We start from the raw sequence: 57,671 nt of genomic DNA, 5'->3' as shown, positions 1-57,671 counted from the left end.
CAGGTTTTCTTTAACTGATGTATCAAGCTTATTGATTTCTTCCTGGATCGTTTCAGGCGTTACCCCGTACTGCGCCATTTGTTCAGCGATTTCCGTTAATTGCTTTTCAGCTGAAGACTTTTCCGCCTCTGCTTGGATTTTTGCTGTTTCTGCTTTCTTTAAATTTGCTTTTGCAATTTCAATACGTTGTTTTAATTCCATTACTCATTTCCCCCTTCAAGTTGTTTTGATAGTAAATTTTGTAGCTCTGATTCAAGAAACTTCTTTTGATCTCTTAAACAGGCCAATACAGTTGGTCGGATAGCAAAATCAATACTCTTTTCTCCTATACTTTCTGATTCACTCACTAATAAATTCTCATTAAATTTTTTATGAAATAGTGAGACTTTTAAAACATTAGATGTATCGTCAATAGCTTCAATAACCTCATTAATTTCCATTAATGAATTATTCAGCCTCTCAGCTGTTTGTAAAAACTCGCTCATTTTTTCCGTATCAATCACTACTAATCACCCCTCAATGAGAATGTTCAAAAGACATCGGCGATTCGCATAGCGGACAAACTCCACCAGCCTCGGTCCATGTCTCTTCCAATTCCTTTGTGTAATTTTCAATGTGCTTTTCATATAGTTCTAATGCGCTTGTACTATGACGTACTCTTTGATGCCAGATCATATAGTTTCGTAACAACTCTTTTAATTCAGCTAAATGAGTGACATTGTTCTCAGTATTAGCAATCTGTATTACCACTTCTCTCGGAACATTTAAATGTTCCGCACGACTTGTCCAGCTCATATAATAGTTGTGTATATTCTGGTATTTTTGTAAGAGCACACTTATTTGACTTAGTTGTGTAATACTTGTTTCGCATTCTTGTAGTTGATCTGACGCATTACCAGGTATAGATAACCTTTCTACATCCTTACTTGTTTTTTCGTAGCCTTGTTTAACCACGCTATGTTGTACATAGAGTTTCTTTAACTCATCCGTTTTCTTTACTTCCTCTTCAATCACAGCTACATTAATGTTTTCAATTACAGTCAACCTCTCGACCTGTAATTGAGCTTCTTGTAATACTTGACTATACTTCTTATAGTTTTGTGATAAGATAGAAAGCAAAGAATATATTTCTTCGGATTTAGTAGAATCTTGTAACAAGTTACTTACTTCTACTAATCCATCAAATTGTTTTAATGTTTCAGTCAATGTCTTCTTGGCGGTGGACAGTGACTCGTATCTTTTTTGTAAGTCCAGTAGTGTTTGCAGACGCTGCTGGTCTTTTTCTGTTTCTTCAAGTATTTGTATAAGAACCGGCACTTTTGAGAGTCTCTCATCCTCAACAAACGCTACACGGAATTTTTCAAATGCTATCTGTTGTTGAGTTTGTAGTTGCTGCAGTACATCTTTCTTTTTATGCAATTCTTCTACATGTTCCATCAAACTTTCAGCTGTTTTTAACTGCTGTACTTTATCATCCACATCCAAGTACTCGAGTAAGTTACCTGCTAATCTCTCAATTTCTTTTTCAGCTAGTAACCTCTCTTGCCTTGCTGCGTATGTATCTTTTGAAACACTTTTTACCGCGAGATCGACAGCTTCTGTTCCTGCTAACTTACCTAGAACTTTCGCACCCGATGACGGTGTCTCACTTATTAAGAAAGGTGCTTCAAGCTGGAATGCAAAGTTTAAAGCAGTAACAAAATCCCCAAATGTTTGCTTTGTGATACCAAGTAATTGTTTTACTTCTTCCGGTACCTCTGACTTCTCAAATACACTTCCTGCATCACCTGGATCCGTTTGGATTCTGTACGATGTTTTTCCTTTTCTACGGTGCTTTGAAATAATAATGCCGTTATCCATGTGAATCGCTACAGTAGTCTGTCCCACTGATTCGTTTACGAAAGCCTCACCTTGAGGTTCGTTAAATGCTACCCAGCGAACTGCTCGTATAATGGATGTTTTACCACTATCTGATGGTCCAGTAATTACATTCAGTCCGTTTCCTAAATTAAAGTGGCTATTTGTATGTGACTGGAAACCTTCTACGAAAATCTCGTTAATGTTGGCCAACACGTTCACTCCTTTCCGTTAGCTTTAACATGGTGTTTACCGCTTGTTCTTCTGAGCCATTCTTGAAGTAATTTTTACTTTCGCAACATACAGCTTTTACGTCTTTTGCTTTTACTAATCGAGTCGCATAAGTCACGTACCGTTGCATGTGTATCACCTCCTTTCAATTTTTTAACTTGCCTTTACTTCTGTTTTTTTCTTTCTTGTGACCGTTACTTTAACACCTAAATATTTTTCGTATACTTCTTGAAATAGAACTTCCTTTTTCTCTGTACCGTAGTACTCGTTACGGACGTATAAGCCGGATGTCTTTTTCCCCACACTCCTCAGCCCCCTACAGTTTTTTCTACGTAATGAGGATAATGCTCTAAAAATTCTTCTTTTGGTGGAAATCCCAGTTCAAACGATTGTCTAACTTCTTTTTTACTGGCGTTTTGCAAGTAAGTAGGTAAATAAAAATGTTCCATAGGGAACCCAAGTACAATTGCGATTTGCAAGGCTAATTTTCCTCCCGGATCGCGTCTACCAGTCTCTAAATCTGCTATATGACCAGGAGTCACACTAACCTTATCCGCTAGAGCCGCCTGCGACATACGTTTTTTCCCACGTAAATCCGCTAACCAAGTCCTTTTCATATGTCCACCTCCAGACAACCTTTAATGATTTTTATTATACTGGCGTTTTGCAAGTAAGTAAAGTGATTTTTCAACTTTTTTATGAACACTCATCTAATTTCACTTGCAATATGCGTGTATTTACCATTGTGTAATTGTCCAATAAAGTGTTATCTTATATATAGATAACAACAAAAAAATAAAAAACGTTTTATATATTTTTATAAAATTTATAAAAAATAAAATCGATGAAAAATATAAAAGAGAATTTAACGGGGGTAAAAAGTATGGATATAGGAACTCAATTAAAATTCTTACGAAATAGACGCGGTTGGACAATGCAAGAAGTCGCAGATCGTATTGGTAAAAACGATTCTACGTATAGTGGATATGAGACAAATAAAAGAAAACCAAACGCTGAGGTTCTTGTACAGCTAGCAGACATATTTGATACTACTACAGACTTCATCTTAGGAAGAACAGAAAATCCAAACGGTCTTAACTTTAATGTAAAAGACTTTTTAGATCAAGGCAGACTTCATTCTGATGGGGTAGAAATTACGGATGAGCAAGCTGAAATTGCTAATGTTTTATTAAGACAACTCCTACAAAGAAAGCAGCAATAAGTAAAAAAGGATTAGCCAGATGCTATTCCTTTTTTTGTTGCAATATAGCTGTAATTTGTTTGTACTGTTCCGGAGTAATCTGTCCTTGCTTATACAACTCCTCCATTAGATAATTCATATCACAACTTACTTTTTCAGCTCCGAACAACTCCCTAATTAAGCGTTTTGTTTCTTGTTTGGCCGTCTCTTTTTTCACCTTATTTCCTCCCCTTCATCCTTACCAATTTGTGAAATATGTATCAAGTGGTATATTTTTTCCGAAACTTTCAAAAACGTGACACGCCTATAAAAGACGAAAGACGCTACTATAAGTAGCGTCTTTTTAACTATTCATTTATATTACATCCCACCGGGATCGACCATCATTAATTGTACTTCTTTAGTATGTACAGTAGCTTTTTCTTTACCTAAATCTTTAGTCTGATCTGCACCAGCACCGATAACCCCAATTGATAACGCAAGTGCGCATAATGTAGTGACTAAAATTTTTTTCATTTTACAACACTCCTTCAGTTATTAAAATGCGCTTTGGAAGTTGCGCATATATTATACTTCCCGTTTTTTCAAATTTTTCTAAAGATTCCCTCGCCATAATTGTATCATTTTCAATTCTAGAAAGATAGTACATTTGGAAGGCCGATAGACCTTGATCTTTTAACCTTTCAAAAATTCTATAACCATTTTGCTTATCACCATATAAACACTCATAATAAGCAAGATCACCCTCACTAATAAAATCAAAATCAATATTATCTAAATTAAATCCGAACTCAATATATAAAAAGGCAAGAGTCGTTTTAAAAGAATTGTATTTTTGAGTTCCTTTCGGTGAACTTATACCTTCAAGACATTGAATAGCTTTCAAGATATATTTTTCCGCCATTAATGGATTTTCAAAAATATAACTTTCACCTAAACAACAATATGCTGTAGCTTTTACAACTGTGAAATTCAATTCGGAATTTATAATGGCATGGCACGTAGCTCTACAGCTATCAATTTCATTGGCATGCAACTGAGTGTACGCAATTCGTTCCATATGCTGCATGCGTAAACAATCTTTAATATAACCGTTATCCATCTTAGCGACATAAGCTTCTGCCGCGTCCGCGTATGATGACATAGCACTATACCTTTGTCTATCATATTCTGCTGCCATTAGTAATGTATTTAATAATACCTGACATTCCAAATCTGATGAAACACGTGTTTTGTATATTTCCTCCAGAAGACTTTGTCCTTTTTTCCGATTCATATTCCGATGGTTATATAGATTGTATACATTTAAATATTTACGTACATCTTTTTGAAGCTTCTTGAAATCCGGATCTTTTGTTTCCATTTTGAATTTTTCGATTAACATATCTATAAGATCGTATTCTCCTGCTACCTGGCAATAACTCAATGCTTTTCTTACATTCAAGCTAGTTCCACACTGTAAAATAAAATCTTTAATCCTTCTTGTTTGTTCTATGGGACTTTTATACACATGACGAACCAATTTTTCAAAAACATCAAATTTCATTTCTCCAGTTACAAAGGACAGACCATTTGTAATTGTTGTTCTACTAATACCTGTATCTTTCGCTAACTTTCTTGTACTAATATTATTTGACTGAATCGTGTTATTCAGTTCATTCATCAAAGCCCTCATCCGTATCCTCCCAAATAGAACACAAGACACAGCCCCTGATTTTCTCAACAAGAAAACGTTCCATATGGATTTAATACTATTTGAAGTATGATATACTTGAGGCTGACTCATGGAAAGTTTTACCTACATTCGCTAGGGTAAAACGTCACAGTTGTGTTACCGCACTACTGTAACGCCGTGGGTCTTTTTGCTCTTTTTTATTATTTTCATCTTATCATAAAATTTAGAACATTCGTTTCACTCTTTTCTCAAACAATGTTGAGAAAGTTTTTTCTAAATTTTTAAGAATCCCAACAAGAAACTTCCCCCATTATACTTCAGGGTAATGAGAGACTATTTGTCTTCTCGTTTTAAAATTTTTGTCCCTATAAGGATAACGCAGATGCTGAAATTCGAGAGAAGAGCAAAGTAAAGATGGAATCATTATTTACTTCAGCACAAGCATAATGAAATTATCTAGTCATTTACCTACCTTTTTACTTTCAAATAAAGCTAACTGTAATTAATAATAGTTCCACCTCACTGAATATTACCCTTCACCATGAGAGCATAGCAGAATAAATTCCTAAACAAAAGCATTTCTCTTAGCTCTCAAACCGTAAACAAATAGGGAATCAGCACTTGTTCCTAAGTTCTGACTCCCTTTTATTTGTTCTTATATCTATCTGTTATACAGTTTCATACGTTCCCTTATACAAAACTGCTATTGCCGCTACTATAAGAATCATACCCATAAAAGCAGGTGCGGCATGACCAAGTGATACATAGATTTGTCCTCCAATAATCGGACCAATCATTCTTGCTAAAGCTTGAATAGATTGGCTTCCACCTTGAATCCTTCCTTGTTCATTAGAACTGACAGACTTTGAAAGCATCCCGTTGAATGAAGGCCCGAAAATTGAATCCCCAAAACCAAACATTAGCATTCCAACGATAAGTAGTGGAGAGAGTGAAAATACAGCTGATGCTGCAATAAAACTGTATCCTATAATCTCCGAAACCATCCCAAGAATTGCTATTTGTTTATCACTAAGCTTGATTAAAAGCTTTGGCATGATAAAACTTTGTGAAACAATGTCTTGAAAGCCCAAAATTGAAAACATAAGTCCGATTAATGCAGGTTTCCAACTGAAAGTATCTATTGTAAATTGCGTGAAAATTGCTTGTAAAGATCCGTTAGGTATCCAAAGTAAAAACGCTGAGATAAGTAACCATTTTAAATTTTTCATGGAAAGTATATTTGCTAGCTGTGCAAAAGGATTTAACCTTACAAAAGTAATCTCTTTTAACCTGTTATTTTTGTCAAGACTCTCAGGCATGTATTTCATACCATATAAAACATTTAATAAAGTTATGAACGCTCCAAAGTATAAAGGTACAGAATGACCAAACTTTGCAAGTAACCCCCCAAGAGTTGGTCCAATAATAGTTCCCGCACCTACAACTGCACTCACCCATCCAAAGTATTTCGTTCTCTGCTCTTTCGGAATGATGTCTGCAAAATATGCGAAGATAGTACTTATGCTCCCACCTGTTATACCTTCTATTATCCGTCCAGCAAATAATACCCATAAAGCTCCTCCTATGCCAAAAACTAAGTACCCAATTGCAGAACCAAATAAGCATATTAAAAGTAATGGACGACGGCCATACTTATCGCTTAAACCCCCGAGTGCTGGAGCAGCTAAAAACACACAGGCCGCATATACGGAAGTTAGTAGTGTAACAACTAATGCTTGTTCTTCCGGATTACTTGTATATGGCTGTACTAAGAATGGGACTACAGGCATGATGATACTGAAACCTATACCACAAAGAAATACAGAAATAAGTCCGAATAGTAACGCATGTTTATCTATGCTTTTTTCAGTTTCCCTTTCATTTTGTGATCTAAATATAGACATTTAACTTCTCTCCTTAAAATGTTTTGTTGCTTTGTCAACAAAATGATAACCCTGTTTTGTTGATTAGTCAACAAAGATAAAATAATAAAAAAGCAGCCTATTCTCATATTAGAGTAAGGCTGCCATTTTATTATTAAAATGTATTACGATTTAATATGTATACCTTGTTTCTTTATTTCTGCATCCAAATGTCTACTATACTTTTCCACAAAGCTAATTATACTGTCGAATTCTTCTTCAGTTACTTGCTCAAATACAGCTTTATCCCGCTCTTGAAACTCTTTGTGCAGATTTTCATGGATTTTATAAATTTCTTTCCCTTGTTCGGTAAGCTTAAAATAAATTTCTTTCTTATTTTCTGACTTTTGGTAACTTTCAACAAGGCCTTTTTGTATGAGCTTCTTAGTCATTCTACTTATAGCACCGCGAGTCACATAAAAAGCCTCTGCGAGTTGTGTCACGTTAGAATCTGCATTGTTTTCAATATATTCAATACAGTGGACTTCAGAAGACTTAAACCCTTTAAGACCTTCTTCCATCTTATCTTTATTAAGCCAAACCAGCTTATTATATAATTCCCTGAAACCGTTCATGACCTGTTCTTCTTTATTCATGACCTGCCCTCCTCACCGCTCATTAGCACATTAAAACTATTATATTAAATTTCTGCTTACGTTTCGACAATATTGAAATAATTATTGTAACATTAAAGATATGTGTAAAAATAGGCGCTTAAATAAAACAATTCATTAGACAGCAAATTCTGCAAGTTTATTGCTACTTACAGTAAATGGTAGACAAAAAGTAAGAGCTAAGATCATTTCTCTTAGCTCTTCTTTCATAAAACTATTTCACTTCATTAGCGACAAAAAAGTGCTCACATACACTTGATATGCGCTGTAAGTCCACGTTCCCACCAGATATAACAGCCACTACTTTTTTCCCTTTTATATAACTATCAACTTTTCCCGCAAGAAGTGCAGCAGTTGCTAATGCACCTGCACCTTCTACAACAGCTTTCCCACGTTGTAATAAATCTTTCATCGCTACTTCCAGCTCTTTTTCTGATACAGTTACAATATCATCTACTAATTCTTTTACAATTTCAAATGTTAATTCTCCTGGTATTTTAACTGCGCAACCATCTGCAATAGTAGGAGCCTCATAATGTTCTACGATTGCGCCTTTATCGTAAGATGCCTTCATTCCATGAACATTATCTGCTTGGACACCAATTATATTAATGGATGGATTAAAAGATTTTAATGCTACAGAAATACCAGAAATAATTCCGCCTCCACCTATTGGTACAATGACAGTATCTACATCCCACATATCATCAAGAATGTCTAATCCAATTGTACCTTGACCAGCCATTACCTCTACATCATCATATGGATGTAAGTATGTTTCACCTGTTTCCCTTATAATTTCTTCACATTTTACCTTTGCATCATCAAAGGTTTCACCATGTAAAATCACTTCAGATCCATATCCTTTTGTTGCTTCAACTTTTGCCTGAGGTGCAGAAATTGGCATAACAATTTTACTCTTAATACCGAGTAAATGAGCAGATAATGCAACTCCTTGTGCATGATTACCTGCTGAACATGCGATTACACCTCTTTCTTTTTCTTGATCCGTGAGCCGTGACATTTTATTAAATGCGCCACGAAATTTAAAAGAACCCGTTAATTGCATATTTTCTAATTTCAAATGTATTTCTCCGCCCGTTTTACTAGTCAAATAAAAAGATTTTACTAATGGCGTTTTACGAGCATTTCTATCTAGAATCTTGTGAGCTTTTTTAATATCGTCTATATGTAATGGTAGTTTTCTAGTTATCATACTGACACCTCTTCCAAAGTTCTATTTCTAAGTTTTCGTAAGTCGTAGCTCCTTTATACGAAAAGAAAAAATCTTTATATATGTACCCCACTCTGAAATAAACACATTTGCAAACAATTTAACATCCTCTTCATATCGCGTTCTTTATAATGATTTAAACATGCAATTTGGATCCAATTATTCTTTTGTAAATAAGATGACTCATAATGAACGATGTATCCTTGTAATGCTAATGCATCGCCTACTACTTTAGAAGAATGGTCTTCGCTTAATACAATAGTAAGTATAATTGGCGCGGCATGTTCTTTAGGTGAAACAAGCTTTAAGCCCATATCAGTAATAACTTCTTCAACATATTCGTATGTCTCTTTAATTTTTACAAATACCTTTTCATCTTCAAATCTCTTCAACGCTTCTTGCAATGCATAAATTAAATTCCATGATTGTGAGTATGGAATGCTTTCATTTTCTTCATACATGCCAATGTCCATATAGGCTGGCACAGCCTCGTTTATTTTTACAATGTGGTTATAAAAAACGAAAGAAATTCCTGTATATGATTTAATCGCTTTACCGCTAACACCACTCGCAAAATACACATCCTTCAAGTCTAATGGTATTGCTCCAATTGAGCTTATGCAATCTACACATAGTTTTATTTGATTCTCGTTACAAAGAGTATTTAGCTCGTTTAAATCGTTTAACATTCCAGTAGATGTTTCATGATGAACAAACCAAATCCATTCATAATTTCCAGTTGTCATGATTTCTTCTAATTCGGTATAAATAAATGGATCTCCCATTTCCTTTTTATACGTATCAAAATGTAACTGTGCTCGTTTTGCATGTCCAACTAATCTATTACCAAATTCCCCATTTGTTAATACTAGTCCTTTCCCTTTTAAAGAACGTAACTGTAAAGCAATCGCATCATTTGCTAACGTCCCTGTTCCTAACATAAGCTGTACATGTTTTGCTTTTGTCATATAAAGTAACCGTTTTTTCACATTGTCCATCATCACTTGAAATGACTTAGAGCGATGCGAAATAGGCCGCGTAGAAAATGCCTTTCGAACGTTCTCTTCAATATCTACTGGACCAGGTAAAAACGTATATTCTTTCGTCATAATCCCCCCAACACTCGACTCTTCAAACATAGCAGGGGTAACATACATTGGCTGGAAGGCTGCTTCTTCTGTACCAACTAACGTATGGAAAGATTTGAATCCCATTTGCTCATATAAAGCTAGTTCACGTGTTGTTGCAGAAATGAGTGCTAATTCATATCCGTTTAGAAGCAAATAACGATGTAGAAAACGAATTAATCCTAACAACGCTCTTCCATTTCTATATTCACGTTCTACTGAAAGTAAACGAATTTCATACATTTTTTCTCCATGCTCTTGCAAATAAACATCTAAATTTGAGATTTTATAATCTAACGAGAATGGTCGTTTTCCCCGCACTGCGACCATACCTACTAATCTATCCTCATCTAAACAAATTAAATATGTATTTTCTTTATGAAACCGATCTATACGAAACCGGTCTTTCGTTTCTTCATGTTGTGGTATCTCTTCCACAAAAGTTTTATAATTTAATTTATGTATACTTTCAAATTCCCAATCTTGATCAGCAACTTTATAAATTAACCCCATGCCTTATCTCCTTTATCTATTTAATAAAAAATGATAAGTGGAGATTATCCCCACTTATTAAACATTCATTTTATTCTCGATTCACATATAGAATAAGTACAATAATCATTCCACTTAATATAGTGGTAACAATAGAATAAGAATAAAGAATCATACAAATTGGTAAACAAGCAATTGTAATTAGTCCTGGCTTCGTAAACCCTTTAAATATTAAATAAAATACAATAAAAATGCCTAAGAGGGTAAGCGCTATCAAATAATCAAATGCGATTAGTCCTCCTATAAATGTTGAAATACCTTTACCGCCCTTGCCTTTAAATAAAACTGGGTAAATATGTCCAATAATAACGGACAATAATGTTAACATTACGAATGTAGGATCTTCAAAAAGATATTTTGCTACAGCAACAACGATTGCCCCTTTAATCGCATCCCCTAAAAATGTAGCGATGAAATACCCTTTTCCATATACGCGCCCCATATTTCTTGCGCCAGGATTTCCGCTTCCTTCATCCCTAATATCAACGTTATGTCTCAATTTTGTTACTATATAAGCGGTCAATATGTTTCCAATTAAATAAGAAGCCACCAAATATAAAAACTGCATACTATTAATCATGTAATCATTCACTTTCTACATGGGATTACATATACAATATTCAATTATTACGTATATTGTACGTTTTTAACATACATCCCTTTATACATTTTAACATCATATTTTTACAAATCATACAAAAATTCTCATACACTATTTTTAAAAATATATATCCCTCATTAAATAATATGTTCCTTTCACTGCCATTTCTGCTTGTGATACGAATGTAATTTCTTTCATACTATCTTCACAGCATTTCTTAAATACAGCAAATATTTCAGGAACTAAACGCAATATACTGCCACTTACTGCAATTGGCGTTGAGTGCTTAAAGTTCAACTTGTTATAAACACTTACTGTAATCCTTGCCAATTCCTTTCCAGCTTGCATCATAATTTCATACGCATCATCATTGCCATTTCTCGCTTCCTGAATAACTAATGGCGCGATTGCTGCAATTTTATCTTTAGAAGAAGTATATACTAAGCTTTTTATATGAGACGGTGTCAAAAGTTGAAACTGCCTTTGAATGTTCAAACTCAATGGACAAAGACTGATTCCTTGATCGAACTGAATTGCCATTCTCTTTAAAGCTTGTAATGCAATCCAATATCCGCTCCCCTCATCTCCTAAAATATGTCCCCATCCACCGCTATACTGATATACTTCCCCTTTCTTTCCGATACAAATTGCACCTGTACCACCTATAGTTAATATTCCCTCCTTACCTTTTAAAGCAGCTGCATGCGCGATCATTGCATCATTAAAAATTTCAATTTTTGTTCCGTATTTCTTTTTTAAACGTAATGTTAATTCATTTGTATTCCCTCCGCTTATACCAGCTAATCCTAAACAAATACAAACGCAATGCTCATTCATTAAACTCTTCTGGCATTGATTAATTGCTTCCATAATATGCAAAAGTGCCTGGTCAAAATCTATTAATACATTTCCAAATCTGCTCGTACCTCTTACAACTTCATTTCCATCTTGATCAAATGCAATTGCCTCTGTCTTCGTTCCCCCGCCATCTACTCCAATCATATACTTCATATGTTCGCCTCATTTTCATCTGCGTATGGAGGGAATGTTATATTCCCTAAAATTACGGAATTCTTAGCACCTGTTGCGCTCGGCACATTACTTGGATTACGATGATATGTTTCATTTGCTAAAATGGCAAAGGCGATTGCTTCCTTCGCTTCTGAAGAATAGCCTATATCTTCTTGAAGGAATAATGCACATTTTTCTTCTTTCAATCCATGCCGTATCATTTCTACAAGTGTATCATTATAACTTCCGCCACCACCTAGAATTACCTCATCGATTTCATAATACGGCAGAATAAACTCCTTATAATGATAAACAATTGAACTTGCTGTAAACCTTGTGACAGTCGTCAATATATTTTCTTTACTATGCTTTTCAAACCGCTTTAATAACTCACTGACAAATTCTTCTCCAAACTGTTCTCTACCAGTTGATTTCGGTGGATTCATTTTCAAAAATGGATGATTCATACAATATGTCAAAACCTCTTCTACAACTACTCCTTGTTTTGCAATGTTACCATTTTGATCATATGACAACTGAAATAACCTTTGACATACTTCATCCATTACCATATTACCTGGACCTGTATCAAATGCTATAACGCTTTTCTCACTTAGTTGACTTGGTATTACAGTCACATTACCAATCCCGCCGATATTTTGTAGTAGTCTATTTTTAGTTTGGTGACGATATAAAATAATCTCTGAATATGATACAAGTGGTGCTCCTTGTCCTCCAGCTGCCATGTCCATCGTTCGAAAATTAGAAATAACCGTCGTATTCGTTTCATACGCTATAATTGCTGGTTCTCCAATTTGTAATGTAGAAGGAATCATACCTCCATCTTGCTGTGGCTGATGATAAATCGTTTGTCCGTGAGAACCAATTAAATCTAATTGTCTCAAAGGAAAATTGGCCTCTTTACAAACTTCCTTTACAGCGTTTGCGAAGCGTAAACCGAGTTTAAAATTCAAACTGCATATAAGTTGTACATTTGAATTTTCTATTGATAATGCCTGCTGGATATCATTTTTCATATCATTACAAAATGGCACAGTAGTAAAATGGATGAGTTCAACTTTAGAACCTACACCGCTTCCATCTATATGAACGAGTGCTACATCTATTCCGTCTAACGAAGTACCGGACATTACCCCTGCAACATACATAACATGCATGACCTCCTATTTACTAAAAAACAATCATGTAAGTAACCAACGTACAACCAATCGAAAACAATATAAATCTAAAAAACAACTGAGCTTTCGATGCAAACGATCCATCAATGAAAGAAACAACTACCGTAAGCAAAACGCTTGCCGCAATACTTGTAACGAGCCAAATACTATGCATTTGTGATAAATTTAGCATGCCTAATAAAGGGACAAAAAGTAAATTTGCACAAATCACTCCAAATAGTAATAAAAACACACCTTTATAACTAAATTTTATATTCATTCTATTTCCCCCTTTCTAGTTTTAATGTGAAAGAAGTGATAGACAAAAAGTCTATCACTCAAAATAACAGCATGCAGATTAAGGATTAACCGACTCTCCGTCACCATTCTTTTCGATTTCAAGCATATTTTTGTCGTACATTTTAAAGAATGGTAAATAAATAAGGAACGATATTGCTATATTTATAAAAACTAATACAATCGCACGCCAATCTCCACCTGTTGCTAAATATGCACCAATTGGAGCAGGTAATGTCCATGGCGGCATAATATGCGCTGGTGTTACAAATCCCATTGCGGTTGCAGCATACGCTATAGTAGCTGTTACTAACGGGGTAATGACGAAAGGAATAATTAAAATTGGATTTAATACAATCGGCAAACCGAATATAACCGGTTCATTTATATTAAAAATCCCAGGGACAATACATGTTCTCGATAATGCTTTTGAATATTTTGATCGACCAAATACAATCATAGCTAACACAAGCCCTAACGTTGCACCCGAACCACCAATCCAAATAAACCATTGATAAAACGGTTCTGGTGCAATAAACGGAAAATGACTCGCTCCACTTGCTACAGCTTCACCGTTCTTTCCTAAATACACATCCCAAAGTGGCCTTGCCACAGTACCTACAACTGATACTCCGTGTATCCCGAAAGACCAGAAAAACGTAATTAAAAATACAGGTATAATAACGCCAAAGTAACTATCACCAGCTTTTACTAACGGTGCGGCTAGTTTATCTACAACGTAATGTAAATCAACTTTAAAAACGACTGTAATAAGACTCATCATAATAATAACGAATGCTGCAGGTATAAGTGCTTCAAATGAACGTGATACTGACGGTGGTACTTGTTCTGGCATTTTTATCGTTACGTTATTCTTCTTACAAAACCTTAAAATCTCAACTGATAAAATAGAGACGATCATCGTCACAAATAATCCATGACCTCCAAGATTTGTCATCGGAAGCATGAATCCTTTTTTATCAATTAACTCAGGCGTTAATGTTAAAAGTAGTGAACATACCGCAAGCTGTGCTCCTGATAAAGCATCTAATTTATAACTTTTCGCTAAATTATATCCTATTCCAAATGCTATATATAAGGACATAATAAACATAGTTAAACGATATGGTATCAATATACTTGTTTGATTCTTTAATGCCCAAACCGATATGAAACTATCTTTCGGCAGTGGTGGAAATGCTACTATTAAAAAAAAGCTTCCTACTATAATAAATGGTAACGCCGAAATAACTCCATCACGGATTGCTTGTAGATGCCTCTGCTCAGAAAGCCTTGCCATCGGGCCAGATAAGTTTTTATCAAGAAACGTGACAAACTTATTCATAACGCTTCCTCCTAACTAATTAATTCATTTACAGTTTTTAATAAAGTCGGGCCTCCAAGTGGCGTGTATGCTTGCGGTGGAATGATGCCACACGGAATAGATTCCTCCTCTGCAAATTTTTTTACAGAGTCAAATCGGTGTCTTATTTGAGGTGCCACCATTACGACATCCCAGCCATTCTTTACTTCTTCCTCTACCTCATTCGTTCCAATTGCATGCACTTCCATGTTCACACCATTTTTCTCCGCTTCTTTTTTTAAAGCGTTTACAACAATTGCACTGGACATTCCTCCAGAACAAACGAACAATACTTTCATTTATTAATCCTCCTATACTTATAATTTATTCCCCTTCAAATGAAAGGAAGTTTCACTTTACTAACAAGCATATGAAGTAGTAAATGAATTTAGTTATAATGAAAGTAAATTTCAGTAAAAATATTTTTCCTATTAAATTAATGTTTCAATATGCAATTTTCTCTATTGCAAAGTCAACCTCGCCTCCTATATTATTTTAAATAATCATATGATAGGGAGGCGTATAAATGATCGTTAAACGTTTATTAATGATATGTTGTATCGTCATCTTGTTCATCCCTTTCTCTTTCATTCCCCCTCACTCTACTTATGCTGAAGTAAATACTGCATACAAAAAACATGAATTACGTGCTGTATGGATTGCATCTGTTCTGAATATTGATTGGCCCTCAAAAACTGGCTTACCCATTGAAAAACAGAAACAAGAATTTATAAGATTATTAGACGATGTAAAAAGCACTGGTATGAATGCAGTTGTTGTACAAATTAAACCAACCGCTGATGCTTTCTATCCTTCAAATTACGGTCCTTGGTCTGAATACATTACAGGAACACAAGGAAAAGATCCTGGTTATGACCCGCTTGCATTTATGATTGAAGAAACTCATAAAAGAAATATAGAATTCCACGCTTGGATTAACCCATACCGAATAACGATGAATCACACCGATATAAATCGATTATCAAATAATCACCCTGCAAGGCAACATCCCAATTGGGTTGTCCCTTATGGCGGAAAGTTATATTACAATCCCGGTATTCCAGAAGTGAAAAAATATATAACAGAAGGTGCTTTAGAAATCGTGCAAAATTACGATATTGATGCGCTGCATATGGATGATTATTTTTATCCATATAAAGTAGCCGATGAAGAATTTCCAGATCAGAAAACGTACGAAACATATAATAACGGTAGATTTACAAATATAGAAGATTGGCGACGTAACAATGTAAATGAACTTGTAAAAGATTTAAATACTGCTATAAAACAAGAAAAATCATATGTAAAGTTTGGCATTAGTCCGTTCGGCGTATGGAGAAATATAGCTGACGATCCGACTGGCTCTAACACAACCGCAGGCCAAAGAAACTATGATGACCTTTATGCTGACACACGTGAGTGGATACAAAAAGGATATATTGACTACATTACGCCGCAAATATATTGGAATATAGGTTTCACCCCAGCTGCATATGACATATTAGTAGATTGGTGGGTTAAAGAAACAAATAACAAACCGATTCACCTATACATCGGTCAAGCGGCCTATAAAATTAATAATAACTCCGTCCCTGCTTGGTCTGATCCAGAAGAATATCCAAGACAAATTGCATTAAACCGGCTATATCCTGAAATAAAAGGTAGTATGCATTTTAGCTTAAAAGATATTAATAACAATCCACTTGGAGCTAAAGATAGACTCTCAAAAGACATATATAAATATCCTGCATTAATTCCGCCTATGCCTTGGCTTGATCATGATCCACCAAAACAACCGACTTTAAAAGGTGCCATTCCAAGAGATGAAGGTATTGCAATCGGTATCATTGACAATAGAGATAATGATTCTACTTATTACGCTATTTACCGCGCGAATGGGAAAAATGAAGTGGATATACAAAATCCGAAAAATTTACTTACTACTGTAAGAAAAACAAAACTTGGAGAAATTTATGTAGATAAAACCGTTATTTCTGGAGAAACGTATACGTATGTCGTAACTGCAGTTGATCGATTGCATAATGAAAGTGTGGCTTCTAGTCATACTACCGTTAGTGCAAAATAAAATCTCATAACAAAAAGCGCCCTAAAGCTGTGATACTTAGCTTTTAAGGCGCTTTTTGTTATTTATTCTTAAACTTCTCAGTCGCTGCTCTCATCTTCACATTTAAATCGTGATCAATTGAGTCGCGAATATCTCGCTCTACTACTTCCATTTCTTTTTGGAAATTTTCCAAGTAGATTTTCAGTTCTTCTTCCTTCTCTGGTCTTTGTGAAGGTGGTAATTGTACTACCAACGATAACATGGCCGTTAAATCTTTCATTAAGAACGTTTCAAGTTTATGTTGTTGTTCAAACATGCGTTGCTCTTGATAGTACGGAAGTGCATTCAATACTGAAATTGTAATATCATCAACCGTTCTTTGTAATGAAGGATTTATTGAGCGTTTATACGCTTGAATCGTATTTAATGCGTCTGGATAACGGTCATAAAAATACAATTTGTAAAATGATAAGTCTGTCGGTTTTACAGTTTGCTGTGTTTCTTGTCTTAAGAAATCTTTCACTTTCATCGCAGCTACATCAATATCTTCATTCGTAAGCTTTTTCGTAGTTTTTGCCATTACATGCACTTTTTTCTGCTTTTCTTTCGGTAACATCGAGAAGACTTGTTCTCTCGTACGTTGACCTGATGCACAAAATAGAGTATTTAATGTATTTTGTTCTTTCTTCCCTTCGGTGCGAATCCAGCGATAAAACAGTGGATGTTGTGTAAATTCTTGTAGAAACGGTATTGATTTGTTTGATAACTTATCTAAAGAATCTTGCGCTCTTTTATATGGCTTCGTCCATGAAAAATACAGCTTCCGTCCGAAATATACGACTAAAACAACGACAGTAAATGCTATTAAAAGCAATGTACCGAGTAGTAATAGTACTGTTTGAATGAAACTCATTTGTTCACCTCCTCTAATAATCCGTTATTTCCTTGGACGCTGAATGAGTTTCTGCTTCATCTCATCATTAAATGTGTCTAGTTCAATAACGAACTTCTTACTTGACTCGATAATACGTTCTGACGATTTTTCAGATGCTTCAATTGCAGCGAACACATTTTGGAATGATTCACGTAATTTATCCATGCTAATAGCAGGGTTTTCAAGCAATTTTGTCGTTTCTTCTGTATTTTGTTTTAACGCTTGAGAATTACTTAATACCATCGATTCAATTGCTTCATTTGTCGCATTCACTGCATCGATTGTTTTCCGTTGATTTGTTAACGCTAACTGAATAGCAGCTGAAACCGTTACAACGTTTTGCGTCATCGTAATTGCATTACGAATTGCCTCTGTTAACTTTTCATTATTTTTCTTAATAATGTCTACAGATGCGATAGATTGTAATAAAACACTTTTCGCTTGCTGCATATTACGTGTACGTACAAGTATCTTTTCTAACGCATCGTTAATTAATGGAATATCTCTTTGACGTTCTGGATTTTGTTTCTCAGCTTCCAGCATGCCAGCAAGTTTTTTCCCTAAGTATACTTGCTTATCAAGAGCGTGAATTTTATCATGCGATTGCTCTTTAAGCATTTCAAGACCAACTGTATCTTCTTGTAAGTTGTCACGACCAATTAGAAGGGATCTTATAATCTCCTCAATTTGCTTATCTATAGATTGATATTTATGCACGTATGTTTCAAGTGGATTTTTCTTGAATACTTTAAACATAATTTTCTTCATACCACTTGCTTTTAATGAATTCGGATCAAGTTCTGATACCACTTTTCGTAATTCTAACAATGTATTTGGAATTTCTTCGTTCTTTCCATTCATCATCGCTGTTACAGGACGTTTTAATGCTGACAACGTTTGTCCTGCTGCTTGTTGCTCTTTATCTCCTAAATCTCCTAGCTGAGACAATACTTTTGATAAATCTGTATTTTGCTCGCTATTTAACTTTTGTACATAAAGATCAGCTTCTTTATTCAGTTCCTCTAATTCTGCATCTTTTATAACTGTATCAACCACTACTTCTACATTATTATCTTTCACGATCGATACAGGTTCTTTTTTCTCGAGTTCAGTCAACAAAATCGCTCCTTTATTTATATGTGCGAATTTATATGCACTATATTTCATCTATTATATCGTATTTCATATACATTCTGATTGCTTGAAATCGATTTTTTTAGAAATGCCTGTTTATGCAGTCATTCCCTGTTTCTTACTATAAGTATACCTGTAAACAACATAATTTTCCTCAGACTTAAGACCTAGAGAACGACATGCTGAAGGCGGATTCTTCGTATGTTACGTATATAAATTATGTTCTTCTATCCTTCTGTACTCAATCTTTTGACATACACCCTTTTTCAATGTGATAATTATATTGCGCTCACTCCTATTTCTTCTTGCGCGCTACGAATGCTCCATTTTGAAATGCCAATAACACCGTTTCAAACATTTCATCTTCTTCTATCATTTTTTTAAACTCGGCTAATTCATTTGCATGAGAGGTTGCGTTATCAACAACAAGAAAACCCTTTGGTTGTAAAATGCGTTTTATATGCTCAAGCCACCACATGTATTGCGTACGCTCTGAATCTAGGAAAATAAAATCAAATGAATGATCTAATTGCGCATCTAAAAATGCCCCTGCTTCTTGATTATGAACATCAATCCTTTGTAAAAGGTTTGCCTTTTCAAAATTGACAAGTGCCTCTCCAACTCGTTCTGAAGAAAGCTCTACAGTTGTTACATTTCCATTTGTTTCTTCTACCGCATTAGCTAACCACAATGTAGAATAGCCATTAGAAGTTCCGATTTCTAAAATGTTTTTTGCGCTACACCCTTTTACTAAAATTGATAAAAATTGCCCCATCTCACGAGTAATATTCCGTAATTTTTCTTCCCGTGTTTTTTTATTTCGATCATGCTCTTCTCCATATTGTTCAAGTTGAAATAATAATGAATCTAACGTATCCATTTTTTTCATCGCCTTTCCAAAGCAATATGATGAAAAAGCTCTTGCTGCCCGTCTACTTTCATTATATGCGAAACAAAGACCTTTTTCCTATTATATGACAAAGATTTGAATTTTTTTATAGCATATTGTTTCGTTTTTTGGTAAAGTTAATTTCTACGTGCAATTATTCCATTCATATTATTTCATATTAAAATTGCAGTTATTAAATTATATAAACCCCATTTAAATGAATCGGTATTTCAAATTCAATTAAGCGCCCTTTTCGGACGCATTTTCTTTGTTTATATATTTCCAGAAGAAAGGATGCTTACAAATGAACGTGATTAGCTTAGATGCTGCTCGAAAACGAAAGCAGCATAAAAAATTAATGATTACTATACCGATTATTACACGTATTTATGAAGAAAACGGGGAAATTAAATTTGAGGTAGCTGGCGAAAAAGATGTACCTCTTGAAATGTTGGAAAAATAATAAAAAACGCATTTCTGAAGAAATGCGCTTTTTTATATTTTTACATTTAAATGCATAAGTTTTTCAGGGTTAACCATCATATAAATATTTGAAATTTTCTCATCCTCAAATGCAAACGAAAGAACATAAGTTACTTTATTGTTTATTGTAACTATAACTCCTGGTATACCATTGACCATTTTGAAATCAACAGTGTACTCTTCTGTCAATCGTTGTGCAATCCCAAAGAACAAACGTATAATTCGATCCGCAGAATAAATCGGGTTAATCGCAGTCGTAACTTTACCACCACCATCAGCTTTGAGTATAGCATCTGTTTTTAATACTTCTAACATACCTTCCGCATCCCCACACTGTAATGATGATACAAACTTTTCAATATAAGAAGCCATTTTCTCCGTGCTTAATTTTGATTGCTTCGGTTTCTCCAACATGCTTTTTCGTGCACGTTGAAAGATCTTCCTGCAGTTCACACTACTCTTATCAACAATTGAAGCTATTTCTTCGTATTCATAACTGAAAACCTCTCTTAATATGAAAACAATCCTTTCTACCTCAGATAATTGTTGTAAAAGTAATAAATATGCGGTGGAAAGGGATTCTTTCATTATAAATGACTTTGATGGCTCATCACTCTCTTCTACAATTGGCTCTGGCAACCACATCCCTACATACACGTTACGTTTATGCGCTGCCGATCGTAATTTATCAATTGAACGATTTGTCGTCATCTTACATAAATATGCTTTCATATTTTCTATAGATTGAAGATCTTCTATATTATTTAGCGAGATAAATACATCCTGAACGATATCCTCAGCATCCATAACACTCCCAAGGATTCTGTATGCTAACGAAAATAATAATAGTTGATACGCTTCATATAACTGCTCCGTTTCCATGATGAACTGCCTCACTTTCATATTGCTTTAAAATGTGTAACGCTGCACGTTTCCCGCTTGCTACCGCAGCATCAGCTAATACTTCATCATGCCCTACCCAATCTCCTGCAACATAAACACCTGGCATTTCAGGTATATTAGGGCCCGCTTTTTCAACACGGTCAATATGAGGAAAATCATGTACTACTGTTATTTTCGGTAAATATTGCTGTGCAACAACTTCTCTTTTCCAATTTGGATGTAACAACTCCATCGTACTTTCCAACTGTTCTTTATCATCACGAATATGATTCATCTCGAGTACAGGATTATAGTACTTAATTAGACTCACTACAATTGATCCATCTTCACTTAATTTAGCTGCTCTCGATTGATTTGTGAAAAATATAGGTTGATCTAATCCTAATACAAATTGATGTGTAGGATTGGGTAATTGTCTCAAGCCAATATCTAATGCAGCAACAGTAACCGGTACCGATTGTTCACTCCATCTATGCAGACTTGTTCCTTCTGCACCTTTTATTATTTTACAAGCTTCTTTCGGCGGAGTCGTCACGATGACTGCGCCTACTTCAAAAACCTCATCATCAACACAATGTATTCTTTGTTTACCTTCGGAATGCTCAATTTCCACAACATGCTTTTTAGCCAAAAACTGCACCCCGATATCATTCGCTATAGCTCTTAATTTTGTTATTATCGTCTCCCAACCACCATCTACATAAAGCACTCCCTCTTTTATAGAAAGCTGTATTTGCTTTAGTACAGATGATGCTAATTGTATTGTAGGAGCAAACGTATATGTTGTTGTTCGGCATAGCGCATAAAATATATTGCGAACCATTGGATCTTTTATTTCATTTTCTGCCCATGTAGTTAGACTCATTTTCGGAACTTCTCCTACATCTAAATTTCCTAAACGAATCATAAGACGTGAGAATTGTACTTTTGCAAACCAAGAAAGTAGTGGTGTTGATAAAATTGAGTAAAAATCTGTTGGGATAGTGAATATATCCCCTTTCCATATTCCATGTGCTTTTGTAGATGGTATTCCACCTGGAAGAGTCATACCAAGCTCATTAAAAGTTATAAACGCTGCCCCGCCTCTATATAAAGCATGTGCACCAAGATTCATGCAGATTCCATTTTTATTTGTAGTCATCCCTCGGCCACCGAATTGACTGGACTTTTCTAATACAATCACTTTCCTTCCAGCTTTCGCTAAATATATAGATGCTGTTAATCCAGCAAGCCCACCGCCAACAATTGCTATATCAAATGTATTCATAATAAAATCCCTCCTTAATCGTTCTACATACAAGACGAACGATTAAGGAGGGATGTGACATAAAAATAAATTTTTATTATCCTACTTTATTTCATTACTTTTTAATTCGATCATATTGCATACGAAATAACTCAATTGCAAATGGAATATCCTCTTCACTCTTTAAATAATAACTGATCCATCCTGATTCAGGTAATACGTGATGTGGTTTTACCAAGCCTTGCTTCACTAATTCATCTCGCTTTAACTTCGGAAATGGTAAATCAGCTAATTTATCACCATGAAGATGGCCAAGTTCTTTCTTGCCATAATTTATTTCAATACCACCAAATCGATGCGGTTTTTCAGAAACACCCGCCCAGCTGAGTACTTCATTTCTAATCATTTCACTAAATGACATGAACATTCACTCCTTATAAATGATTGATGTAATTTTAAATTAACATTTTCATTACTTTTTTCCATCAATCCAAAGTATGAATGGGAATACGAATATAGTTTGGTCTTAACACCTTATTCTTTATGGAATAAGTGAATTTATTAAGCTACCGACAACAGCACAAAACAAAGACTAGACACATATCCTAATTTTGTAACCTAACTTACCTATAGAAAGGCGGGTAATACAATTGACTGCCAACATCGACTATACCTCCCCCACAACCAATTTTACTTATGATGTAAATAAAAGTAATTTTTTTCGGAAAGATGCCCAAAATTATATAAATGTACTTGGTATTAAACAATTAAATACTTTAGAAAATACTTCTTTATTAGATATTTATTTAAGTACAGGAAATGTTGTAGAACCACATATTCATCAAAATGCAGCTGAACTTGTTTATTGTATTTCAGGGTCTGCTGTTGTTTCTTTACTTAATCCATTTACGAATCAAATATTAAACTTACCGATAAAACCCGGGCAAGTTGCCAACATTCCACAAGCGTGGTGGCATTACGAAATTGCTACAGCAAATAATACTCATTTATTAGCTATTTTCAATGCTCCAACTCCAGAAGTTATTTTCGGTTCTGACATTTTAAGGTTAACTCCAGCTCATATGATGGCCCATACTTACTGTCTCAATGAACAACAATGGAAACAAGCGGTTTCCCCTATTCAATCAACTACTGTAATTGGTCCTCCGGCAAACTGCAATCAAAACCGTGAAATGAAAAATTATCCAACCCAGCCCCTCGCTCAACAACATAATCTGTATCACCAAGATTCTTATTACTTTCCTCTTTACTGGGGCTATTAATTTGTAAATTTTCAAAAGAATCATCATTTATCTCCTAGGAAAATACCGAGGAGATTTTTTTATTGTATCTTCTCTTCCTATTAAAAATAGTAACAATTGATAGTGTACATACATATAATATTTATATATTAAATTGGAGGTGATAGTACTATGAGTAATTATAACTATCGAAAAAACTACTCTTATAATAAAAATAGTAGCTCTTCAGCATCCTCTCAATCTTCCAATTCTCAATCTTCCAATTCCCAATCGCAAAGAGAATTAGCCGAGCAAGGCTATGTAAAGAAAAAAGGATGTAACTGTAATAAAAATAAATAGTTTATTTTATGGATGAATTCTTTTTTAAAAGAATTCATCTTTTTTTACTGACCGGAAATTTTTAAAGTTACATAACTTATTACTAAAATGAGAAAGGGTAAATTATACTTTTTTATACGAACTTAACAAAGAGTAATTGTTCAATTGATTTATTACTTATTTCCCCAAAAAATATAGTCCTTCCTAAATTTATTAGGAAGGACTATATACAAACCCCTGTTTAATTTCCTACTAAACATTGTAACAAATTAAACGATATTAATACCTGCACTTACAAATCCAGCAACTGCAGCTATTGGACTTGCTGCTGTTAATGAAACATACAGTAGTATTTTATCTCCAGCAGCTACTGGAATAGCTTCAGCTATGATACCTGATGCTGTAGAACCAATCGCTATTGCGGCAAATGCTGGTGTTAATAAAAGAGGTGCGCCTTGTACTGTAAACGTATTGCTTGCTGCAGGTGCAGTTAATATTTGTATTTGCACTTGAACAGGTGATATTGGAGCTAATGCAGCTGTTGCACTAAAGAAACCTGCTAATGACGTGATAGTTCCTGCACGTGGTGCTACAAATGCATAATCACCTACACCTAATGCTAATGTGATACTAGTTCCACCTGTTAATGCTACACCAGGCTGACTAAATCCAAATCCAAGAAGAGTTCCTGTATTAGCTACTAACGCGTTAACTAACGCAGATGGTGTTGTACCTGAAGCAAATGGAATAATAGCTCCGCCACCAGCTGCACCAGTTGCTCCTGTTAAGCCCGTTGCCCCTGTTGGACCTGTTGCTCCTGTTGCTCCTGTTGCTCCTGTTGCCCCTGTTGGACCTGTTGCCCCTGTTGGACCTGTTGGACCTGTTGCCCCTGTTGGACCTGTTGCCCCTGTTGCTCCTGTTGGACCTGTTGCTCCTGTTACTCCTGTTGCTCCACCAGTACCTGCTGGACCTGTCGCTCCTGTTGGGCCTGTTGGACCTGTTGCTCCTGTTGCTCCTGTTGCTCCCGTTGGCCCTGCTCCGGTTCCTGCTGGGCCCGTTGGACCTGTTGGACCTGTTGGACCTGTCGCCCCTGGAGTAGCATTGATTAATTGAATTAATAAATTAAAAAGAAGTTGTAAAGTTGCAGAATCAACATTTGAGTTGCAGGATATAGGGATAAGATCTAAAGCGAAGAAGAATTGTGCAAGGGCGCTATAAAATTGTTGCAATAATGTTGACAATTGTCCTAAATTAGGTGCTGGAGATTGTAATAAAACTATAATACTTTGAGTTAATTGTTTCAAAAAATTAACTTCTGGGGAAGGTAATAAGGAATTTAAGAAAATTAAAAATTGATTAAATAAATCGAGTAACACTAATCTGTTTGCATTACTTGGATTTGCAAAAAATGCTGAAATAGCTGATACTAATGAGTTTAGTAAAGTAATTAATTGACTTAATTGTTCCCTAGTAATAGGAACTGACTGTGGATTTTTACAACAATCTGCTGAAAAAACAATCGGATTGCAGTTATTATGATCAAAACAATCATTATGTTTCATTTATTTCCTCCTTACTTTTCTTATAGTTGAGTGTTTTCCTATTCTAAGTACTATAAAAGATGCCATTGAAAAATGTAGTTGAGTTATATGTTTCTCTTAAAATAGGAAACATGAATGATAATCAAACTTGAAAACGTCATTTAATTATGTTCATGACTCACATATTAATTATATGTTTTTAATAATTGACTGCTTAGATTAAATACCTAAACTTAAGAGTTTATTTTATTTTTCCACGTTTATCTCTTAGGTTCAAAGACACATTTTAATTTGAATACAAAAACCGAATTTACGATTTACATATATTCCGCAAGTAACAACATCATTTTTTCATATAAATAAAGAACATTTCCTTACTAAAATTGGGCTCACCTTATAAAGGTGAAGCCGTTTCTATTATAAAAAACTCTCATACAATATAGTGGACAAGTTATTTTATACTTCGTTCTAATAAAATATTGTAAGGAGTGAAAATTAATTGCCTATCATTCAACCATTTATGGCATCTAGAAGATTTACATCTACACTAGGAGCCGGCACAGGTACAGGTGCAGCTTTTGCAATTGCTGCCACAGCTTGTTTAAACGATGCGGGTACTACTGCAACCGCTTTTCCGACTTTCACGTATTACAACTTATATGTGAACGGTATTCTTCAACCAAGCGTGAACTCCAGTGTTACTACTGGTCCTACTGGTGCTATTACAATTCCTGGTGGGGATGCATTAGACGGCGGAATTCCAATTACAATTGAATTTATCGTCACTTAATGTTACCGAATGTAATTCAGAACAAAAAAGACAGATTCCTTTTCACATTAAGAATCTGTCTTTTTTAATTAATAATAATAAATTGTAAAATAATTGAAGAACCTTGCGATGGTGGTTGGTTATCCAATAAAGTTAGTTTACCAGTACTAACTTCATAGAATGGTTGTGGTTGCAGAATTCCATTGATAAACAAATTTACATATGAAACCTCAGTAGGTGATAGTATATTCGTTGTACCATATTGAGCTATGCCATCTGCATCTGTATATATAAGTTTCTCTCCATCTGAAAAAGTGTAATATAGCAAATTAGTTGTTGTTATAGGGCCAATCCCCCCAGTAGGACCTGTTACTCCCGTTATTCCTGTTGCTCCTGTTGCTCCCGTTGTTCCTGTTGCTCCCGTTACTCCCGTTGTTCCTGTTACACCCGTTGCTCCTGTTACTCCCGTTGCTCCCGTTGCTCCCGTTGCTCCCGTTACTCCCGTTATTCCTGTTATTCCTGTTGCTCCCGTTGCTCCCGTTGCTCCTGTTGCTCCCGTTGCTCCTGTTGCTCCTGTTGCTCCCGTTGCTCCTGTTGCTCCCGTTACTCCCGTTGCTCCTGTTACTCCCGTTGCTCCTGTTGCTCCCGTTGCTCCCGTTGCACCTGTTGCTCCCGTTACTCCCGTTACTCCCGTTGTTCCTGTTACTCCCGTTGCCCCCGTTGCTCCTGTTGCTCCCGTTGCTCCTGTTGCTCCCGTTGCTCCTGTTGCTCCTGTTGCTCCCGTTGTTCCTGTTGCTCCCGTTACTCCCGTTGTTCCTGTTACTCCCGTTGCTCCTGTTACTCCCGTTGCTCCCGTTGTTCCTGTTGCTCCTGTTGCTCCCGTTGCTCCTGTTGCTCCCGTTGTTCCTGTTGCTCCCGTTGCTCCCGTTGTTCCTGTTGCTCCCGTTACTCCCGTTACTCCCGTTGTTCCTGTTACTCCCGTTGCTCCCGTTGCTCCTGTTGCTCCTGTTGCTCCTGTTGCTCCTGTTGCTCCTGTTGCTCCTGTTGCTCCTGTTGCTCCTGTTGCTCCTGTTGGAATATATATTGGTGGAAGAGCTGAAAATGTAGGTCCAATATTCTCAGGTTCTATCTTACCTTTATTTATTGATAATTTATCATTCCGCTTCAATTTAATTCCTCATTCCACATATTTTTAATTAACTTACATAAGTATGAGTCTATTATTAAGAAATGCTTTCATAACTATTCTTTTTTCTTTCCAAATGATTCATACAGTTATTAAACATTTTACCGTTGCTATAACTCCTGTTAATATAATAAAATGATAGTTCCATTCCAAAAACACGAAACTTATTGCATTCTAATTTAAAAATGAGGTAATTTATACTCAAGATAAAAATGAAAAAAGAATAGAAAAACTAGTATCAATGGCTCTTGAAATTATTCTTCCATACAGACTTACTGAACCTACCAGAAATACTGGGTCAATAGTTACAACAAACTCTATGTTCGCTAATAATACATTAGGTGATCCCATCACTGTGATATTAGGCGGAACTAATATTCCTCTTTCTAATAACCAAAGCCTCGGTAATTTTACAGTTAACGCCTCAAACGATATATTTACAATTCCTGTAACCAGAAGATATCATTTAACCTATCAAGTTAATACGACAACTGCTCTACTCGCTGGAACAAAACACTATTAAACGCTTCTACTCCACTTCCTGGTTCTATTTTTTCTCCCGCTATATCAACTTCAAATTATAACAATAATTTAATTGCCGATACTACAATTTCACTTCAATTATTCGGCGTATTATACATCGTTAATTTGGTTGGAGGTGGTTCAACAGGTGCCTCTCTAACAATTATACGAATCGATTTAAAAATGATTCATTCTTTTTCTAATAAACATTATTAAATACTAAGTCTGTCATGATAAGAACCTCCCAATTATTTCATAAAAGTGATGGCGCATTAAAGAACAAATTGCACTATATTCATAGTAGAAACTATCTATACTAAATTTTCCGTATATATATTATCAATTTACACTGACTTCCACCGATGTTACATTAAATATGAAGACAGTTTCTTTTTTACGAACCATCTCAATACGTATTTGAGAAACGTACTCCAATCCTATACGCGAGAGCAATACTATGTTGACACTCAGATGAGTGTCTTTTTTTGTGAGTAATAAAAAATAAAAACCATCTCTTAAAGATGGTTTTATCTTTTGTTACTATAAATGTAAACTTATGCAGTTGGATAATAAATTGTCATGCTTAATCGAGTCAAAGATTCCCCTAAATTATAATAAGAGTGTGATCTATCGGCCTTAAAACGAATTGAATCTCCACTATTTAATGTATATTGACAGTTATTCACTTCTACTGTCAATTCACCTTCAAATACCGTAATAAATTCTTCTGCGCCTTCTTTATGCCCTTCTGAACTTAATTTCCCTTCTGTTTCTATTTCTACTGTATACATTTCAAAATGTCTATCATCTTGAAAAGGAAAAGAAGGATACACTTTATATTTTCCATTGTCTTCAGACAATGCTTGAATATCTTTTCTTAAAATCACTTTCGTATCAGGCTGAGGATTGTTGATTAAAGAGGTAAAAGAAACTTTCAAGCCATTTGCAATTTTCCATATTGTTGTTAGTGTCGGGCTTGATTCTCCTCTTTCAATTTGTCCAATCATCGTTTTACTCACACCTGTTAATTGGGAAACTTTTTCCAAACTTAATTTTTCTTTTTCTCTTATAGTTTTTAAATTTTTCGCTAGTATAAGTTGAATTTCTTCCATAAAAAACACTCCCACACTATATACAATATAACGACCGTTATGTATAATAAAAAGCACACGTTATATTGTTCTTTTCGGTCATTATAACATACAAAAATAATTAGGGGGGTTCAAATGCCTATATTTTCTTTTTTGTTATTTGTATTTATAAGTAGCTTCACACCTGGTCCTAACAATTTCTTAGCTATGACATACGCAAATCAACATGGATTAAAGAGAAGCATAAACTTTTGCTTCGGAGTAGCTTTTGGTTTTTTCATCCTCACTTCTTTATGTAGTTTCTTTAATGTTGTACTACTTAATATCTTACCCATAATCGAATTCCCTTTAAAAATTTTAGGTGTAGCGTATATGTTATATTTAGCTATTAAAATACTTACTAGTAAAAGCAGTACGAATCCCGTTGAAAAAGATAATAAAAACTTATTCACTGTGGGGATTTCTCTTCAATTCGTTAATCCTAAAGGGATATTATTCGGACTGACTGTAGTATCGACTTTCATACTCCCCTACTACAATTCATATTCAAGTTTTCTGCTTTTCTCATTATTTCTAGGTATAGTCGGTTTACTAAGTACATTTAGTTGGAGTTTATTTGGTTCAATATTCCAAAAAATATTAGTAAAACATAACCAATTATTCAACATCATTATGGCTGTTTTATTAGTTTTCAGTGCCGTTTCAATCGTTATACACTAATTCGATGCTCATTTTAGATTTTGTACTTTTTAATACCACTCTTTATCAATCAGACTACTTTATATACTAATCCATCCACATACCCTATGTGGTTTAAAACTTTTAAGAGGAAACCTTCTAACAATAGGTTTCCTTCCATATCATATTAAATAAGAAGCAGGTTAAATACGGAGGTGATTTTGATTAAGACTACTTTAATTTCTCATTTTTACAATGAAGAATATTTACTTCCATGGTGGTTAATGCACCATACAAAGCTATTTGATCATGGCATTCTTATTAATCGTGGATCCACTGATCGTTCAGTTGAAATCTGTAAAACATTCGCTCCTAATTGGGAAATACGAAACTCAAAATCACTCGAATTTGATGCTTATTTAGTTGATCAAGAAGTTATGGAAATTGAAAGAGAAATTACAGGATGGAAAATGGTATTGAATACGACAGAATTCCTGTGCTGTTATAATAAAGAACAATTTTTCAAATCACTTAGCACTATGGGTGGCAATATGTTTTCAATAAGAATGATTATGATGATTGACGAACCGACTCATGGCTACACTAATCCAAGATATAGCTCTCCGCTTGTTAAACAACGTTATCACGGCATAATAATTCAACCTAATCCAAACCAACTATATCTTAACGGTAGATTAATTCACAATAATTCGCACGGGAACTATAGAGTCGGGAGACATGGTTCGCATTATCCTTATAGCATTTACATGGAACCTGCTTTTATTTTTAAATTTTTTTATAGTCCATGGAACGATGCAATGAAAAAACGAAAATTACAAATTGGGCCGACTCTTTCTCAACATAGTGTACAGCGTGGACTAGGTTCTCATCACTTAACAACAATTAAAAAATTAGAAACAAAATACAAATTCTATGCAACTTTAACTACGGACCTCCGGTTATTCCCAGAATACCAAATTATATTTCCTGACCTTTATCCTTAATGTCATGAATATTTAGTTTCCACATCCATCCGTTTTTTATTAACATATCAACTCCAACTAAATATTTTTCTCTAGTAGAAATCTGAACTAGGACTCTTGCTGCGCGCAGATTCCTCTTATTTAATGTCGTATCACCAGCCTATAATCTTTCATACCATTTCATTGAGTACCTGATGTTGGATTAGAAATAAAAAATGGCAATTCATTTGGAAAATTTTCAATTTCAGATTATATACCTTCTAAAACAAAGTATTCAAACAATAGAACCTAAACTAATGTCTTAAGTTATGGCTTTATTTTTTTCTTATTATTCACTTTAAAATCTTTTTATAATAATATTGAAAAATACAGTATAATATAAATTACTGTTCTTTGGGAGGGTTATAATGTCTGATAAGTATAAAATTTTCATTCTTATTGTTACCGCATCTTTTTCTTTCTTTTCCTTAATAAAAGATTTCCGCAACACTTCAAAAAGTTTCTTTTGGGGTAGTTTTGTAATTCTTACAAGCTTCATAATACTTTTAACACTCGCTTTAGATTTAACTCAAATACTCCTATATTCAGCGCAAATTGCGCTTGAAATTATTACAATACCACATAAACTCTTTCTACCATCTGTCACTGAAGCCGCTATTATTTACTAATAAAGTATTTTAATTTTCTTATGCATGCCAAAATATATTTTGGTAAATTTGACACACATTTATATCAAACAAGCATATTTTATTGTATGGTGACTATCTAATAATACAAATTTTAAATTTTTATAAGATCCTTTTATTTTTAATTAAAAATTTACAACATTCTAAAACAGTATGCACATAATATCCTCCATTCCCTTTTTCAACATGAAACTTGTCTCAGAGCGCCTTTAAAAGCGCTCTTTATCTTTAATAAAGGTTTTATTAAAATTTAGGTTAAAAATTAATACCCTATAGTCATAATAGCTATTTACTGTTTCCAAAATAAGTTGCATTAATAATATAGAAATGAAATACCTATAAAAATTATTACTTTACTATTTCTTTAAACATGCTAGTGAGGTGATTTCGATAGATTATCAAAACAAAGATATGTTCATTAACTTTTCACTTTTAGATATTAACCGTATTATTCTCCCACATTCTCCTACTGGAGCTACCGGTTCCACTGGACCTACTGGCTCTACCGGTTCCACTGGACTTACTGGCTCCACTGGGACTACCGGGGCTACTGGGGCTACTGGTTCCACTGGACCTACCGGGGCTACTGGAGCTACCGGGGCTACTGGACTTACTGGCTCCACTGGGACTACCGGGGCTACTGGGGCTACTGGGGCTACTGGGGCTACTGGGGCTACTGGTTCCACTGGACCTACCGGGGCTACTGGAGCTACTGGAGCTACCGGGGCTACCGGTTCCACTGGACTTACTGGCTCCACTGGGACTACCGGGGCTACTGGGGCTACTGGTTCCACTGGACCTACCGGGGCTACTGGAGCTACCGGTTCCACTGGACTTACTGGCTCCACTGGGACTACCGGGGCTACTGGGGCTACTGGTTCCACTGGACCTACCGGGGCTACTGGAGCTACCGGTTCCACTGGGACTACTGGAGCTACTGGAGCTACCGGTTCCACTGGACTTACTGGCTCCACTGGGACTACCGGGGCTACTGGGGCTACTGGGGCTACTGGGGCTACTGGTTCCACTGGACCTACCGGGGCTACTGGAGCTACTGGTTCCACTGGACCTACCGGGGCTACTGGAGCTACCGGTTCCACTGGACTTACTGGCTCCACTGGGACTACTGGGGCTACTGGAGCTACCGGGGCTACCGGTTCCACTGGACCTACTGGACCTACCGGAGCTACCGGTTCCACTGGACCTACTGGACCTACTGGTTCCACTGGGGCTACCGGTTCCACCGGACCTACTGGAGCTACTGGTTCCACTGGGGCTACTGGGGCTACTGGAGCTACCGGTTCCACTGGACCTACTGGGGCTACTGGGACTACCGGGGCTACTGGAGCTACCGGTTCCACTGGGACTACTGGAGCTACCGGGGCTACCGGGGCTACCGGTTCCACTGGGACTACTGGAGCTACCGGTTCCACTGGACCTACTGGCTCCATTGGTTTCACTGGTTCCATCGGGCCTACTGGCTTCACTGGTTCCACCGGGCCTACTGGCTTCACTGGTTCCACCGGGCCTACTGGCTTCACTGGTTCCACCGGGCCTACTGGTTCTACTGGCTCCACTGGGCCTACCGGGGCGGCTAGTGTAGGATTAACAAACTATCTATATGTTTTTGATACTACTAACCAATCAATTGCAGTAGGAAGTAGTGTTACTTTTAACACAAATGGACCTATAACAGGAACTGCCCTTAGCCACATCACAGGTACTGGAAATATTATAATTAATACACTAGGAACATATGTAGCAGAGTTTCAATTACAAGCTTCTCGCGAAAACCAATTCTCCCTCCAACTAAATGGTACACCAATTTCAGGTGGACGTTTTGGTACGGGGTCACCACATACAATAAATCAAGGTACTGCTGCTTTTACCGTAACAGTTGTTCCTTCAACATTGACTTTAATAAATAACACCTCTTCAGCAGGTACTATCACTCTCTCAAATAGTGATGGTGGCTCTTTAACAAATGTATCTGCAAGTATAAGTATTTTTCAGGTCGGATAATTAATTTGGTTAGAAAAGTAATTCATAAAGTTTACAAATAAAAAAATGAGGCTTCTCTTTTCTAGAGAAACCTCATTTTTTTTATTAAATTTTAAACTGACTCGTATACAGATCAAAATAAAACCCTCTATCTTCCATAAGAGACTCATGATTCCCTCTTTCTAAAATTCTTCCATCCTTTATAACAAGGATTTGATCTGCTTTTTCAATTGTTTTAAGTCGGTGAGCGATCACAAAACTTGTGCGACCTCTCATTAAATTATTTAGCCCTGCTTGTATTTGTAATTCTGTTCTTGTGTCAATATTAGATGTCGCTTCATCGAGAATTAATATATCTGCATCTGCTAAAATTGCTCGTGCAATCGCAAGAAGTTGTTTTTGTCCTTGACTTAAATTCGATCCTTCTGAAGCAATTTCTGTTTCATATTGATTTGGCAAATGCTTAATAAAAGAATGTGCAGATGCTGCCTTAGCTGCAGTGATAACTTCTTCATCAGTAGCATCTAAGCGTCCATAACGGATATTATCCATAATCGAACCAGCAAATAAATACGTATCCTGTAAAACTACTCCTATTTTACTTCGTAAAGAATTAATATCATAATCTTTTATATCTTTTCCATCAATATGAATTTGTCCTTGCTGTATATCGTAAAAGCGAGTTAACAAATTAATGATTGTTGTTTTCCCTGATCCAGTCGGGCCAACTAAAGCAATTGTCTCTCCTGGCTGCGCTTTAAGACTCACTTCTTTTAAAATCGTTTTATTCTCTGCATAGCCAAATGAAACATTCTCAAGTGCAACATGCCCTTGTAAATTTTGTACAACAAATGCGTCTTTTTTATTTTGAATTTCTGGTACCTCATCCATAATCTCAAAAACACGTTCTCCACCAGCAACTGCCGCTTGAATTGTATTCATTAAAGTCGCAAATTGACTTAACGGTCTTGAGAATTGACGAGAATAATTAATAAAAGCCGCAATAACACCTACTGTTGTCATTCCGTTTAAGACCATAACTGATCCAGTCCCAATGACAAGCCCCATACCTAAGTTATTAATAAAGTTCATACTTGGAAAAATAAAAGCTGAAAATGTATCAGCCTTCGTAGCTGAAACTCTTAGCTGTTCATTAATTTTATTGAAATTTTGTACAGTTTCTTTTTCTTTTCCATACAACGTCGTAACATCCGCACCTGTAATTGCTTCCTCAATAAATCCATTTAATTCACCTAAATCTTTTTGACGCTTCGCAAAGTTTTTACCACTATATGCAACTAGTTTTTTTGTAACGTAAAACATAATAGGTACTGTAATTAAAGTTACAATTGCTAAAATCCAATTTAAGGCGAACATCGCAATCGTTACACCTATAAAAGTTAGCGCTGATGAAATAATTTGTACAACACTTTGTGTCAAAGCTTGGTTCAAATTATCTATATCATTTGTCACACGGCTCATTAAATCACCTTGAGAACGCACATCAAAGAACCGTAAAGAAAGCGTTTGGATTTTCTCAAAAATATCTTGTCGTATTTTTTGAATTGTTTTTAATGCAACGTTAATCATGACAAATGTTTGTAACCATGTTAAAAGTACAGTTACACCGTAAATCGCGATAAGTAACATACACATTCTTGCTGTACCACTTAAATCTTTCGGTACAATATATTGATCTATAATGACTCCCATAAAATAGGGACCTAATAATCCAAGTAAAGTAGTAACAACGACTAGAAATATAACAAACATTAGAGCAGCTTTTTGATAGCCCATATAGTTCCATATCCGCATTACAGTTCCTTGGGCATTTTTAGCTTTTCCCATCTTTGGTGTGTTTCGTCCACCTTTATTAGCAAATTGCCCTTGAAAATTACGCATGTTCTTCCCCACCTTCTTTATGCAAATTACCACCTTGGGAAAGATAAATTTCCTGATAAACCTCACTTCGTTCTAACAATTGTTCATGTGTACCATTGCCAACTAATTCACCATTATCTAATACAAGTATTTTATCCGCATCCATTATGGAAGAAATTTTAGACGCAATTAATAAAGTCGTTGTGCCTTTATATTTTGTTTTTAAAGCTGTTTGAATAGTAGCCTCTGATTTTGCATCAACTGCTGATGTAGAATCATCTAATATGAGAATCGGTGGTTTTCTCACAAGTGCCCTTGCAATTGATACACGTTGTTTTTGTCCACCTGATAGATTTGTCGCACCTTGTGTTAAATTATATTGATAAGATTCTTCCAGCTTATTAATAAACTCAGTCGCACAAGCTGATGCAGCTGCTACTTCCAGCTCATCATGTGTTGCATTTTCTTTACCATAACGTAAATTCTCTTCTATACTACCTGAGAACAACAAAGCCTTCTGAGGTACAAACCCTATTGAAGCACGGAGTTTTTGCAAATCATATGTTTTAACATCTATTCCATCTATACATATTTCACCTTGATCCACATCATATAGACGTGGTAACAGTTTCGCTAAGGTAGATTTACCACTTCCAGTTGATCCAATAATCCCTACTTTTTCACCTTTTTGTATGCTAAACGAAATATCTTTTAAAACGTATTCATTATTTTTCGTATAGCTATAACTAACATTTTTAAATTCGATATTCCCCTCGATTTTCTCAGGTTCGATTGCATTAGCTGCGCTTATAATATCAACCTCGGTATTTAACACTTGCTGTACACGATCCGCAGATGGAAAAGCTCGCGCAATTTGAATAAATACCATGCTAATCGACATAAGTGACATTAAAATGATATTCAAGTAATTAATAAATGCCAAAATCGCTCCTACTTGAAGCGTTCCATTGAATACTTTTTCTCCACCAATCCATAATGTTGCGACAATCCCGCCACTTACAACTAGCATAATGATTGGCATCATTAAAGAAATAAGTTGCACAGCTCGAATATTTATCTTCGTTAAATTTGTATTTACACTTCCGAATTGAGCGATTTCATATTTTTGTCTTACATACGCTTTTATAACACGTACACCAGATAAATTTTCTTGTAACTTTGTATTCACTTTGTCCAATGCCTCTTGCACCTTTTTAAATGTACCACTTGCTTTGCTTGCAATTAAAATAATCGCAAGTAATAAAATCGGAACAACTACAAGTAATATTGGAAATAACTCTCTTGCTGTTACAAAAACAATAATTATACTTCCCATAAATAACAGCGGACCACGAACGAGAACACGTAATGTCATTGTCATTGCTGATTGAATGGAAGTGATATCATTCGTCACGATCGTTAATAATTTACCTGTTCCAAATGAATCACGATTATTACTAGAAAATGTTTCTATTTTCGCAAACACATCTTTTCGTATGTCAGTAGCGAAATTAACAGCTGCTTTTGTAGAATACATCATACACCCAAGCCCTCCAACTAAACCGAGTGCTGCTGCTCCTATCATAAGAAGCCCCATTTTTATTACATAATTTAAATCCCGATTTGCAATCCCAACATCAATGATATGTTGCATAATAGTCGGTTGAATTAAGTCCATCGCAACCTCAAGTACCATAAATAGCGGTCCAATAATAGCGAAGAACATGTATGGTTTTAAATACTGTAATAACTTACGAAATGATTTCATACATAATCTCCTTTTCCCATGAAATTACCACTGAATAATTCATATCCCTCCTTATTTAATTGATATTTTTTGTAATTTCTTCATTACTTTTATTATATTATGCAAATTAATATTTAACATTATTAAATGATAAGTATTAATGACTTTCTGGTCAATAAATGTGCTTTATATTATGTAAATACAAAAACCGCATTCTTAATGAAAAGAATACGGTTTTTTCATCTATATTTCTTCAATTGTAAAATTTAAAAACTCAGTCTCAAATCCCTTATTTTTAGAAGGACTACACGTGTAAAAACCTATTTTAATAGGCTCATTCCCTATATCCTCCATTAAATGAGCGATTCTTATTTGTTCCCATTGATGGCTCTTTTTCACATATATTGTATAATCACCGCGTTTTCGAATAATTCGAAAACGAAGTTGTTGCTTAGCTGCTTCAGTTGGATAATCTTGCGTTGACCAGTCAGAATATCCATTATTCGTTACGACAGCTCCTAAATGAGAAGGGCCATCTGGAATATACTCTAATGAAGTTTTCAACCAACACTTTTCCGAAATCATAACAAAAAGACCTGCTTGATCGTATTTTGAATTTGGATTCATACACAATTGTACTTCAGCTTGAAAGTCTGTCATCATTTCATTATAAAATACATGACCATTCATGACTTCAAAACCATAATGTGTTTTAAGCCAAAAATCTGTTTCTGCTTTCGAACGGACAATAAACGCCTGCTTGTCATTAATTTTATAATATTCAGGGACATTCATTATAGTGAGCTGCTCAACATGTTTAGGTATATATGATATATTCATAGTTCCTCCATAATAAAACCTTTATACAAATATTTAAAACTCCGCTAATACTGGGAATTTATAACCTTTAAAATCTAACTCTTTATCACTTCGAACCATTAAATACTTGCTAGACTGTAATTCTGTAAACTGTACATCCTCAACCCCTAATTGATCCGGTGAAAAATAAAATTCGATTTCCGTAAACCTTTCATTGATTTCTCCACATAATTCATCTAAAACCGGAAGTACTGGCGCAAATACTCCAAATAATTTCAACTTTTCATTGTCTACTTCATAAACGATTAGAGCATCTAGTTTCTCTGAATAATACAATTTCTCATTCCATTCCGAATCATACATATTCAAATAAAATGAAGGATGGAAGTTTAAAGTTGAAAAACTATTTGAAAGTCTTTGGCTACTATCAATAGTTTCATGTATTAACTGTCTATTCTCTATATTATAGAAATCTAACTTTTTAAGTAGTGAATGGTTATTATTAATATTTTTATCATATGGTATAGTCATCAAATATTCCTGCACAACTTTAAATCCAAATGCTGTATATAGTTCAGGTTTTTCCGTAAACAATAATGCACATTCACATTTCTTATCAATTTCTTCTATCATTTTACTCATTAATTGTGTCATTAGCCCTTGTCTACGGAAATTAGGGTGTGTCATTACTGATTGAATACCCGCCGCATTTATTTTTTCACCATTAATTAATAATGGGAGTGAAAATGCCGCAACATTTGCAATCACTTTATCTTCTTGTAAAAATGATAAAGCTTTATATGTATCATCCCAATATCCTTTATCCGAAAAATCATTCAATGTTTGAGTTGTAATTCCAAACACTTCTTCAAATAAAGGAAATAACTGCTCTCTTTTCGGTTCTTCTATTAGAAGACTTGCCAATTTTTCAACATTCCCCATGTTGTACCTCCAAATGTTAAATTCCATTAAATTAGATATACTTATATGACCTACTCTTAAAAATAGAGGTCTTACCAATCAATATACTATCATAAAACATAAAAAAAAAGTCTAATTAATTTTATGTTTCGACTATTTGAAAATAAGTCGAATAAAAAAATATTAAGATTTTCGGATATTAATTAGTTTATTTTATAAAAATAGCGCTTTCTAATTAGCTTTTACTAATAGAAATACACTATTTATAATAAAATATTTTTATTCTTTTATCCCTTCAAGTCTTTCCTTCGTATTAATTTCTTCTCCACTTATACGCTTTTCAAAAGACTTTCTCCAACTATTTGAAAGTGCATTTACTTCTAATATCCTTTTTACCCCTTCAATATTTTGTTTTTCCTTATGCATAATACGGTTAGCGAATGCTACTGAAACACCTTTTGGATCAGACTGTAGTCTTTTTAAGGTGTCGACTGATGATACCCATCCTTCTTTTAATACACGAAAATAAAATCCTGTATATCCTGTTTCTTGAAAATATAGTGGTAACTTTGGAATATTATATTTTTTTGCTAATTTAAAACAAGGTTGCCTTGGTTGTGTTACCTGTACGATTGCCTGTCCTAGCTCAAATGTATCACCAATACAAACATCCTCTTCGCTCATACCACTAACTGTTATATTTTCTCCGAAAGCCCCATATACAAGATCTTGATTCAATTCTTTTTCCCAGTATGGATAGTGATCACCAGTATAAACACAAACTGCTTTATCTACTCCTCCATGATGAACTAAGTCAGCTTGTCCATCCCCATTAAATTTTACAAAGGATAAATATACCGGTTCCTTTACTTGTTTCTTATTTATGCCTGTATGAACTACCTTTCCACCGTATGTAACCTCTTTTGGTAATCCTATATTTAAAGATAATAATTGATATTCATTAGCCATTCTATTTCCTCCTTTAAAGGTGTTACATGTATTTTCTCTCAATTAATTTTTACAACCCTCTCTGCTATATAAAGATGATTATAAAACCTTTAAAATCATTGTTCAATTCAATTATTTATATAATAATGATAGGTATAACCTATTATTATACTTGAGGTGATTCCAATCGAATTACGACAACTTGAATACTTTTTAGCTGTTTCAAAAGAATTACATTTCACAAAAGCAGCTGAGAAATTAAATATTTCACAGCCTTCTCTAAGTCAACAAATACGTGCATTAGAGCATGAAGTAGGAATGCCACTTTTCGATCGAATTGGTAAAAAAATATCTTTAACTGAAGCAGGGAAGATTTTATTATCACATAGTAAAACCATTTTTCATGAAGTCGAACAAGCTCGTTCAGCTATTCAAGATCTAAACGGATTACAGCAAGGTTCCTTAACAATAGGGGCTTTGTTAACCGTCGTAAATTATTTACTACCACCAGCTATTTTAAATTTCAATAATTTATATCCCAATATAGAGCTTTCTGTATTAGGGCTTCGCACAGGAGATATTCGTGAAAAATTATTACGAAACGAACTAGATATTGGAATTACATTTCTCCCGGTGCAAGATAAAGAGATTATCTCTATCCCTCTATACAAAAGCGATCTTACATTAGTCGTGCCCACTGGTCATCGATTAGCTGAACGTAATCATGTATCTATTGCTGAATTACAGAACTATCCTTTAATTCTTTTACCTAAAAATTTCTTTTTAACCGAACTAATTACATCTCATTGTCAAAAATTCAACTTTAAACCAAGACCAATTTTAGAAATTAGCACGATGGAATCTTTAATCCAAATGGTTTCCAAAGGAATGGGAATTACAGTGTTACCCAAACCATATATAGACTTTTTACAAAATAATAACATTCAAGCTATTAAAATAGAAAACCCTACTCCAACAATTGAAATAGGGTTAATTTATAGAAAAGATAAATATATGTGTGCTGCAACTCAAGAATTTATTGAACAACTAAAAAGCACAGTACGTTCTTTCCAAAACTAAACAAAAGAGATTATCCTATGAAACCGTTTCATAGGATAATCTCTTTTCAAAACAAAGTAAACATTATATTAAACTCTTATAGATTTTAATGTACCTTTTTAGATATTGGAATATATTTAGTAAAATATGCACCAACTAGCAATAATACAATTGAAAATAACCAAGTAAAAGCACCGCCAAAGTGAAACCAATATGCAAACATATTTAAAATTGCGAGTGAAAAGAAGCAAATAGAAGTTAACGCACTTTTCAATCCTTTTATCCCAGATTTTTTTCTCTTTTGATAAGCAATATACATCGCAATGACAAGAAAAAAGATAAGAACAAATAGTAACATAACTTTTAGCATTGGTAATCCCTCCAGTGTAAATGCACTCTCTTCATTATCATCTTATCTCATTTATCTTTTAGGCATCAATTCATTCTTATCTTCCCTCCAAAAGTCAGTATAAGTTTTATTTTTAAAGTTCACGTTCACCTCAGAAAACGGCATACTTCCTCCAACTTTCAATGAGTACCAGTCGTTTAAAAGTGGTGATCCGAAACAAATCTTCATTGTACGATCATGTAAATCGAATAATACAGAATGTAAAGTTCCAAACCATTCTTCATAGTTATGTACAGTCAGTCCATCAGGATATTCTTCTTCTACTAACTTTTTTAAAGACTCTATGCTCACTTGTTCATATCCATTTAAATGCTCATGTAAAACATGATATCTCTTTGTAGATTGTTCTAATTTTCTATTATTTAATTTCTGAATTGATGAACTAACTGCATGGTTTGTTGATACAATAAAAGCTTGGTTGTCACCATCAATCGTTGTTGTGGATTTATGACCGTCAAATATTTCAATATGTGCTGCGTTTAAAGGATCAGCTACTATTAAATTAATATTACTAGCAATTGGTATTTCTTCTATTAGTGATTTAGCTTCCTGCACATTTTTACATTTCTCCAACAACAATCGAATTACCGCAAAACACTGTAAACCATTTACCATTGGCTTTCTTAAACCTGCAATGTTTCCTACTGGTTGACCACATGCTGAAAATGTAACAGATAATCCATGTTCGTTAACCCCTTCTGTTCGACCAAAATATTGAGTAGAAAAGCCACTATGTGCATACGCACCTTCAACATGCGTCGAGCAAAAACGCATATCATCTATTACTGGTGACAAATCATAATTTCTTAATACATAAGTGTGAGTTGAATCTGTCTTTTTAGGTAATACTGCACAATGACTACAACCTGCTTTCAATAGTGTTTGATAGTAATACATCATATTTTTTGAAGGAATTTTTAACACTTCACAAAAACCTTCAATTTCTTCATTAATTCCAGAACAATATTGATTTAATATATTTCTAGATTCTGTCCAATGGTTATGCGATATTAAGTTTTCTTGCTCTATAAATTGCGGAATAAGATAAGAATGTTGTTTCACAAATTCACCTTGTTGCTTACCAATTTCATAATGACTTCCTTTGAGCGATGAAAAATACCCCTTTACTTGATACATCAAATTCCCCTCTTATTAAACATATCCATATCGTACCAAATGAATCCCATTCATTCTTGATGTTTTTTACTACCTTAACTCCATGCCACTTTAAAACCTCCACTAATAATTATTTACTAAATAATTATTTTTTTGTTAATATCGCTATAGAAGCTTTACTTCAAAATAAAATAGTTTAATATCAAATGAGCAAAATACTATATTGAACTTACTCGTAAGCAATCATCTAATTTTTGAGATTAAGAAACTTATTTATCAAAGCAAAAGGAGGATTTATGTATGAGCAATTGCAAACCAATTGATGAATTAACTATTGAAGACCTAAAACAAAACCCCATTTGGGAATGGGCAATAGATGAAGAGGAAAACGAAGAACATGACGAAACATGGGTAAAACCAGCAGCAACTACTAATTTTACAGAGGAGCTAAACGGTTCAATCGTACTAGGCGAACTATTCTTACATAATGGTGAAAAATTCCCTATGATGTGTGAAATTGACATTGAAAATAACGAGGCAGTAATTCGTTCTGTTGTTTATTATAACGAAGCAGAAAATGAGTATATTACTATAGAAGATATTGTGAAAACGGTCGAAATGCCGTTATCGATTATTCTTAACCTAACAATTCATGCAGAATCCAAAACCTTACGCTTCACTGCACATAAAGTAGATATTTATAAAAATTCAATAACGACTAATTTAAATTAAAGTTGGGCGAAATAAAGAAAACAATTATTAAATAAAGTGAAGCTTTAATCAGTGGGGGTCTTACTGCCCAGCAAATAGCGGGATAAAAACCGGAAAATGATTATCGATTCCCCGGTTTTTCAAACTAGATTAAAGTATTCCCTTTTCTACTAAAGTCTCTGCGATTTGAACTGAATTCCAAGCCGCACCTTTTAATAGGTTATCAGAAACAATCCAGAGGTGGAATCCGTTTGGCATATCAGGATCTTTACGTATTCTTCCGACAAATGTATCTATTTTCCCTTCTGCATATAATGGCATTGGATACAGCTGTTTACTAGGGTTATCCTGCAAAATAACACCTGGTGCATCCATTAATACTTCCTTAATTTCCGTAACGGTTGCTTCTTTTTCCAGTTCTATATAAACCGATTCTGAATGCCCTGATACAACTGGAACACGTACACAAGTAGCTGCCATTTTCAGGTTTTCATCTTCTAATATTTTCTTCGTTTCTTGAATCATTTTTACTTCTTCAAAAGTAAAATCATTGTCTGTAAATATATCTACTTGAGGCAGTACATTAAACGCTATTGGGTAATGTTTTTTATCTTTTTTCGCCGGTAATATATTACTTTTCACTTCTTCACCAGCAAGCATAGACTTAGCCTGCTCTTGTAATTCATGAATCGCATGAATGCCAGAACCCGATACGGCTTGATATGTTGAAACGATAATTCTTTCTAAACCGAATGATTTTCGAATCGGCTGAAGTGCTGTTACCATCTGTAATGCTGAACAATTTGGAACTGCAATGATACCTTTATGCTGCTTTAAAGTATGCGCATTCACTTCCGGAACAACGAGCGGTACATCTTGCGCCATTCGGTACTCACTTGTGTTATCAATTACAATCGCACCACTAGAAACTGCATGAGTTACAAATTGTCTAGATACTTCTCCCCCAGCGCTAAAAAAGGCAATATCTACACCTTCAAAGCTAGTTGTTTTTGCCTCTTTTATAATTATCTCTCGTCCTTTGAATCTTACTTTCTTACCGGCGGATCGTTTTGACGAAAGCAATGTAACTTCAACTATATTAAACTTCATTTCATTCTCTAACAGTTCAATAATTTTTTGTCCTACCGCACCTGTAGCCCCAACAACAGCTACATGATAGCCCTTTTTGATCATCTTTTCTCCTCCAATATTACCTGAATGAATATTTCTACAATTTCATTTTATACAGAATTTAATCATTTGAAAAATTAAAATACATGATATAATCATTCACAAATCATGATAATAAAAGAGGGATCGCTTATGGAAATGAGACATGTTAAAACATTTTGCGCCATTGTGAAGTATGGTAATTTTTCTAAGGCTGCGCATGCGCTAGGTTATGCGCAATCTACTGTTACAGCACATATGAAAGCTTTAGAGAACGATTTACATATTCCTCTTTTCGATCGGTTAGGGAAAAAAGTGCTACTTACAAAAGCAGGTCATCAATTTCATCCTTATGCATTAGAATTACTTTCAATATATGAAAAAGCGCAAGAAATCCCCCAAAATACAGATTATTTAGAAGGTACATTAAGTATTACATCTAATGAATCATTAGCGGTATACCGATTACCACAATTATTACGTACTTACAAACAGAAAAATCCGAAAGTAAGTATCGTACTTGAAACAAACACAAATGAACAAGCATTACAAAAATTACGTGAAGGAGAAACAGACGTTATCTTCATAATTGGAGAAAGTATAGAACATAATGATTTTATTACGCGTACTTTGAGTAATGAAATATTTGGATGGATTTTACCAGATCATTCCGCTGCACATACAAATCCATTCCAGTTATTACAGGACACCCAGTTCATTTTTACAGAACAAAGCTGCGGCTATAGGCCAATGGTAGATCGTTTTTTATGTCAAAGTGGAAATATTCCAGCTAAAACATTTGAAACTTCTAATGTTGAAGTCATTAAACAATCCGTTATGTGTGAGTTAGGCATTTCAATTCTTCCTTATATCGTTGTACAAGAAAGTTGCCAAAAAGGACAACTATGTTTTCAACCTATCGAAACTCCAACAGTTATTCAAAGTTATGTAATCTATCATAAATCTAGATGGATTTCCCCGGTATTACAATCGTTCCTTTCCTTACTTGAACGAGACTAAAATATTAAGACGTACATAGAAAAAGAGTAATTGCCTAATAAGCAATTACTCTCTTTCATTAATTAGTATACTATTTATTAGTCTGTCCCCCACCTGCAATTAATTTACTACCTGAATATGTACCTTTGTTCATAAACACTTGATTAATTAATTCTTTTTGCTCAGCTTGCGACATTACTCCTTTTCCTTCTCCTAAATTCCCACTTTGTAATTTCCAAATCTTATTGTGATCCCCATCAACCTTTTCATATTTTCCTTGTTTCCATCGTTCTAAAATTTCTACATATGTACTTCCCTGTACAAGATCATTACTCTTTACAATATCAATTAAGCTTTCAATCCGCTCTTGTGTAATAAAAATATAGCCCCACTTTTGATCAGCTTTCGCTTTTTGATGTGCCATTTCATGTAATGCTGTCTGTATGTTCTCATCTGTCCATTTAAAATTTTTATTAAAACCACTATTCGGCAATGAATAATTTCCATTTTCTAAAAGCTTTGCATCTTCTGCTTTTACGTTACTATCAGCTAATACTTCTACTGCTGGAGCAGCTGGTGATGCCTTTTTCGCAGCTGGTTTACTATTATTTAAATAATGCAGCATACCATATGTTAAACCTACTCCAATTACCGCCATACCAGCTATAACACCTATTATTTTCAAAAATGTTTTCATCTCGCTTGTTTCCTCCCAAATATCTCCGTTCTGACTACCTAATTATTTCTTATATAAAAACTGTTACTTCATTCAAAATATCGCATCCCATCCCCTATCATATTATTTATATATACTTCCTCATATTGTATTTCTTTTTCTTTAAAATTGAAAGATTATTCTGTTAAATAATGAAAATATTCTACAAATTTTTCCTTTATATTTATAAAGAAACAAAAAAACAACGAGCGCGTTCTACAACACTCGTTGTTTTTACTTTATGCACGATTTTCTTTTAACCACTTCGTAATAGCATCTAACTTCGAAACATCAAAACGTCTTTCTTCACACACGTTCAAATTTTGTGAGTTTCTCACTATTTCTAATTCATTATTTCTTACACTTTTTGCCTCAATTAATTTACAATACCCATCTGTAACAGTATTTAAATTTTCATAATAACGCTGAAACGATTTTGATATATGTAAATGTTTTTCAAAGTTTCTCCTTCTTTTCGTTTCATCAGATACTTTCCGTTTTCTAAGTTCTTCATCGTTCGTATATAAATAAAAATATTGATCCGGAAAGCCAATTTCCCTATTTATCATCTTTTCTTTATAAAAATTTTCTATTAAAGATAATGGCTGATTAAATATATCAAAATGAAAACACCAATTATAACTAAGTGGCTGATAAATATCGCCATCGAGTATTACTAATTCATATTGCTTTGACTTCTGAACAGCTATATTCCAGCGCTCAACTTGTTTTTCAAAATACCATGTTCTATGTTCATTTTTTGGCCTTTCAAATAAAGAATTCACTTCAGGTATTATATAAGCACCATAATTCTTTTCTAATTCACGGCACGTGGTACTTTTACCAACAGCGCTTGCTCCCTCAAATGCTATTATCCCCATAGTTTCTCCCTCTTTCATTAACTAAAATTTCGTTGTTTCGCTTTTCTTCCCCATAACTTTCTCCATAAAACAATTGAAGCGACAGTGAGCATGATTGTTGTAATGATACTACCTTCAATTCCGAACGTGCCTCCATGCAATGTTTCTGGTCCATTTGTTATAGACTTAAAAATTGGAGTAGAATATACAGTTGTGCCACTAACTGCAAAACCATATACATTATATTGAGCCCAGTTCCAAATTGAGTGCCATGCACATATTCCCCACAGACCGTCTTCTTTCAATACATATAAAGCTGCGAAAACACCCACTAATATTATATTCGATATAGATAATATTGTAATTCCTGGATTAAGTAGATGAAGAAATCCAAATAAAAATGAAGTTACAATTATTCCAACCCATATACGACTTCTAACAGAAAGAACCGGGAATAACCAACCTCGTACAATAATTTCTTCCGTTGCCCCTTGTATTAAAAATGCAACTAGAGATCCTACTATTCCTACTATCACTGTTGAGGTAATATGTTGTACTTGCAATTTCACACTCCCCATTAATAATAGTAGAATAACTGGCGTTGAAATAAATAAAAACCCTATTAACGCACCTTTTAAATACTTTCTCATCCATTTCTCTTTCCAAAAGCCAATGGATGAAAAAGGTCTTTTTTCTACAAAACGAACCCATATAAATAAAATAAATATAGCTCCGCCAAACGTTAACACCATTCTAACATTGTCATAAATACCTTTCATGAATATCGTTTCAGCTTTCGGTAAAAATAACATAAATAACATAAAAAGTTCGCCTAAAGTCAAAAATATAATGGCTAATATTACAGCAAAGACTGGATGGACCTTTTTTCTCCCTGCTTTTGCTGCTTCAATTATTATAAATGAATTATTTTTCACTTTCTTTTCTCCTTTTATAATATTTAACTACCAACAGTAACCAACCATATTTTACCACGAAAAATATATTATTAATATTTACTCTAAGTTTTTCTTACATGATTTTGCATAAATCCCAATTAGGAATAATATATAAATAAAAGAGGTGCCTTTGTGCCTTTACTATTATCACCCAGATTACTCAGTGGTATTACCAGCACTTGCTATTTCCCACCATTTGTTGTAAGATAGTAATTAAGGTCAATTTAACACTATATTTTCTTTGCATATTATCAAGTATCAATCGGGGACAGTTTGTACTCCTTATGGGTTTTTGATAATATGTGAAATTTTATTTTCATTCAAATAAGGCCGATCATATTGTAATTTTTCTACTTTTAGGAGGCATTACCATGACATTAACAGGTAAAGTAAAATGGTTTAACAGCGAAAAAGGTTTCGGTTTCATCGAAGTTGCAGACGGTAACGATGTATTCGTTCACTTCTCAGCTATCACTGGCGACGGCTTCAAGTCTCTTGACGAAGGTCAAGAAGTTAGCTTTGAAGTTGAAGAAGGTAACCGCGGACCTCAAGCTAAAAACGTTGTAAAGCTATAATTCAAACAATAAAAAGGTTGTTACCAGCAAGGTTAACAACCTTTTTAATATATAACTAAAATTTTTTACATAAAAGGAGTGGTTACATGTATCGCAATCGAAAGAACGATGTAGCAGAAATACCACCAGAACAAACCCCTGTTTGGGAATGTGAATCAGAGGATTGTTTAGGATGGATGAGAAAGAACTTTTCATTTGAAGAAGAGCCTAAATGCCCTTTATGTAAAAGTAGCATGAAAAGCGGAGAACGTTTATTACCTAAATTAGGTTAATTTATAATAAAAAAACCCTCTTTTAATTAAGAGGTTTTTTTTATTATAAATTTATGTCCTCAACATCAGTTCGCACTATAGAATACAATAATGCATCGTGTTGCTTATTTCCTTGATGAATATATCCGCGCAATAGCCCTTCCTTTTGGAAGCCAATTTTAGATAACATTCTACAAGAAGTAACATTTTCAGGATATGTAATAGCTCCAATTCTAAACAAACCTAAATCTTTAAATCCATAATTAATAATTTCTCCAGCTGCTTCTGAAGCATAACCATTTCCCCAATAGCGAGGATGCAGATCATATCCAATCTCAGATCGTTTACTCCATAATTGTAAATTGTTTAGTCCAATTGTTCCTATTAAAACGTTCGTTTCTTTTAACACAATTCCCCATCGTATTGCCTTTTTCTTAAAGTAATTTTTTGAAAAAGATTCGATCATACGTGAAGCTTGTCCAAACTCCGTAAAAGAATTCATACCGTAGTAACACGTCACTTCATCCAATGAAAAGATTTCATATATTTTTTGACAATAAGATTGTTCTATTTCAACTAAACGTAAGCGTTCTGTTTCTAGTATAGGAAATGCCATAGGATCACTCCTTTCTCTCTACTCATTCATTATATCAGAAAAAATATGTATAATTAGTAAAGTCCTTATTGTTCCATAAATCAAACATTTCTAATGGCACATTCTCTCTTAATTCTATATACACGAATTAGATACCTTCTGATTGCACCTCAAACATGACGCTATAATTTCCATAAATCGAATTTTAAATTATCAAGAACTGTAAAGAAATTGTTTCTTCATTTTCTCCTTCTAAACAACCAACCTACCCCATACATTTATGGTAAAATATAGTTAATATATTATTTTATTGTGGAGGTGAAGATTTCCTATGTATATATTCATCGGCTTATCCCTCTTACTCATATTACTTATTTTTTTATTCGCAAAAAAATTCACACCAAACTCATTCATGATGACTAGCTTTAAAGGTAATAGCTTTAGGACATTTTCAATCGGTATTTTAATCGCTGCCATACTCTCACTTTCATATGGAACTTATCATGCGGTAACATATAAACCTAGTTATTTAGATATTAAATTAAAAAATCAAAACTATACTGTTTTCGGTAATGTAGGCGAATTCGGTTATTTCTCCGAAGAATTATTAAAAAAAGATACAGAAGTACAACTATATTTCGTCTCTTGGAAAACAATACAGTTAAAAAATCCGGTAATACTTATAGAATATCCTTCAGGAAAACAAGAAACATGGAAGCCAAATATCGTATCAATACCGGTAAATAAATTACAAGAAAAACATGATATAAAAGATATTTATCAACTATCACCGTATTCATTTAAAGAGTCTGGAGAAATAACATTAACAATAAAAGAAAACAATGTAAAAAACAATACAATTTCCATTCAAATAAAATAAATAAAAACTGTTCCTCCATTTTGCTGAAGGAACAGTTTTTATTTATTCTACAGTATTATTTATTTAATGTAGCCATTATTTCATTGGCTATATTCTTTCCATTTCCAATACACGCACCAATTCCGACACCATAATATGAGGCACCAGCTAAATATACATTTGGATAAAGATTCGTCATTTTTTCTTGCAATGCTTGAACCGCTTGATTATGTTCTAAATGATATTTCGGCATTAAATCTTTCCAATTTGTAACTTCGACTACTTCTGGCTCACCTTTAATTCCGAGACTCTTTTCAATATCATATAAAGCTACTCGTACTAATTCTTCTTCACTATAATTTTTGATTGTTTCATATACCGGATTGGTGCTCTTATAAAACATTCTTACTAATAATTTTTGTTTACCCGATGTATGTTTCCACTTTCGACTTGTCCATGTACAAGCATCACAATGTAAATCACTGTTTTCCGTTACAATAAACCCTGTGCCGTCAGCTGGTAGTTGTTCATCTAGTATGTCAAATCCTAAGTAAATACTTATAAGAGATGAGTTTTTAAATGTATTAAACTGCTCATTTAACTCATTAGACTGTAATAAAGTTTGTGCTATATCATGCGGAGCTGCTAAAACAACATAATCAGCTTGTATTGTTTCATGATTTACAAAAGAAATCTCATATCGATCTTCTTGTTTACTTACAGCCGTCGTTATAGCACCTTTTTTTACGACAGTTTCAGTGAGCACTTCTTCTAAGCGATTAATTATCGTAGATAGTCCACCTTTAAATGATACGAATTTTTTATTTCCTGCTGATTGAAATTGTTTTTTATTCTCTTCAAAACCTTTAATAATACTTCCATACTTATTTTTATAATCCAGTAAATACGGTAATGTAGATGCCATTGTAAGCTCATTCAACTTACCAGAATATACGCCTGAAAGTACAGGAGCAATTTGTCTTTCCACTAACTCTTTCCCTAAGAAACTTTCTAAAAATAGAGCAAGTGATGTATCTTCCGTAAACTCTTTATTTTTCGTTATGAAATCTTTTAAAGCTACGATTTTCCCTTTCGTTGAGACTAGCGTACTGCTAAACAAAGACTGGGCGCTCATCGGTATCCCAAATATAGTATCAGAAGGAATCGGATGTAACATGTTTTCAGAATATATGTAAGAAATACCCGTTTCATTATATACCATTTCATCTTCTAAATTTAAATCTTTTACAAGTGGCATAACATATTCATTACGAGCAACGATTGAATCCGCTCCTGACTCCATAATGAAATCCTTTTCTTCCACACTATGGATTTTACCACCTAAATACTCTTCTTTCTCAATAAGAATTAAATTTAAATCGATATTATAATCCTTTTTTAATTTTTCTAAATAAAACATAGTAGAAAGTCCCGTTATACCTCCACCGATAACAACAACTGTTTTCATATGTGCTGCGCTCCTAACCGATACAATTAATAATTCCTTTTTATTATAACCAAAAGTCCTTATATTCGACTAGCAAGTTGCGCATTCTGTAAGAAATTAGACAATATATTTGAATATATTTTCAAATTACCTAATAAAAAAGAACTATAACATATACAAACCACGTCATAGTTCTCTTTATTTTAAAAACATAAAGTAATTGATTAATTTGTCTAGTTCTTGACTCAATGCCAATACTTTTTCATGTTGAATTCCATAATCCGATACTAAATATAAAAGTTCTTCTTTTTTTATTTCAATTACTTTTTCCAATTTCGCTAGTTCCATGTCGTTTTACATCTCTCCAAAAATAAAATGTATGTATTTCAGTATAGCCTACTTACATAATTAGTAAAAGTAAAATACGCATGTAAAATCTTACATATTTGAAAAAATAATATACTACTAACAAAAAAAGAAACTAGATTAAGCTTCCTTTTACAGATTATTGACGTTCATTAAGAATGAATAACATACCGGAATTTTTCTAATGTTATATCTTTATAATTTGGAGCTCTCTTTATATGATTAAAATAACTGGCAATTGCAGCTGCTCCAAAATGCGCATGCCAAATATCATTTGTTTCTTTTTTACATTGAAAAATAATTGAAAGGCCGCCTTTTAAAATACTTTTGTTTTCCATTTTCTTTCTCCTCTAGTTAAAATCACTATATTTTCATCCTAAAGATGGTGTCAGTACAAATAAAATGTGATTCGATTCATCACTTTTATTCAAAAATCGATGCTTCACATTTGGTGGAATACGTACAACATCGCCTTCTTCTAAAAAATATTCTTTTCCCTCCAATTCTACGTACACTTCCCCTTTCATAATAACAGCAATCTCTTCCTTATCTTCATGGGAATAATGACTTTCTGTTGTGTTTGCTTGTTTATTTAAATCCATCATTAACATTTCAATACGTGCTTTCATAAAATCAGGTGTTAATACATCATATACAATGTGATCATTGTTTTCCCGATATACTTTTTTTCGATCTTTTTTCTTAGAAATGAGCGAATCTGTATCGATATCATTAATAAAAAGTGTAAACAGCGGTACATTTAATGCTTTTGCAATTAACTCCAAAACATTTAAAGAAGGATTAGCATGTCCTCTTTCAATTTGGCTAATTAGTGATGTACTAATCCCTGCATAATCAGCGAATTCACGAATTGTCATATTATTTTTCTTACGATAACTTAATACTGTTTGTCCAAGCCTATCATGTATCATAGTAAAACTTCCTTTCGTCCATCATAATGCATATTTCATTGTCTTTGTGCTGACATACTAAACAAAGGCAAATAATCCTTTCCTATTATCTCCGGGACTTATATACTTACTTTTGTACATTATATCGCATTAAGTTTATTATAATAAACATTCTATCGGAGGGACAAACTTTGAAATCACCTATTCTTTCATATTTCATCTTATTTTTTGGTGTATTCGCCTTATCAACTTCAGCAATTTTTGTAAAATTGGCAGATGCTCCTGCGACAATCATTGCTTTTTACCGATTATTCTTTGCCACACTGATCCTGTTACCGTTATTACTATTTAATAAAAATAGTCGAAATGAGCTAAAAACTTTAACGAAAAAACAATGGACATTCGGATTCACATCTGGGCTATTTTTAGCTGCACATTATGTACTATGGTTTGAATCATTACAATATACTTCTGTAGCAAGCTCTACAGTTATCGTAACGTTACAACCTTTGTTCTCAATGATTGGTGGTTATTTTTTATTTAAGGAGAGATTTACGAAAGGAGCGGTTATTGGTTGCCTCATCGCTATTTCAGGTAGTATCATCATTGGCTGGCAAGATTTCAAAATTAGTGGAGAAGCTTTATATGGAGATATTTTAGCATTTATCGCTGCCGGTATCATTACTGCTTATTTTTTCATTAGCCAACACGTTCGTAAAGATTTGTCACTTATACCATATTCGGTAATTAGTTATGGAAGTAGTGCTGGCTTTCTTAGCATATTTGCTTTCATGCAACAAGAATCTTTCATCCATTACTCTACACAAACTTGGTTGTGCTTTATTGGATTAGCTTTCATTGCTACAATTTTAGGACAAACCATTTTTAATTGGTTATTAAAATGGATGAGTGCTACTGTAATTTCAATGAGTATTTTAGGTGAAACAATTGGCACTTGTATGCTAGCGTACTTTATATTACATGAGACTATTTCTTTACAACAAGGACTAGGAATTACCGTTATTTTTATTGGTTTAGTATTATTTTTATTACAGCCAAATTCTAATGAAAAAGCATGACAGTAGTATACTGTCATGCTTTTAACTATTCATTATGTACAATTAAACCATTCGGTCTAAAACGACTCATCATAATTTCATTAATAAACTTTCCGTGAGCTTTCAAATTCCCTATCTTTACTCCCTCTTCTAAAAATCCAAATTTTTCATATAAAGCTTTTGCTTTTGGATTCGTTTCTAACACACCTAGTTCTACTCTCTCTAACATTAACCAATTATCAGCCAGATCAAGCATCTTCATAAGAAGTGCTTTCCCAATTCCTTTATTATGATATTCACTGTCTACCCCAATGAATAAATCGCCTGAATGAGATCTTCGGCCCGGACTTTGTGTTAAACCTACAAATCCAACAACTTCTCCATCATATTCTGCAACAAATTCAAATTGATTTGGTGCTAAATTTCGAATTCTATTTTCCATAGCTTCTACACGCATGCTAGGTAAGAAAACCATATACGGTAAAACGTCATCCTGTATACATATACGATGAATTGCTCTAGCATCTTGTATTTCTACTGCTCTAACGTTGATCCCCATCTTTCTCTCCTCCATATAAATAACAATATATTTGTTTGTGTGTATTCTAGAAACGTGTATGAATGACCTTCTCACTCGTATTTCTTTATGTCATTTTTACATAATTATTTCGATATAATACTTAATTTCCAAAAAGATTAACAACTATATGGATTTGGTTAACTTTTCGCCTCGTTATATAAATTAAGCAAATTTTCAATTGGAATACCATTTAGTTTCATGCCGACTATATTACAATTTTCTATTTCAATATTTTTCAGATTACTATTACTTATAGTGCTGCCTTCCAAATCACATTTATCGAATACAATAGGTTCCTTCTCATCTCCGAGACTTGTATTTTTAAATTGCACTCCACCTAAAGTCACCAAATTAAATTTACTGCCAGAAAGATTTAAATCTGCATATGATGACCATCTAAAATTTATATTTCTAAACTTTGATTGACTTACATTACAATTACTCATATTCATATTTATTATATTGCTACCAACAAATGAACTGTTTTTTAAATTCACTTGATAATACCCTGTATTCGCTAAATTACAGTTTTCGTATTGACTATTTTTCATATCTTTATTTGTAACTACACTCTCTTTGTTTGAGCTTGTTTTTATTCTTTTCACGTAACAATACTCATCTTCCGATTCAAAAATCATTTGGTAGCCCATCTTTTTATAAAAGTGATGATTATTAATTTGTCTACTAGATGTTTCGAGATCCCAAATCTTTATGTTTGGATATTCCTTTTCTATTAATTTCATAACATGTGATCCAATTCCTTTTCCTTGATAAACAGGATCTACAAAAATACGATCAATTCGACCGTACGACTTACCAGAAATCGTAACTATTATCCCTCCAATTATTTCTTTATCCATTACAACTTTGAAAGAATCCAATTCTTCAATGGAATATTCCATCATTTCAACTGAAGAGTACCCTGGCGGTTGAATGTTATAATCAATGACATCATCTTGGCCGTATAGCCATTGTTTTGCTTCTGCATCAAATGTTCTTTTCATTATTTCTGTTAATTTCTCAGCATCTAAAATTGTAGCTTTTTCTATAGATATTCTCGTCATTTTCGTTTTCCCCTTCATTATTACAAACCAACCATTTTTGTGAATGCCATAATTATCAATTCACTTTTATTTTTAATACTTTTCCCATTATTACATATGGAACATCATTTTTACTTGTATGAAATGGTTCTAAAACATTTACCCAATCTAATCTTTCATATAACGAACGTGCTTTTTCATTGTTTATTTGTGTTGTTAAAACACTCGTTCTATTTGAAAGCCCTTCTAGTAATTCATTATGTAATTTCGTTCCAAGACCTTTATTTTGATATTGTGGGTGAACTGCTAACTCTACAAATTCAAAACAATCTTGCAACCATTCGTCTACTTGCTCTAGATGTAACGCTTCTCTCATTAATTGATTATAGTACTGTCCCTCGATTGAGCGATAACCATAAGTAAAGCCAACTACTTCATTTTCATCATTTATTGCTACTATACCTTTAAAACCTGTATATTCTATATGCCTATTCATTCGCTCGATCATTTCATTGAAATTTATTTTCTCAAATACTTTACAATACAATTTTGCCATATCCCCAATTAAGATTTCATCTTTTTCAATGCTTACGAATTTCACTTTATTCCCCCCTGTTAAACATTTACATACTTAAAATTTTAAAAACAAAGGAAATTAATACTAATCACTCTCTTTACTATTAAACTACAAATCACCCTATATTTTCCACAATTACTTAGTATTAATGAATAAAAGAAGAGACCATGTAATATCAACATGGTCTCTTCTTTTATTCATTTTCAATTTTATTCCGCTATTTGCCGGGCAGTAAGACCCCCATCTCAAAATTCAGCGAAAGCAAAGAAGTTAGGTGGGGGTCGGGCTAATAATCAGCGGGGGCTGACACCCCACTGATTAAAGTTTCACTTTATATAATTAAAAATTAGATATTACTTAAGCCAATCGTTGCAAGTGTTACTTAACTGCTGTAAATCTTCTATAAATTGACTCGCATCATATCCATCACAAACCGAATGATGTACTTGCAATGAAACTGGTAGCATAACCTTATTTCCTTCGTTAAAATATTTCCCACAAGTTATAATTGGCAATAGAAAATTTTCATCATTATTAATATTAAGATTAAATCCAGTAAAACTAGTCCAAGGTATGCTAGAAATCGGAAATACATTAGGAGGAATATTTTCTTTCGTGAAAAGACCATGAACACTAGCATAGCATCTCATATCGTCTTCATAATTTTTATAGAAAGTGCGGAAATCACTTGAATAATCCGTCCATATACTTGAAAAAGACTTATCATCTTTATGAAAGATTGTATAACTCGGTATCATTTCCTCCCAATAGCCTAAAACTCCTTCATCGTTAAAACATGTTCGAAATTTTTTATGATTATTTACTACTCTAGAAATTAAATATATAAAAACGGGATAAAATTTTATTCCCTTTTGATATACTTCCTCTAATAACATCGTGATATCAACATTAACAGTCATACTAAATGTACATTTCAACTTTAAATAATGCTCAAAATACTGCTCTCTATTCCAATCTTCTCTATCAATTACATGAAACTTCATTCTAATAGCCTCCTAAAGTTTTCTTTTTATTTTAGAAGGCTATTTCCCTTGCTTTCACCATAATTGTTCACTCCTAACAGTTTACATTTCACCCTAATTATTTATTTAATTATATAACATATGTAAGAATCAATTCACATATTTCTTGAAATCCATCCACATACTATAGATAAATCAAATGAAATTTGGAGGATACATACATGAATAACAAAAATATGAATAAAAAAGAAAATGTTACTGAAAATACTACATCTATTCAAAATAATAATACTGCAAACCTTACTATTGAAGAACAAGCAATGAACGGCTTATACGGAATGCCCGAAACAACAATTGAAGATGCTGATCACGCTGCAGCTGATGATTTGACTTCAAAAAATTAATTAACTACATTGAAAAAAGCCAAGGAAAATTGAAGTGACCCCTAAAAGTTAGACACGGTTATTTCATTAGGCAGCTTGATAAAAATGAGTCCGGTATTGCACCGGGCTCATTTTTAATTTTGCCTTTATCCGTTTTGTATTGTAATAATCTATATAT

General features: G+C 34.0%; 66 protein-coding genes and 2 pseudogenes (1 of these 68 running past the window's edge). 19 read left to right on the top strand and 49 right to left on the bottom strand.

What is annotated here, in order from left to right; translation table 11 throughout:
• The 6 genes in view from D1166_RS11930 to D1166_RS11915 are tightly spaced (at most 23 nt apart) and all read right to left on the bottom strand, a layout consistent with a single transcriptional unit that may run on beyond the window.
• A protein-coding gene (locus tag D1166_RS11930; RefSeq protein ID WP_000421150.1) for a hypothetical protein crosses the window boundary here: on the bottom strand, positions 1-201 show its 5' portion. It extends 33 nt beyond the left edge of the window; the window shows 201 of its 234 coding nt (coding positions 1-201); its start codon is at positions 199-201; its stop codon lies beyond the left edge, outside the window.
• Positions 201-503 (bottom strand): hypothetical protein, encoded by a 303-nt coding sequence (locus D1166_RS11925; RefSeq protein WP_097877455.1) that lies wholly within the window; start codon positions 501-503, stop codon positions 201-203. Before D1166_RS11925 ends, D1166_RS11930 begins: the two co-directional genes overlap by 1 nt.
• A 13-nt stretch (positions 504-516) precedes the next feature.
• On the bottom strand, positions 517-2,073 hold the full coding sequence (locus D1166_RS11920) for an AAA family ATPase (protein WP_118043314.1): 1,557 nt from the start codon (positions 2,071-2,073) through the stop codon (positions 517-519).
• The gene (locus D1166_RS31255; protein ID WP_001190219.1) at positions 2,057-2,218 is read right to left on the bottom strand and encodes a hypothetical protein; all 162 of its coding nucleotides are present in this window, start codon (positions 2,216-2,218) and stop codon (positions 2,057-2,059) included. The genes D1166_RS11920 and D1166_RS31255 overlap by 17 nt, the downstream gene beginning before the upstream one ends.
• 23 nt (positions 2,219-2,241) lie before the next feature.
• Complete coding sequence (locus D1166_RS31250; protein WP_000516901.1) at positions 2,242-2,391, bottom strand: hypothetical protein; 150 nt, start codon at positions 2,389-2,391, stop codon at positions 2,242-2,244.
• A gap of 5 nt (positions 2,392-2,396) precedes the next feature.
• Complete coding sequence (locus tag D1166_RS11915; protein WP_044797236.1) at positions 2,397-2,705, bottom strand: helix-turn-helix transcriptional regulator; 309 nt, start codon at positions 2,703-2,705, stop codon at positions 2,397-2,399.
• A 266-nt stretch (positions 2,706-2,971) separates the two neighbouring features.
• Here D1166_RS11915 and D1166_RS11910 point away from each other — a divergent pair, with 266 nt between their 5' ends.
• On the top strand, positions 2,972-3,310 hold the full coding sequence (locus D1166_RS11910) for a helix-turn-helix domain-containing protein (protein ID WP_000351123.1): 339 nt from the start codon (positions 2,972-2,974) through the stop codon (positions 3,308-3,310).
• A gap of 22 nt (positions 3,311-3,332) precedes the next feature.
• Here D1166_RS11910 and D1166_RS31245 read toward each other — a convergent pair whose 3' ends face one another.
• The 3 genes from D1166_RS31245 to D1166_RS11905 form a co-directional block, all read right to left on the bottom strand.
• On the bottom strand, positions 3,333-3,506 hold the full coding sequence (locus D1166_RS31245) for a hypothetical protein (RefSeq protein WP_000712297.1): 174 nt from the start codon (positions 3,504-3,506) through the stop codon (positions 3,333-3,335).
• Between the two features lie 143 nt (positions 3,507-3,649).
• Positions 3,650-3,805 carry a hypothetical protein gene (locus D1166_RS31240; protein WP_000723157.1) on the bottom strand — a complete coding sequence of 52 codons (156 nt, stop codon included), beginning with the start codon at positions 3,803-3,805 and terminating at the stop codon, positions 3,650-3,652.
• Between the two features lies 1 nt (position 3,806).
• Positions 3,807-4,964, bottom strand: a complete 1,158-nt coding sequence (locus D1166_RS11905) for an AimR family lysis-lysogeny pheromone receptor (RefSeq protein WP_255422440.1) — start codon at positions 4,962-4,964, stop codon at positions 3,807-3,809.
• Positions 4,965-5,339: 375 nt separating this feature from the next.
• On the opposite strand from D1166_RS11905, the pseudogene D1166_RS32320 reads away from it, so the two are divergent.
• A pseudogene (locus D1166_RS32320) lies at positions 5,340-5,411 on the top strand (YkvA family protein); the annotation flags it as partial.
• Between the two features lie 221 nt (positions 5,412-5,632).
• Here D1166_RS32320 and D1166_RS11900 read toward each other — a convergent pair.
• From D1166_RS11900 to D1166_RS11855, 10 genes are all read right to left on the bottom strand, one after another.
• A complete protein-coding gene (locus D1166_RS11900) occupies positions 5,633-6,868 on the bottom strand; it encodes an MFS transporter (protein ID WP_000021820.1) in 1,236 nt (411 codons plus the stop codon).
• 143 nt (positions 6,869-7,011) lie between these two features.
• Positions 7,012-7,482 (bottom strand): MarR family transcriptional regulator, encoded by a 471-nt coding sequence (locus tag D1166_RS11895; protein ID WP_001030901.1) that lies wholly within the window; start codon positions 7,480-7,482, stop codon positions 7,012-7,014.
• A 232-nt stretch (positions 7,483-7,714) separates the two neighbouring features.
• Positions 7,715-8,716, bottom strand: coding sequence for a bifunctional threonine ammonia-lyase/L-serine ammonia-lyase TdcB (gene tdcB, locus D1166_RS11890; RefSeq protein WP_000632959.1), 1,002 nt, complete (start codon positions 8,714-8,716; stop codon positions 7,715-7,717).
• 74 nt (positions 8,717-8,790) lie between these two features.
• Positions 8,791-10,374: an aminotransferase class V-fold PLP-dependent enzyme gene (locus tag D1166_RS11885; protein ID WP_000523046.1), complete on the bottom strand. Its 1,584-nt coding sequence runs from the start codon at positions 10,372-10,374 to the stop codon at positions 8,791-8,793.
• 70 nt (positions 10,375-10,444) lie between these two features.
• On the bottom strand, positions 10,445-10,993 hold the full coding sequence (gene plsY, locus D1166_RS11880; RefSeq protein WP_000610873.1) for a glycerol-3-phosphate 1-O-acyltransferase PlsY: 549 nt from the start codon (positions 10,991-10,993) through the stop codon (positions 10,445-10,447).
• A 138-nt stretch (positions 10,994-11,131) separates the two neighbouring features.
• Complete coding sequence (locus D1166_RS11875; protein ID WP_000876620.1) at positions 11,132-12,025, bottom strand: BadF/BadG/BcrA/BcrD ATPase family protein; 894 nt, start codon at positions 12,023-12,025, stop codon at positions 11,132-11,134.
• Positions 12,022-13,194: an anhydro-N-acetylmuramic acid kinase AnmK gene (gene anmK / locus D1166_RS11870; protein WP_098220991.1), complete on the bottom strand. Its 1,173-nt coding sequence runs from the start codon at positions 13,192-13,194 to the stop codon at positions 12,022-12,024. The genes D1166_RS11875 and anmK overlap by 4 nt, the downstream gene beginning before the upstream one ends.
• Before the next feature lie 22 nt (positions 13,195-13,216).
• Positions 13,217-13,483, bottom strand: coding sequence for a hypothetical protein (locus D1166_RS11865; protein WP_001021966.1), 267 nt, complete (start codon positions 13,481-13,483; stop codon positions 13,217-13,219).
• A gap of 78 nt (positions 13,484-13,561) precedes the next feature.
• A complete protein-coding gene (locus D1166_RS11860) occupies positions 13,562-14,845 on the bottom strand; it encodes a PTS sugar transporter subunit IIC (protein ID WP_098220990.1) in 1,284 nt (427 codons plus the stop codon).
• 11 nt (positions 14,846-14,856) lie between these two features.
• On the bottom strand, positions 14,857-15,162 hold the full coding sequence (locus D1166_RS11855) for a PTS sugar transporter subunit IIB (RefSeq protein ID WP_000865907.1): 306 nt from the start codon (positions 15,160-15,162) through the stop codon (positions 14,857-14,859).
• 227 nt (positions 15,163-15,389) lie between these two features.
• Between D1166_RS11855 and D1166_RS11850 the strand changes: the two genes are divergently transcribed.
• A complete protein-coding gene (locus D1166_RS11850; RefSeq protein WP_118043313.1) occupies positions 15,390-16,949 on the top strand; it encodes a glycoside hydrolase family 10-like protein in 1,560 nt (519 codons plus the stop codon).
• 58 nt (positions 16,950-17,007) lie between these two features.
• On the opposite strand, the gene D1166_RS11845 is transcribed toward D1166_RS11850, so the two are convergent.
• The 3 genes from D1166_RS11845 to D1166_RS11835 all read right to left on the bottom strand — a co-directional run bounded on the left by D1166_RS11845 (position 17,008) and on the right by D1166_RS11835 (position 19,885).
• Positions 17,008-17,841, bottom strand: a complete 834-nt coding sequence (locus tag D1166_RS11845; RefSeq protein ID WP_000008378.1) for a DUF3974 domain-containing protein — start codon at positions 17,839-17,841, stop codon at positions 17,008-17,010.
• A 24-nt stretch (positions 17,842-17,865) separates the two neighbouring features.
• Positions 17,866-18,978: a toxic anion resistance protein gene (locus D1166_RS11840; protein WP_000137396.1), complete on the bottom strand. Its 1,113-nt coding sequence runs from the start codon at positions 18,976-18,978 to the stop codon at positions 17,866-17,868.
• A gap of 313 nt (positions 18,979-19,291) precedes the next feature.
• On the bottom strand, positions 19,292-19,885 hold the full coding sequence (locus D1166_RS11835; RefSeq protein WP_002005067.1) for an O-methyltransferase: 594 nt from the start codon (positions 19,883-19,885) through the stop codon (positions 19,292-19,294).
• Between the two features lie 304 nt (positions 19,886-20,189).
• Between D1166_RS11835 and D1166_RS31235 the strand changes: the two genes are divergently transcribed.
• The gene (locus D1166_RS31235; protein WP_098220989.1) at positions 20,190-20,348 is read left to right on the top strand and encodes a hypothetical protein; all 159 of its coding nucleotides are present in this window, start codon (positions 20,190-20,192) and stop codon (positions 20,346-20,348) included.
• 32 nt (positions 20,349-20,380) lie between these two features.
• Here the strand turns inward: D1166_RS31235 and D1166_RS11830 are convergent, their stop codons facing one another.
• From D1166_RS11830 to D1166_RS11820, 3 genes are all read right to left on the bottom strand, one after another.
• Complete coding sequence (locus D1166_RS11830; protein ID WP_044307162.1) at positions 20,381-21,250, bottom strand: sigma-70 family RNA polymerase sigma factor; 870 nt, start codon at positions 21,248-21,250, stop codon at positions 20,381-20,383.
• Complete coding sequence (locus tag D1166_RS11825) at positions 21,228-22,538, bottom strand: phytoene desaturase family protein (protein ID WP_098220988.1); 1,311 nt, start codon at positions 22,536-22,538, stop codon at positions 21,228-21,230. The genes D1166_RS11830 and D1166_RS11825 overlap by 23 nt, the downstream gene beginning before the upstream one ends.
• 94 nt (positions 22,539-22,632) lie before the next feature.
• On the bottom strand, positions 22,633-22,938 hold the full coding sequence (locus D1166_RS11820) for a luciferase domain-containing protein (RefSeq protein WP_000010319.1): 306 nt from the start codon (positions 22,936-22,938) through the stop codon (positions 22,633-22,635).
• Between the two features lie 229 nt (positions 22,939-23,167).
• Between D1166_RS11820 and D1166_RS11815 the strand changes: the two genes are divergently transcribed.
• A complete protein-coding gene (locus tag D1166_RS11815) occupies positions 23,168-23,800 on the top strand; it encodes a cupin domain-containing protein (RefSeq protein WP_000126334.1) in 633 nt (210 codons plus the stop codon).
• A gap of 566 nt (positions 23,801-24,366) precedes the next feature.
• Here the strand turns inward: D1166_RS11815 and exsJ are convergent.
• The gene (gene exsJ, locus D1166_RS11810) at positions 24,367-25,659 is read right to left on the bottom strand and encodes an exosporium protein ExsJ (RefSeq protein ID WP_098318747.1); all 1,293 of its coding nucleotides are present in this window, start codon (positions 25,657-25,659) and stop codon (positions 24,367-24,369) included.
• 478 nt (positions 25,660-26,137) lie between these two features.
• Here exsJ and D1166_RS11805 point away from each other — a divergent pair, with 478 nt between their 5' ends.
• Positions 26,138-26,428, top strand: a complete 291-nt coding sequence (locus D1166_RS11805) for a DUF4183 domain-containing protein (RefSeq protein ID WP_001121647.1) — start codon at positions 26,138-26,140, stop codon at positions 26,426-26,428.
• A gap of 64 nt (positions 26,429-26,492) precedes the next feature.
• Here the strand turns inward: D1166_RS11805 and D1166_RS11800 are convergent, their stop codons facing one another.
• Positions 26,493-27,575, bottom strand: coding sequence for a DUF4183 domain-containing protein (locus D1166_RS11800; protein ID WP_118043312.1), 1,083 nt, complete (start codon positions 27,573-27,575; stop codon positions 26,493-26,495).
• 259 nt (positions 27,576-27,834) lie between these two features.
• On the opposite strand from D1166_RS11800, the pseudogene D1166_RS11795 reads away from it, so the two are divergent.
• A pseudogene (locus D1166_RS11795) lies at positions 27,835-28,331 on the top strand (BclA C-terminal domain-containing protein).
• A gap of 338 nt (positions 28,332-28,669) precedes the next feature.
• On the opposite strand, the gene D1166_RS11790 reads toward D1166_RS11795, so the two are convergent.
• Positions 28,670-29,284: a helix-turn-helix domain-containing protein gene (locus D1166_RS11790; protein WP_116291545.1), complete on the bottom strand. Its 615-nt coding sequence runs from the start codon at positions 29,282-29,284 to the stop codon at positions 28,670-28,672.
• Between the two features lie 57 nt (positions 29,285-29,341).
• On the opposite strand from D1166_RS11790, the gene D1166_RS11785 reads away from it, so the two are divergent.
• From D1166_RS11785 to D1166_RS32315, 4 genes are all read left to right on the top strand, one after another.
• Positions 29,342-29,926, top strand: coding sequence for a LysE family translocator (locus tag D1166_RS11785; RefSeq protein WP_001121281.1), 585 nt, complete (start codon positions 29,342-29,344; stop codon positions 29,924-29,926).
• A 179-nt stretch (positions 29,927-30,105) separates the two neighbouring features.
• Complete coding sequence (locus tag D1166_RS11780; RefSeq protein ID WP_118043311.1) at positions 30,106-30,888, top strand: glycosyltransferase family 2 protein; 783 nt, start codon at positions 30,106-30,108, stop codon at positions 30,886-30,888.
• 386 nt (positions 30,889-31,274) lie between these two features.
• On the top strand, positions 31,275-31,535 hold the full coding sequence (locus D1166_RS11775; protein ID WP_001281135.1) for a hypothetical protein: 261 nt from the start codon (positions 31,275-31,277) through the stop codon (positions 31,533-31,535).
• A gap of 399 nt (positions 31,536-31,934) precedes the next feature.
• Positions 31,935-33,575, top strand: a complete 1,641-nt coding sequence (locus tag D1166_RS32315) for a collagen-like domain-containing protein (RefSeq protein WP_481747870.1) — start codon at positions 31,935-31,937, stop codon at positions 33,573-33,575.
• An 84-nt stretch (positions 33,576-33,659) separates the two neighbouring features.
• Here D1166_RS32315 and D1166_RS11760 read toward each other — a convergent pair whose 3' ends face one another.
• The 5 genes from D1166_RS11760 to D1166_RS11740 form a co-directional block, all read right to left on the bottom strand.
• The gene (locus D1166_RS11760) at positions 33,660-35,456 is read right to left on the bottom strand and encodes an ABC transporter ATP-binding protein (RefSeq protein ID WP_001243556.1); all 1,797 of its coding nucleotides are present in this window, start codon (positions 35,454-35,456) and stop codon (positions 33,660-33,662) included.
• Positions 35,449-37,203, bottom strand: a complete 1,755-nt coding sequence (locus tag D1166_RS11755; protein WP_000834789.1) for an ABC transporter ATP-binding protein — start codon at positions 37,201-37,203, stop codon at positions 35,449-35,451. Before D1166_RS11755 ends, D1166_RS11760 begins: the two co-directional genes overlap by 8 nt.
• Positions 37,204-37,425: 222 nt before the next feature.
• Positions 37,426-38,022, bottom strand: coding sequence for a DUF1349 domain-containing protein (locus tag D1166_RS11750; RefSeq protein WP_001027686.1), 597 nt, complete (start codon positions 38,020-38,022; stop codon positions 37,426-37,428).
• 33 nt (positions 38,023-38,055) lie between these two features.
• Positions 38,056-38,943, bottom strand: a complete 888-nt coding sequence (locus D1166_RS11745; protein WP_000528676.1) for a GNAT family N-acetyltransferase — start codon at positions 38,941-38,943, stop codon at positions 38,056-38,058.
• A 258-nt stretch (positions 38,944-39,201) separates the two neighbouring features.
• Positions 39,202-39,891 carry an MOSC domain-containing protein gene (locus tag D1166_RS11740; RefSeq protein WP_001263003.1) on the bottom strand — a complete coding sequence of 230 codons (690 nt, stop codon included), beginning with the start codon at positions 39,889-39,891 and terminating at the stop codon, positions 39,202-39,204.
• A 156-nt stretch (positions 39,892-40,047) separates the two neighbouring features.
• On the opposite strand from D1166_RS11740, the gene D1166_RS11735 reads away from it, so the two are divergent.
• Positions 40,048-40,950, top strand: a complete 903-nt coding sequence (locus D1166_RS11735; protein WP_097797608.1) for a LysR family transcriptional regulator — start codon at positions 40,048-40,050, stop codon at positions 40,948-40,950.
• 85 nt (positions 40,951-41,035) lie between these two features.
• On the opposite strand, the gene D1166_RS11730 is transcribed toward D1166_RS11735, so the two are convergent.
• Entirely contained in the window at positions 41,036-41,299 is a 264-nt protein-coding gene (locus D1166_RS11730) for a hypothetical protein (protein ID WP_061654642.1), read from the bottom strand.
• Positions 41,300-41,350: 51 nt separating this feature from the next.
• Positions 41,351-42,475: a C45 family autoproteolytic acyltransferase/hydrolase gene (locus tag D1166_RS11725; RefSeq protein ID WP_044584451.1), complete on the bottom strand. Its 1,125-nt coding sequence runs from the start codon at positions 42,473-42,475 to the stop codon at positions 41,351-41,353.
• 279 nt (positions 42,476-42,754) lie between these two features.
• On the opposite strand from D1166_RS11725, the gene D1166_RS11720 reads away from it, so the two are divergent.
• On the top strand, positions 42,755-43,186 hold the full coding sequence (locus tag D1166_RS11720) for a hypothetical protein (protein ID WP_098221116.1): 432 nt from the start codon (positions 42,755-42,757) through the stop codon (positions 43,184-43,186).
• Between the two features lie 129 nt (positions 43,187-43,315).
• Here D1166_RS11720 and D1166_RS11715 read toward each other — a convergent pair whose 3' ends face one another.
• Positions 43,316-44,359 carry an aspartate-semialdehyde dehydrogenase gene (locus D1166_RS11715; protein WP_000591702.1) on the bottom strand — a complete coding sequence of 348 codons (1,044 nt, stop codon included), beginning with the start codon at positions 44,357-44,359 and terminating at the stop codon, positions 43,316-43,318.
• A 129-nt stretch (positions 44,360-44,488) separates the two neighbouring features.
• On the opposite strand from D1166_RS11715, the gene D1166_RS11710 reads away from it, so the two are divergent.
• Positions 44,489-45,355, top strand: a complete 867-nt coding sequence (locus tag D1166_RS11710; protein WP_097797609.1) for a LysR family transcriptional regulator — start codon at positions 44,489-44,491, stop codon at positions 45,353-45,355.
• A 70-nt stretch (positions 45,356-45,425) separates the two neighbouring features.
• Here the strand turns inward: D1166_RS11710 and D1166_RS11705 are convergent, their stop codons facing one another.
• The 3 genes from D1166_RS11705 to D1166_RS11695 form a co-directional block, all read right to left on the bottom strand.
• Positions 45,426-46,031 (bottom strand): PRK06770 family protein, encoded by a 606-nt coding sequence (locus tag D1166_RS11705; protein WP_000846984.1) that lies wholly within the window; start codon positions 46,029-46,031, stop codon positions 45,426-45,428.
• 257 nt (positions 46,032-46,288) lie between these two features.
• Positions 46,289-46,948: a nucleoside/nucleotide kinase family protein gene (locus D1166_RS11700; protein ID WP_002005064.1), complete on the bottom strand. Its 660-nt coding sequence runs from the start codon at positions 46,946-46,948 to the stop codon at positions 46,289-46,291.
• Entirely contained in the window at positions 46,948-47,844 is an 897-nt protein-coding gene (locus tag D1166_RS11695) for a CPBP family intramembrane glutamic endopeptidase (RefSeq protein WP_000794817.1), read from the bottom strand. Before D1166_RS11695 ends, D1166_RS11700 begins: the two co-directional genes overlap by 1 nt.
• 392 nt (positions 47,845-48,236) lie before the next feature.
• Here D1166_RS11695 and cspD point away from each other — a divergent pair, with 392 nt between their 5' ends.
• Complete coding sequence (gene cspD, locus D1166_RS11690; protein ID WP_000176366.1) at positions 48,237-48,440, top strand: cold-shock protein CspD; 204 nt, start codon at positions 48,237-48,239, stop codon at positions 48,438-48,440.
• Positions 48,441-48,526: 86 nt separating this feature from the next.
• Positions 48,527-48,712, top strand: coding sequence for a cold-shock protein (locus tag D1166_RS11685; protein ID WP_098221117.1), 186 nt, complete (start codon positions 48,527-48,529; stop codon positions 48,710-48,712).
• A 43-nt stretch (positions 48,713-48,755) separates the two neighbouring features.
• Here the strand turns inward: D1166_RS11685 and D1166_RS11680 are convergent, their stop codons facing one another.
• On the bottom strand, positions 48,756-49,307 hold the full coding sequence (locus D1166_RS11680; RefSeq protein ID WP_074595818.1) for a GNAT family N-acetyltransferase: 552 nt from the start codon (positions 49,305-49,307) through the stop codon (positions 48,756-48,758).
• Positions 49,308-49,617: 310 nt separating this feature from the next.
• Between D1166_RS11680 and D1166_RS11675 the strand changes: the two genes are divergently transcribed.
• A complete protein-coding gene (locus tag D1166_RS11675) occupies positions 49,618-50,166 on the top strand; it encodes a hypothetical protein (RefSeq protein WP_000275247.1) in 549 nt (182 codons plus the stop codon).
• 55 nt (positions 50,167-50,221) lie between these two features.
• Here D1166_RS11675 and D1166_RS11670 read toward each other — a convergent pair whose 3' ends face one another.
• The 4 genes from D1166_RS11670 to D1166_RS11655 all read right to left on the bottom strand — a co-directional run bounded on the left by D1166_RS11670 (position 50,222) and on the right by D1166_RS11655 (position 52,890).
• Positions 50,222-51,613 (bottom strand): protoporphyrinogen oxidase, encoded by a 1,392-nt coding sequence (locus D1166_RS11670; RefSeq protein ID WP_097797610.1) that lies wholly within the window; start codon positions 51,611-51,613, stop codon positions 50,222-50,224.
• A 177-nt stretch (positions 51,614-51,790) separates the two neighbouring features.
• Positions 51,791-51,940 (bottom strand): aspartyl-phosphate phosphatase Spo0E family protein, encoded by a 150-nt coding sequence (locus tag D1166_RS11665; protein ID WP_000417698.1) that lies wholly within the window; start codon positions 51,938-51,940, stop codon positions 51,791-51,793.
• Positions 51,941-52,110: 170 nt separating this feature from the next.
• Positions 52,111-52,296 (bottom strand): hypothetical protein, encoded by a 186-nt coding sequence (locus D1166_RS11660; RefSeq protein WP_000428897.1) that lies wholly within the window; start codon positions 52,294-52,296, stop codon positions 52,111-52,113.
• Between the two features lie 33 nt (positions 52,297-52,329).
• Positions 52,330-52,890, bottom strand: a complete 561-nt coding sequence (locus D1166_RS11655) for a helix-turn-helix domain-containing protein (protein WP_000581029.1) — start codon at positions 52,888-52,890, stop codon at positions 52,330-52,332.
• A 170-nt stretch (positions 52,891-53,060) separates the two neighbouring features.
• On the opposite strand from D1166_RS11655, the gene D1166_RS11650 reads away from it, so the two are divergent.
• A complete protein-coding gene (locus D1166_RS11650; RefSeq protein WP_000841812.1) occupies positions 53,061-53,948 on the top strand; it encodes a DMT family transporter in 888 nt (295 codons plus the stop codon).
• Positions 53,949-53,973: 25 nt separating this feature from the next.
• On the opposite strand, the gene D1166_RS11645 is transcribed toward D1166_RS11650, so the two are convergent.
• The 4 genes from D1166_RS11645 to catA all read right to left on the bottom strand — a co-directional run bounded on the left by D1166_RS11645 (position 53,974) and on the right by catA (position 57,131).
• On the bottom strand, positions 53,974-54,486 hold the full coding sequence (locus tag D1166_RS11645) for a GNAT family N-acetyltransferase (RefSeq protein WP_098221118.1): 513 nt from the start codon (positions 54,484-54,486) through the stop codon (positions 53,974-53,976).
• Positions 54,487-54,644: 158 nt separating this feature from the next.
• Positions 54,645-55,589 carry a GNAT family N-acetyltransferase gene (locus D1166_RS11640; RefSeq protein ID WP_002061342.1) on the bottom strand — a complete coding sequence of 315 codons (945 nt, stop codon included), beginning with the start codon at positions 55,587-55,589 and terminating at the stop codon, positions 54,645-54,647.
• 37 nt (positions 55,590-55,626) lie between these two features.
• Positions 55,627-56,151, bottom strand: coding sequence for a GNAT family N-acetyltransferase (locus D1166_RS11635; RefSeq protein WP_098221119.1), 525 nt, complete (start codon positions 56,149-56,151; stop codon positions 55,627-55,629).
• 329 nt (positions 56,152-56,480) lie between these two features.
• Positions 56,481-57,131, bottom strand: a complete 651-nt coding sequence (gene catA / locus D1166_RS11630; RefSeq protein WP_000668532.1) for a type A chloramphenicol O-acetyltransferase — start codon at positions 57,129-57,131, stop codon at positions 56,481-56,483.
• 200 nt (positions 57,132-57,331) lie between these two features.
• Here catA and D1166_RS11625 point away from each other — a divergent pair, with 200 nt between their 5' ends.
• Positions 57,332-57,514, top strand: coding sequence for a DUF4021 domain-containing protein (locus D1166_RS11625; RefSeq protein WP_001060657.1), 183 nt, complete (start codon positions 57,332-57,334; stop codon positions 57,512-57,514).
• A gap of 66 nt (positions 57,515-57,580) precedes the next feature.
• Here D1166_RS11625 and D1166_RS11620 read toward each other — a convergent pair.
• A partial coding sequence (locus D1166_RS11620; protein ID WP_130953558.1) for an IS3 family transposase occupies positions 57,581-57,671 on the bottom strand: 91 nt, incomplete at its 5' end.

Origin of the sequence: Bacillus sp. ISO11, assembly GCF_003458115.1 — a bacterium.
In the GTDB taxonomy this organism is placed as follows: Bacteria; Bacillota; Bacilli; order Bacillales; family Bacillaceae_G; genus Bacillus_A; species Bacillus_A cereus.
This window is presented reverse-complemented; position numbering and strand designations above follow the sequence as displayed.

What these genes read in the sequence shown, in the direction of transcription:
- D1166_RS11645 (WP_098221118.1), bottom strand. Translation starts at nt 54,486, where the DNA reads ATGGGGATCAACGTTAGAGCAGTAGAAATACAAGATGCTAGAGCAATT.
- D1166_RS11685 (WP_098221117.1), top strand. Translation starts at nt 48,527, where the DNA reads ATGTATCGCAATCGAAAGAACGATGTAGCAGAAATACCACCAGAACAA.
- D1166_RS11885 (WP_000523046.1), bottom strand. Translation starts at nt 10,374, where the DNA reads ATGGGGTTAATTTATAAAGTTGCTGATCAAGATTGGGAATTTGAAAGT.
- D1166_RS11820 (WP_000010319.1), bottom strand. Translation starts at nt 22,938, where the DNA reads ATGTCATTTAGTGAAATGATTAGAAATGAAGTACTCAGCTGGGCGGGT.
- D1166_RS11900 (WP_000021820.1), bottom strand. Translation starts at nt 6,868, where the DNA reads ATGTCTATATTTAGATCACAAAATGAAAGGGAAACTGAAAAAAGCATA.
- D1166_RS11915 (WP_044797236.1), bottom strand. Translation starts at nt 2,705, where the DNA reads ATGAAAAGGACTTGGTTAGCGGATTTACGTGGGAAAAAACGTATGTCG.
- D1166_RS11785 (WP_001121281.1), top strand. Translation starts at nt 29,342, where the DNA reads ATGCCTATATTTTCTTTTTTGTTATTTGTATTTATAAGTAGCTTCACA.
- anmK (WP_098220991.1), bottom strand. Translation starts at nt 13,194, where the DNA reads ATGTATGTTGCAGGGGTAATGTCCGGTACTTCGTTAGACGGAATAGAT.
- D1166_RS11905 (WP_255422440.1), bottom strand. Translation starts at nt 4,964, where the DNA reads ATGAGGGCTTTGATGAATGAACTGAATAACACGATTCAGTCAAATAAT.
- exsJ (WP_098318747.1), bottom strand. Translation starts at nt 25,659, where the DNA reads ATGAAACATAATGATTGTTTTGATCATAATAACTGCAATCCGATTGTT.
- D1166_RS11625 (WP_001060657.1), top strand. Translation starts at nt 57,332, where the DNA reads ATGAATAACAAAAATATGAATAAAAAAGAAAATGTTACTGAAAATACT.
- D1166_RS11860 (WP_098220990.1), bottom strand. Translation starts at nt 14,845, where the DNA reads ATGAATAAGTTTGTCACGTTTCTTGATAAAAACTTATCTGGCCCGATG.
- D1166_RS31240 (WP_000723157.1), bottom strand. Translation starts at nt 3,805, where the DNA reads ATGAAAAAAATTTTAGTCACTACATTATGCGCACTTGCGTTATCAATT.
- catA (WP_000668532.1), bottom strand. Translation starts at nt 57,131, where the DNA reads ATGAAGTTTCATGTAATTGATAGAGAAGATTGGAATAGAGAGCAGTAT.
- D1166_RS31235 (WP_098220989.1), top strand. Translation starts at nt 20,190, where the DNA reads ATGAACGTGATTAGCTTAGATGCTGCTCGAAAACGAAAGCAGCATAAA.
- D1166_RS11710 (WP_097797609.1), top strand. Translation starts at nt 44,489, where the DNA reads ATGGAAATGAGACATGTTAAAACATTTTGCGCCATTGTGAAGTATGGT.
- D1166_RS31255 (WP_001190219.1), bottom strand. Translation starts at nt 2,218, where the DNA reads ATGCAACGGTACGTGACTTATGCGACTCGATTAGTAAAAGCAAAAGAC.
- D1166_RS11910 (WP_000351123.1), top strand. Translation starts at nt 2,972, where the DNA reads ATGGATATAGGAACTCAATTAAAATTCTTACGAAATAGACGCGGTTGG.
- D1166_RS11875 (WP_000876620.1), bottom strand. Translation starts at nt 12,025, where the DNA reads ATGAAGTATATGATTGGAGTAGATGGCGGGGGAACGAAGACAGAGGCA.
- D1166_RS11725 (WP_044584451.1), bottom strand. Translation starts at nt 42,475, where the DNA reads ATGTATCAAGTAAAGGGGTATTTTTCATCGCTCAAAGGAAGTCATTAT.
- D1166_RS11755 (WP_000834789.1), bottom strand. Translation starts at nt 37,203, where the DNA reads ATGAAATCATTTCGTAAGTTATTACAGTATTTAAAACCATACATGTTC.
- D1166_RS11715 (WP_000591702.1), bottom strand. Translation starts at nt 44,359, where the DNA reads ATGATCAAAAAGGGCTATCATGTAGCTGTTGTTGGGGCTACAGGTGCG.
- D1166_RS11705 (WP_000846984.1), bottom strand. Translation starts at nt 46,031, where the DNA reads ATGAAAACATTTTTGAAAATAATAGGTGTTATAGCTGGTATGGCGGTA.
- D1166_RS11665 (WP_000417698.1), bottom strand. Translation starts at nt 51,940, where the DNA reads ATGGAACTAGCGAAATTGGAAAAAGTAATTGAAATAAAAAAAGAAGAA.
- D1166_RS11825 (WP_098220988.1), bottom strand. Translation starts at nt 22,538, where the DNA reads ATGAATACATTTGATATAGCAATTGTTGGCGGTGGGCTTGCTGGATTA.
- D1166_RS11775 (WP_001281135.1), top strand. Translation starts at nt 31,275, where the DNA reads ATGTCTGATAAGTATAAAATTTTCATTCTTATTGTTACCGCATCTTTT.
- D1166_RS11745 (WP_000528676.1), bottom strand. Translation starts at nt 38,943, where the DNA reads ATGGGGAATGTTGAAAAATTGGCAAGTCTTCTAATAGAAGAACCGAAA.
- D1166_RS11760 (WP_001243556.1), bottom strand. Translation starts at nt 35,456, where the DNA reads ATGCGTAATTTTCAAGGGCAATTTGCTAATAAAGGTGGACGAAACACA.
- D1166_RS11655 (WP_000581029.1), bottom strand. Translation starts at nt 52,890, where the DNA reads ATGATACATGATAGGCTTGGACAAACAGTATTAAGTTATCGTAAGAAA.
- D1166_RS11730 (WP_061654642.1), bottom strand. Translation starts at nt 41,299, where the DNA reads ATGCTAAAAGTTATGTTACTATTTGTTCTTATCTTTTTTCTTGTCATT.
- D1166_RS11720 (WP_098221116.1), top strand. Translation starts at nt 42,755, where the DNA reads ATGAGCAATTGCAAACCAATTGATGAATTAACTATTGAAGACCTAAAA.
- D1166_RS11845 (WP_000008378.1), bottom strand. Translation starts at nt 17,841, where the DNA reads ATGAGTTTCATTCAAACAGTACTATTACTACTCGGTACATTGCTTTTA.
- D1166_RS11835 (WP_002005067.1), bottom strand. Translation starts at nt 19,885, where the DNA reads ATGAAAAAAATGGATACGTTAGATTCATTATTATTTCAACTTGAACAA.
- D1166_RS11830 (WP_044307162.1), bottom strand. Translation starts at nt 21,250, where the DNA reads ATGGAAACGGAGCAGTTATATGAAGCGTATCAACTATTATTATTTTCG.
- D1166_RS11855 (WP_000865907.1), bottom strand. Translation starts at nt 15,162, where the DNA reads ATGAAAGTATTGTTCGTTTGTTCTGGAGGAATGTCCAGTGCAATTGTT.
- tdcB (WP_000632959.1), bottom strand. Translation starts at nt 8,716, where the DNA reads ATGATAACTAGAAAACTACCATTACATATAGACGATATTAAAAAAGCT.
- D1166_RS11700 (WP_002005064.1), bottom strand. Translation starts at nt 46,948, where the DNA reads ATGAAAGAGGGAGAAACTATGGGGATAATAGCATTTGAGGGAGCAAGC.
- D1166_RS11865 (WP_001021966.1), bottom strand. Translation starts at nt 13,483, where the DNA reads ATGAATATAAAATTTAGTTATAAAGGTGTGTTTTTATTACTATTTGGA.
- D1166_RS11850 (WP_118043313.1), top strand. Translation starts at nt 15,390, where the DNA reads ATGATCGTTAAACGTTTATTAATGATATGTTGTATCGTCATCTTGTTC.
- D1166_RS11660 (WP_000428897.1), bottom strand. Translation starts at nt 52,296, where the DNA reads ATGGAAAACAAAAGTATTTTAAAAGGCGGCCTTTCAATTATTTTTCAA.
- plsY (WP_000610873.1), bottom strand. Translation starts at nt 10,993, where the DNA reads ATGATTAATAGTATGCAGTTTTTATATTTGGTGGCTTCTTATTTAATT.
- D1166_RS11640 (WP_002061342.1), bottom strand. Translation starts at nt 55,589, where the DNA reads ATGAAGGGGAAAACGAAAATGACGAGAATATCTATAGAAAAAGCTACA.
- D1166_RS11895 (WP_001030901.1), bottom strand. Translation starts at nt 7,482, where the DNA reads ATGAATAAAGAAGAACAGGTCATGAACGGTTTCAGGGAATTATATAAT.
- D1166_RS11750 (WP_001027686.1), bottom strand. Translation starts at nt 38,022, where the DNA reads ATGAATATATCATATATACCTAAACATGTTGAGCAGCTCACTATAATG.
- D1166_RS11670 (WP_097797610.1), bottom strand. Translation starts at nt 51,613, where the DNA reads ATGAAAACAGTTGTTGTTATCGGTGGAGGTATAACGGGACTTTCTACT.
- D1166_RS11740 (WP_001263003.1), bottom strand. Translation starts at nt 39,891, where the DNA reads ATGGCTAATGAATATCAATTATTATCTTTAAATATAGGATTACCAAAA.
- D1166_RS11680 (WP_074595818.1), bottom strand. Translation starts at nt 49,307, where the DNA reads ATGGCATTTCCTATACTAGAAACAGAACGCTTACGTTTAGTTGAAATA.
- cspD (WP_000176366.1), top strand. Translation starts at nt 48,237, where the DNA reads ATGACATTAACAGGTAAAGTAAAATGGTTTAACAGCGAAAAAGGTTTC.
- D1166_RS11675 (WP_000275247.1), top strand. Translation starts at nt 49,618, where the DNA reads ATGTATATATTCATCGGCTTATCCCTCTTACTCATATTACTTATTTTT.